This window comes from Occallatibacter savannae, from assembly GCF_003131205.1.
Taxonomy (GTDB): Bacteria; Acidobacteriota; Terriglobia; order Terriglobales; family Acidobacteriaceae; genus Telmatobacter; species Telmatobacter savannae.
On the sequence record NZ_QFFY01000009.1, the window covers coordinates 1 to 54,926 of the forward strand.

Consider the following 54,926-nt stretch of genomic DNA (forward strand, 5'->3'; position numbering starts at 1 on the left):
CGAGCTGTCAGCCATCAGCTTTCAGCTCTCAGTCAAAAACTGAGGGCTGAAAGCTAAGAGCTGAAAGCTGAAAAGGGAAGCCAATGGTTGGACAGAGAATCAGAATTCGGTTGAAGGCATACGACTATCGCGTGCTGGATACCTCGACCGGCGAGATTGTGGAGACGGCCAAGCGCACCGGAGCAACGGTGGCGGGTCCGATTCCCTTGCCGACGATCAAGAACAAGTACTGCGTACTGCGTTCGCCCCACGTCGACAAGAAGTCGCGCGAGTCATTCGAAATCCGTACGCACAAGCGGCTGATCGACATTCTTGAGCCGACGCAGCAGACGGTGGACGCACTGATGAAGCTCGATCTGCCGGCGGGCGTGGACGTCGAGATCAAGGCGTTCGAGAAGTGAGTTGCCAGTCTCCAGTTACCAGTCATCAGTAAGAACTGGAAGCTGGGAACCGGGAACTGAAGACTAGTTGTAGTTCCGGCAGTGCGAAGACCAACTTCGCATGATGAGGTGAGGGGAACATGGCGGTTACAGGGATTCTGGGAAGAAAGATCGGCATGACGCAGGTCTTCGATGAGAAGGGCGATGTGCACCCGATTACGGTGCTGCAGGCTGGCCCTTGCGTGATTACGCAGTTGAAGACGCTGGCGAAGGACGGCTATGACGCCGCACAGATCGGGCTGGTTGAGTTCATCAAGGCGAAGAACGTGACCAAGCCGCAGGCGGGACACTTCGCGAAGACCGAAGCGCCGCCGGTGAAGTTCATCAAGGAAGTGGACGTCGAGGCTGCGGAAGAGGGCCAGGACGAGACCAAGGCTGGCGATCGCGTGCTGGTGGACATCTTCACCGATGCGAAGTTTGTGGATGTGATCGGGACGTCAAAGGGCCGCGGGTTTGCGGGTGTTGTTCGCCGGCACAAGTTTGGCGGCGGTCCCAAGTCGCACGGCCACATGTTCCAGGTGCAGGGTTCGATCGGCGCATCGAGCTTCCCGTCGCGTGTATTCCCGGGGCAGAGAATGCCGGGCCACTACGGCGCGGAGCAGGTGACGGTTCGCAACCTTCGTATTCGCGGAATCGATCTGGATGAGAATCTGCTGATGGTGGAAGGCGCGGTTCCGGGAGCGAGAGACGGATACGTGATGATCTCGAAGGCCAAGAATCCTCCGCGCGAGCGTCGTGGATTTGCCGGATCGACCACGGTTGACCCGTTGAAGGCTTCGAAGAAGGCACAGGGCAAGAGGAAGTAAGCCGGTAGCTTGTAGCCGGTAGCCAGTAGTTGCTGGCTGATGTAAGCGGATTGGATGAACTAGTTGGGAGCTACGGGCTAAAGGCTACCGGCTCCTGGCTCAGGAAGAAGACGATGGCAAACGTAGATGTTGTAAATCTGAACGGCGAAAAGGTAGGCTCGCTCGATCTGGCGGACGCGGTATACGGCCAGGTGAACGAAGCGCTGCTTTGGGAAGCGGTGAAGCACTACCGCGCTTCCCTGCGCCAGGGCACGCACAAGACCAAGAGCCGTAGCGAAGTCGCCGGTTCGGGCAAGAAGCTTTGGAAGCAGAAGGGCACGGGCCGCGCCCGTATCGGTTCGGTTCGTTCGGCTCTCTGGCGCCATGGACACACGGTGCACGGACCCAAGCCGCGCAGCTATGACTATGCTTTCCCGCGCAAGAAGCTGCTGGGCGCGCTGCGTTCGGCTCTGGCTTCGAAGCTGGCTGACGGCAAGCTCACGGTGGTTGACTCGCTGGAGCTGAAGGAAGGCAAGACCAAGCTCTATCGGCAGGCGCTGGACAAGCTCTCGGTGGATCGCACGGCATTGATCGTCGAGAACGGGAAGACGCTCTCGCAGTCGCTGATGCTCGGTGCGCGCAATCTGAAGGGCGTTGAGCTGGTTCTCAACAACGAAGTGCATCCCTACGATCTGCTGCGGTATGACCGGGCGATCTTTTCCAAGGCGGCGATCGAGCAGCTGACGGACGCTCTGACGAAGAGCATCTCGAAGCGCGCATCGCAGACGGAGGCAGCGTAATGCCGACCATTTACACAGTGATTCGCCGGCCTCTGATTACCGAAAAGGGCCTGGGCGTTAAGGAAACCGAAGGCACGCTGGTGTTCGATGTAGCTCCAGAGGCTTCCAAGACCGAAGTGAAGCAGGCAGTCGAGGCGCTCTTCAAGGTGAAGGTAGCTGCAGTGCGGACCGCGAATGTGGCGGGCAAAGAACGCCGCCGCGGCAAGTTTGCAGGCTTCCGGCCCGATTGGAAGAAGGCTTACGTCCGGCTGAAGGCCGGCGAGAAGCTGCCGGAGTACGTGAGCAACCTGTAGAAGCAGCTTTTAGCTTCTAGCCTCTAGCTTCTAGCTCGACAAGCGCAGGGGTGAAGTTGGTGAAGAAGTAAGAAGTTGGTTGAGCAAGATGAGCTAGAGGCTAGTAGCTAGCAGCTAGAAGCTCATCAAGGACAGAGACGATGGCTATCAAGACATACAGACCGATCACGCCGACGCTGCGCTTCCAGACATCGCTGGTCAATGACGACCTGACGACGAATAAGCCGCACAAGCCGCTGGTCGAGACGCGCAAGCGGACGGGCGGACGCCGCAATTCGGGCGACCTGACGATTCGGCACCAGGGCGGCGGGCACAAGCAGAAAATTCGCATCATCGACTTCAAGCGCGACAAGTTTGGAGTCCCGGGCAAGGTTGCGACGGTCGAGTACGATCCGAACCGCTCGGCGCGCATCGCGCTGGTGCACTATGCGGATGGCGAGAAGCGCTACATCCTTCAGCCTGTGGGTCTGAAAGTGGGAGCGACGGTGAGCTCGGGTCCGGATGCCGACATTCTGGTTGGCAATGCGCTGCCGCTGAAGAACATCCCCGCCGGCACCACGGTCCACGCGATCGAGCTTCGTCCGGGCAAGGGCGCGCAGATGGCGCGTTCGGCCGGTGCGCAGGCTCAGCTGGTGGCGAAGGAAGGCGATTACGCGCTGCTGAAGCTGCCTTCCGGCGAGACGCGCCGCGTGCTGGTTGAGTGCCTCGCGACGGTTGGCCAGGTGGGCAACACCGATCACGAAAACATTTCGATCGGCAAGGCAGGCCGTAAGCGTTGGATGGGAATCCGTCCGACAAACCGCGGCGTCACCATGAACCCTGTCGATCACCCGCACGGCGGTGGTGAAGGCAAGACGTCGGGCGGACGTCATCCTGTGACTCCGTGGGGCCAGCCGACACGTGGATACAAGACACGCAACAACAAGCGGACCGATGCATTCATCGTCAGCCGCCGGGCGAAGTAAGAAATACAGCCATCAGCTATCAGCTATCAGCTTTTAGCAAAGCATGGTTGAACAACATTGAGGGAACTGCTGGAAGCCGGACTGAGCGAGGAAGAAGCTGAGGGCTGAAGGCTGAAAGCTAGGAGCTGGTTTTATGGCACGTTCGACGAAGAAGGGCCCGTTTGTAGACGCACACCTCACGACGAAGATCGAGGTGCTGAACGCGGCCAACGACAAGAAGGTCGTGAAGACCTGGTCGCGGCGCTCGACGATCTTCCCCGAATTTGTGGGGCACACGATCGCGGTGCACAACGGCAAGAAGTTCGTTCCGGTCTACGTGACCGAGAACATGGTGGGACACAAGCTCGGTGAGTTTGCTCCGACGCGCACGTTCAAGGGGCACACCGGCGGATCGAAAGCGGCAGAGGCTGCGGCCAAGCCGGCGGGCAAGTAAGAGCAGCCGGTAGCCTGTAGCCGGTAGCTGAATGATTGATGGCTGACGGAACAAGTACGAGCTACAAGCTAATGGCTACGAGCTACTAGCTGATTTGAGGAAGAGACCAATGGCAGTCGAGACGAAGGAATACCGGGCGGAAGCGAGGTTTCAGCGGGTGTCGCCGCAGAAGGCGCGGCTGGTGCTGGACCTGATCAAGGGCCGGGGAATTCAGGAAGCGCTGGAGACGGCGCGGTTCACGAAGAAGCGGATCGCTCCGGTGATCGAAAAGCTGCTGACCTCGGCGCTGGACAACGCGAAGTACGTGTCGGGCGAACAGGGGATTGATCTGGATGTCGATAACCTGTATGTCAAGCAGGCTCTGGCGAACGACGGTCCGCGGATGAAGCGGATTCGGCCTGCTCCGATGGGACGTGCGTACCGGTATCAGCGCAGGCTTTCGCACATCATTGTGTCAGTGGCAGAGCGCGATGGCGGCAGCTCGCAACTGGTGACCAGGGCGGAAGAACCGGCGGCGAAGCCGGCGAAGAAATCGGCTGCGAAGAAGACGGCAGCAAAGACAGCGAAGAAGGCTCCGGCAAAAAAGCCGGTTGCCAAGAAAAAGGCCGCCAAGTAGCAGGACAGCCGTCAGCCATCAGCTATCAGCCGTCAGTTTCGATCTGGGCAGACGGATTTGAAGTGGCAGGCGGAGAGCAAAGAGCTGATAGCTGATAGCTGAAAGCAGTTTTGAGAGTTTGAGGAAAAAAGCATGGGACAGAAAGTCCACCCTTATGGATTCCGGCTCGGAGTAAACAAGCCATGGCGCTCGCGCTGGTTTACGGAGCGCGATTATGACAAGCTCCTGGTCGAAGATGTGAAGCTCAAGCAAGAGCTGCGCGACAAGCTGAAGGCTGCCGGCGTGAGCTCGGTTGAGATCGAGCGTCCGGGCAACAAGCTCCGGTTCCTCATCCGCACGGCGCGTCCCGGCATTGTGATCGGGCGCAAGGGCGCGGAGATCGAGAAGCTGAAGACCGAGCTTGGCAAGCGGACCAACCGCGAGGTGTTCATCGACATCATCGAGGTGAACAAGCCTGAGCTTGACGCCCAGCTGGTGGCCGAGAATATCGCGCTGCAGCTTGAGAAGCGTGTCAGCTTCCGCCGTGCGATGCGCAAGAGCGTGGACTCGGCGCTGCGCTTCGGCTGCAAGGGAATCAAGGTTCGCGTTTCGGGCCGGTTGAACGGCAACGAAATCGCACGGTCCGAGTGGTATCTGCAGGGGCGTCTGCCGCTGCACACGCTTCGGGCGGATATTGATTATGGATTCGCCGAGGCGGAGACGACGTATGGCGTGATCGGCGTCAAGACGTGGATCTACCGCGGCGATATCTACGAGCAGAAGCGCAGGCAGCAGCCCGCGGCGACTGGTTCGGGAGTGTTTTAAAGGCAGGGACTCGGGACTAGGGAACAGGGAATAGAAACCCTGATCCGGAGTAACAAGCCTTGTTGGTGAGATTTGAAGCAAGCGGCCTGGGAAGTGAATTGCGGCTGGATGAAATTGGTCCCTAGTCCCTATTCCCTTGTCCCTGGTTTTTGAGGGTTTCGTTATGTTGATGCCGAAGAAGGTTAAGTATCGCAAGCAGCAGAAGGGCAAGAGGCGCGGCAAGGCGTGGCGCGGCTCCTCTCTTTCCTTCGGTGAATATGGTTTGAAGGTGATGGAGTGCGGCTACATCACGGACCGCCAGATTGAGGCGAGCCGTATTGCGATGACCCGCTTCATCAAGCGCGGCGGCAAGATCTGGCTGCGGCTGTTTCCGGACAAGCCGATCACCAAGAAGCCAGCCGAAGTCCGAATGGGTTCGGGCAAGGGCGCGCTCGATCATTGGGTAGCGGTTGTGCGGCCGGGCAAGATCCTGTTCGAGATGGAAGGCGTAACGCCGGAGATCGCGCAGGAAGCCATGCGCCTCGCTTCGCACAAGCTGCCGTTGAAGACTAAGTTCGTGCAGCGGCCGGGCGCGGAAAAGGCTGCTGCTTCTGCGACTGCCGAGAGCGCCGAGTAACAGATTTTTGACGCGCCGCTAGCTAGAGCGCGGGAGACACGAGATGGAATTGGCAAAGATTCGTAGTTTGAGCGACGACGAGCTGCTGGCTCAGGAGAAGACCTCCGCAGAGCAGCTGTTCCGGCTTCGCTTCCAGGTCTCGATGGGGCAGAGCGATGGCGTGAAGAAGCTTCGCGAACTGCGCAAGGAGATCGCACAGATCAAGACCATTGCGCGGGAGCGCGAGCTGGGAGTTCGGGGCGCCAAGCACGAGCTGGTTTCGACGCTGCCCGCGGGCGAGGCGAAGAAGGCCACCAAGAAGGCCGTTGCAAAGAAGCCCAGCGCGAAGAAGAAGGGAGCCGGTGAATAATGACGGCGACAGAGAAGCAGGCACCGGCAAGCCGGCGCAATGAGAAGGTGGGCAACGTAGTTTCGACCAAGATGCAGAAGACCATTGTGGTCGAGGTCGAGATGCGCAAGGCTCACCCGAAGTACAAGAGGATCATCAAGAGCTCGAAGAAGTTCTACGCGCACGACGAGCAAAACTCCGCGCGGCTGGGCGATGTGGTGCGGATCCGCGAGACTCGTCCGTTGAGCAAGTTGAAGCGGTGGTCGCTTGAAGAGATTGTGCGGCGCTCGTCGCTGGCACAGATTGATGACACGGCTGGAACAACCGCCGATGTAGAGACCGCCCAGTAGGCGGAGCGGTTCAAGGAGAAGAATCCATGGCTGTGCAAATGAGAACTATGCTCGCGGTGGCCGATAACTCCGGCGCGCGCAAGCTGCAGGTGATCCTGCCGCTCGGTGGCGGTCTGGGTGTGAAGGCCGGTCTCGGCGACATCGTGACTGCCGCGGTGAAGGAAGCTTCGCCCGATGGCACGGTGAAGAAGGGCAAGGTCGTGAAGGCGGTCATCGTCCGCACCCGCAAGGAATATCGCCGTCGCGATGGAACGTATATCCGCTTCGACGAGAATGCGGCGGTGGTAATTGACGACGCGCATGAGCCGGTGGGAACCCGCGTGTTTGGACCGGTGGCTCGCGAGCTGCGCGAGAAGAAGTTTCTGAAGATTGTGTCGCTGGCGCCGGAAGTTGTTTAGGCCGGTAGCCGGTAGCTTGTAGCTCGTAGCTACAGACTTCGAGCTAAAGGCTCAGGCTGATTGGGAGAAGAAATGCCGAGTTTGAATATTCGTCGTAATGATGTGGTGAAGGTGCTGACCGGGTCGGATCGTGGGAAGACCGGACGCGTGCTGCGCGTGTTTCCCGACAAGGGCACGGTTCTGGTGGAGCATGTGCGCGTGGTAAAGAAGACGGTCTCGAGCAAGCAAGGCCAGCGCACCAAGGGCGGCATCGCCGAGCACGAGTCGCCGATCAGCGTGTCAAACGTGGCTCTGGTCTGTCCGACCTGCGATACAGCCAAGATTGGCTATAAGGTCGATGGAAGCACCAAGCAGAGGGTCTGCAAAGAGTGTGGGTCGGAGTTGCCCACGAAGAAGTAGGGATACAGCCGGTAGCTTGTAGCTGACAGCCAGTAGCAACTTGATGCAGCTACAGGCTACGAGCTAAAGGCTACAAGCTGATTCAAACCTTCCGAAACGGTACACGGATCGATGGGGTCCACTCCGAGAGCGGAAGAAAGAGAGCAAAGAAATGGCAGCAAGGCTGAGAGACAAGTACAACAAGGAAATCAAGCAGGCTCTGAAGAAGGAGCTCAGCATCGAGAACGCCATGGCGGTTCCGAAGCTCGAGAAGATCGTCATCAATATGGGCCTGGGCGAAGCGACGCAGAACAACAAGCTGCTCGATCCTCTGGTGAACGACCTGACGCAGATCACCGGGCAGAAGCCGGTGACGACCAAGGCGAAGAAGTCGATTGCGGCGTTCAAGGTGCGTGCAGGCATGTCGATCGGGGCGATGGTGACGCTGCGTCACGACAAGGCATACGAATTTCTGGATCGCCTGATTTCGACGGCGCTGCCGCGCGTTCGCGATTTCCGTGGAGTATCGACGAAGAGTTTTGACGGGCGCGGCAACTACACGCTCGGACTGCGCGACCAGCTGATCTTCCCGGAGATCGATTACTCGAAGGTGGAGAAGCTGAAGGGCATGAACATCACGATCGTGACCACGGCGAAGGACGACAACTCGGCGCGTGCGCTGTTGAAGGCCTTCGGCATGCCGTTCCGGCAGGGCGCGTAGAAAAGCAAGTTGTCAGTCACCAGTTCTCAGTTATCAGTCGTGCCGATTTGAACCGACTGAAGACTGAGAACTGAAAACTGAGAACTGATTCTGAGGGATTTATGGCAACGACTGCAAAGAGAGTGAAGGACGCGCGGAAGCCGAAGTTCAGCTCCCGCAAACACAACCGGTGCAAGCTCTGCGGGCGTCCGCGGGCGTATCTGCGGAAGTTCGGCATCTGCCGTCTCTGTTTCCGCGGATTGGCGCTCAAGGGAGAGATCCCCGGCGTTGTGAAGTCGAGCTGGTAAGAAGGACAGTTGCCAGTCTTCAGTTGTCAGTTCTCAGTTGAAGCATGGAGAGAACTGGCAGGACAGGTCGAGCGGAAGTTCGATCTGAAAGCTGAAAACTGGTGACTGAAAACTGGCAGTACACATTTCCGCTGGTTCTCCTGATCGAAGGTGAGGCCGGGAGCGAACGGGGAATGAAGGAGAAGGAATGAGTCTGAGTGACCCAGTAGCAGATTTTCTGGCGCGGATCCGGAACGCGATCCGGGCGCGTCATCAGAAGCTGGATGTTCCGGCTTCGAAGCTGAAGACCGAGATTGCCCGCATTCTCAAGGAAGAGGGCTACATTTCGAACTACAAGACGCAAGACGAGGATGGCAAGGCGATCCTCCGCGTGTACCTGAAGTACGGCGGAAGTGAATCGGCCATTCGGGACCTGGCGCGGATTTCGCGTCCCGGCTGCCGTGTGTATATCGGCCGCGACGAGATCAAGCGCGTGCAGGGCGGACTTGGTATTTCGATCATGACAACGCCCAAGGGCGTAATGACGGGCCGTCAGGCGCGCCGCGAGGGCGTGGGTGGCGAGCTGCTTTGCGAAGTTTGGTAAGCAGCCGGTAGCTTGGAGCCGGTAGCCAGTAGCTACTGAATGCTGCTGACCTGATTTTCAGCTACAAGCTACAGGCTACGAGCTATTGGCTCAGTGCGGCTGCAGTGGAACGATGAGCTTCTCGTCGGGACTCGCAAGCCAACAAAGGATTGAATTCGATGTCGCGTATTGGAAAGAAGCCGATCCCGCTGCCGGCGGGAGTGAAGTACAAGGTGGACGGCAACACGGTTCTCGTGGAAGGACCGAAGGGCAAGGTTTCCGCGCTGGTTGCGGACGGAGTTTCGCTCGAGACCAAGGACGGCCACCTGCACGTGAACCGCTCCGGCGACGAGAAGGCCGCTGTTCATGGGCTGACCCGGGCTCTGGTGTTCAACGCGGTTCAGGGCGTGACCAAGGGCTGGACCCGGGAGCTGGACATCGTCGGCATCGGCTACCGCGCTGAATTGAAGGGCAAGGGCACGGTGGTGTTCACGCTGGGCTACTCGCATCCGATTGAGTTTCCGCTGCCCACCGGTGTTGAAGTTGCCATCGATCCAAAGCAGACGCACCTGACGGTTTCGGGGATTGACCGCCAGAAGGTCGGGCAGGTTGCGGCCGATATGCGCTCCCTGCGTAAGCCCGATCCATACAAGAACAAGGGCGTGCGCTACTCGGACGAGAAGCTGAAGAAGAAGGCCGGCAAGACGGGAGCCAAGTAATTCGAGTCATCAGTTTTCAGTTGTCAGTTTTCAGCCCGTCCGGAGCTACTGACAACTGATCGCTGGTAACTGAGAACTGTTTTAAACCGAACGGGACCGTAAGGCGGTTCCGCTGATAGGAAAGAGACGAAGATGATTACCCAGACCAAGAGAAACGAGATTCGCAAGCGGATTCACACGCGTATTCGCGAGAAGCTTGCGGGGACGACGGAGCGGCCGCGGCTGAACGTGTTCCGTTCGCTGAACCACATCTACGCGCAGGTGATCGACGACCAGAAGGGCGAGACGATCGCGGCGGCATCGAGCCTGCAACTGAAGCTGAAGAGCGGTGGAAACGTTGCGGCAGCCAAGGAGATCGGCAAGGCGATCGCGGAGAAGGCCAAGGAAAAAGGCGTCAAGAAGGTGGTCTTCGATCGCGGCGGCTTCCTGTATCACGGGCGTGTGAAGGCGCTGGCCGATGCGGCGCGTGAAGCAGGGCTTGAGTTCTAGAAGCAGCTGTCAGCCGTCAGCTATCAGCTTTCAGCTGGGCGTGCTGGAATGAGACCGGCTGAAGGCTGAAAGCTAAGAGCTTTGGAAAACGAGAGAGAATCATGAATCTAGCAAAGAAACTCGATGCCAACCAGTACAACCTGAAGGATCAGGTGGTTTCGATCAACCGCGTGACCAAGGTGGTGAAGGGCGGCAAGAACATGTCGTTTGCCGCGCTGGTGGTGGTGGGCGATGCCGCTTCGGGTGTGGTGGGCTACGGATCGGGCAAGGCGAAGGAAGTTCCCCAGGCGATTCGCAAGGGAATTGAGGCGGCCAAGAAGAACCTCGTGAAGGTAAACCTGACCGATACCTCAATTCCGCACCAGGTGCTCGGCCGTTTCGGCTCCGGACACGTGCTGCTGAAGCCGGCTCCGGAAGGAACGGGAGTGATTGCCGGCGGCGCGGTGCGCGCGGTGATGACTTCGGCCGGAGTGCAGAATGTGCTGACCAAGAGCCTGGGAACAGCGAACCCCCATAACGTCATCAAGGCGACATTCGATGCTCTGGTGCAGCTGCGTGACAAGAGTGACGTTGCGAGCGCACGCGGCAAGCAGGTTGAGGAGCTTTAATCATGGCCGAGCAGAAGAAAATCAAGATCCAGTACTATCGCTCGGCCATCTCGACGCCGGTGAAGCACAAGCTGGTGATCAAAGGGCTGGGATTCACGCGGCTGAACCAGATCGTGGAGCGCGTGGACAACGAGTCAGTGCGTGGCATGGTGAAGGCTGTGCCGCACCTGGTGAGAATTTTAGAAAGCTAGTTTTCAGTTACCAGTCACCAGTCTCGAGTAGTGATCACTGGGGGCTGACAACTGGAGACTGGTAACTCAGATCAACGCGAGTCGGTTGGCGCAAAGCCGATCGGCGTTATGGAGCGAGGACATCATGGCAAAGAATCTTTCGAATCTGCGTGCGCCGAAGAATGCGAACACCGGGCGCAAGCGCGTGGGCCGGGGTATGGGATCCGGCATGGGCAAGACCTCAACCCGCGGCCACAAGGGCCAGGGATCGCGTTCAGGCTTCAGCCTGATGCGCGGCTTTGAGGGCGGCCAAATGCCTCTGCACCGGCGGCTTCCGAAGCGCGGCTTCAACAACATCTTTCGCACCGAGTACACGGTGGTCAATCTGGACCGCCTGGCGGAGCTCTCCGTTGAGGAGATCGCGCTTGAGGATTACAAGAAGCTGGGGCTGGTTTCGAGCAAGAACGCGCTGGTCAAGGTGCTGGGCTCGGGCGAGCTCAAGTCGGCGATCACGGTGCATGCCCACAAGTTTTCGAAGTCGGCCATCGAGAAGATCGAGAAGGCCGGCGGCAAGGCTGTGGTGGCAGGAGCTCCGGCGGCAGCGTAAAGGTTCTTGATCCCAGGTCTCAGAATCGAGACCTGGGGCACCCGTTGTGCGGGGTGAGGTGACGCCTCTAAGCTGTGTCCGGGAACACCGCCAAGCTGGTTTCCAGCCTGACAAGATCGAAGTTCAGGGTTCCGGCGCAGATTCAGCGACAGGCAGCCTCAATCGCGCATACACTGATTGGGTAAGTCACGCGGGCGGTCTCGCCTGAAGCGGAAAACCAGACATGCTTGAGAAGTTCGCAAATATCTTCCGGATCCCTGACCTGCGCAAGCGGGTGCTGTTCACCCTTGGCATTCTCGCCGTCTACCGCCTGGGTGCGTTCATCCCCACGCCCGGTATCGACACGGCACGGCTGGCCAGCCTCTTCAACATGCAGAACGGTTCGGCCCTGGGTCTCCTCGACCTGTTCGGCGGCGGTAACCTGCGCAGGATGACGATCTTCGCCCTGGGCATCATGCCGTACATCACGGCGTCGATCATCTTCCAGCTGCTGACGGTGGTGTATGAGCCGCTGGCCCGCATTCAGAAAGAAGGCGAGCTGGGGCGGCGGAAGATCACGCAATGGACGCGGTACATGACAATTGTTCTGGCGGCTCTGCAGGCGATCGGCATCGCAGCCGTGCTGACCAAGAGCGGTCTTGTGCTCCACCCCGGAATCGGCTTCGTGCTGATGACGGTGCTGACGCTGACGACGGGTTCGGGCTTCATCATGTGGCTGGGCGAGCAGATCACGGATCGAGGCATCGGCAACGGAATGAGCCTGCTCATTTTCGCCGGCATTATCGCCGGTCTGCCGCGCGGCATCGTCGAACTCGTGCAGAAGGTGCAGACCAGTGCGTGGGGATCCCTCACGATCTTCGTTGTGCTCCTGATTGTGGTCGGCATGATCGGCGTGGTCGCGTTCATTGTGTTCGTGGAGCGGTCTGAGCGCCGGATCCCGATCCAGAGCGCCCGGCGCATCGTGGGCCGCCGCATGATGGGAGGCTCGTCGAGCCATCTGCCGCTGAAGGTAAATTCGGGCGGCGTCATGCCCATTATTTTTGCCAGCTCAATTCTGTCCGCTCCCTTGCTGTTCGGACAGGTGGAGTGGGTTCAGAACAACCGGTTCTTCCAGCCGATCATTCAGGCGCTGGGACCGGGGATGCCTTGGTATGTGTTCCTGAACGCTCTGGCGATCGTGTTCTTCGCCTATTTCTACGTTTCGATCGTGATGAAGCCGGACGATATCGCGGACAATTTCCGCAAGTCGGGATCCTTTATTCCCGGGATCCGGCCGGGCAAGCGCACTTCGGACTTCATCAACGACATCCTCACCCGCATTACGCTGGTTGGGGCGGTATATCTGATTCTGATCCAGATGGTCCCGACGTTCATGATCTCGGGCATTCGGCTGGACAGGCTCTGGCTGGTGGGCAGATTGTTTGAGAACCTGCCATCAGCATTCACGCACGGTTTGGGGGTCAATTTCTACTTTGGCGGCACGTCGCTGCTGATCGTAGTGGGTGTCGCCATGGACACTGTCAACCAGATCGAATCGCAGCTGATCATGCGCCATTATGACGGCTTTTCCCCGCGTTCCGGTCGTATACGCGGAAGGAAAACCTGGTAAATGCCATCGACTGCAAGTGTTGAGAGCGCATCTGGAAGTACGGAAAGTGACATAGAAGGAGAACGAAGGTCGGCAAGGATGATCGCTCCCGGACCGATTCTCCTGTTGGGTGCACCGGGCGTAGGGAAGGGCACTCAGGCGAAGGAACTGGTTCGACTCTGGGGAATTCCCCAGATTTCGACCGGGGATATCCTTCGCGCGAACGTAGCCCAGGGGACTGCCCTGGGTAAGACAGCCAAGGGGATTATGCACCGAGGAGAACTGGTGCCGGATTCTCTGGTAAACGAGATGGTGGCGGTAAGGCTCCAGGAGCCGGATACGGCCAGGGGCTACATTCTGGACGGTTTCCCGAGGACATTGGCGCAGGCGCACTGGCTGGATGGCCGACTGGCGGCGACGGCGTGCTGCGAACCTGCGCAAAGCCTGCCTCTGGTTGCTGTGAGTATCCAAGTGGACTATAATCAGTTACTGCGCCGCATTTCGGGGCGCAGGAACTGCCCAGTCTGCCAGACCATCTACAACATCTATTCGAAGCCGCCCCAGCGGGCCGGTTTTTGTGATGTAGAGGGTGCGGCACTGACCCAGCGAGCCGATGATACGGAGAAGGCGTTCGCGGAGCGCATGCGCGCTTACGCTGCTCAAACCACTCCAGTTATCGAGCACTACCGCGAACTGGGAAGATTCACGGAAGTTAGTGGAGATGGGCCAATCGCCGTGGTTGCGGCAGGAATTGTGAAAGCCGTTGAGCGGCTGCGCGAGTAGCGCAGTGCGCGAACGGGATTTTGTGCGTTAGTGGCGAGTTGCCAGCTACCAGTCCCCAGTTGCCAGTCGCCCCTGGCTCGAACTAATCAACTGGAGACTGGCAACTGGAGACTGAGGACTGATTTGGCTGTCGTTCTGAAATCGTCGCAGGAGATCGAGAAGATGCGCCGCGCAGGCAAGGTGGTCCGCGAGGTGCTCGAACTGGTGCGCGGCCATGTAAAGCCTGGCGCGACCACGCTGGACCTTGAGACGGTGGCTGAGGCGAAGATTAAGGAACTCGGAGCCAAGCCGGCGTTCAAGGGATACCACGGTTTCCCCTGTGTGCTTTGCACCTCGATCAATCAAGAGGTGGTGCACGGGATTCCATCGAAAAAGCGCGTCCTCAAAGAGGGCGACATCGTTTCGGTGGATTGCGGGGCGATCGTGGATGGCTACTATGGCGATGCCGCGATTACGGTTCCGGTAGGCGAGAAGATTGCGCCCGACACGGTGAGACTGCTGGCCGCGACAGAGAAGTCGCTGTATGCGGGGATTGCCGCGGTGAAGCCGGGAGCGACGCTGGGCGATATAGGTGCGGCCGTGCAGGGTGTTGTCGAAGCCGAGGGGTTCTCGGTGGTACGGGATTTTGTCGGGCACGGCATTGGCAGTCACATGCACGAGGATCCGCAGGTGCCGAATTTCGGCGAGGCGGGATCGGGCATGCGGCTGAAGGCCGGTATGGTGATCGCCATTGAGCCCATGGTGAATGCCGGCAAGCCGGATGTGCGCGTACTGCGCGACGGCTGGACGGCTGTGACGAACGACGGAAGCATGAGTGCTCATTTCGAGCACACGGTGGCTGTAACGGACACCGGAGCAAAGGTTCTGACTGAGTAGTTGAGCTAGAGACTCAGTCCAAAGCGCAAGAGTGCGTGAGCACTCAGAAGTGGATACAGTTTGTCGAAGGAAGACGCGATTGAGGTCATGGCAACGGTCGTTGAGACGTTGCCGAACGCTATGTTCAAGGTGAAGCTCGAGACGAACCACGAGGTTCTGGCACACGTCTCGGGACGAATGCGCAAGAACTTCATCCGCATTTTGCCGGGTGACCGCGTGGCCGTTGAGCTGAGTCCGTACGACCTGAACCGTGGACGGATTGTGTACAGATACAAATAGCCGTCAGCTGTCAGCTATCAGCTGGTGTCACCAGCACGATAGCAAAACTGAGAGCTGAAGGCTGAAAGCTGTTAGCTTGATTTTCCCCCGCGTGGTCGTGAGGATGCGCGGAGAAGGGCAGTAAAGCAATGAAGGTCCGTGCATCAGTAAAGAAGATTTGCGTGAAGTGCAAGGTCATCAACCGCCGCGGGGTGGTTCGCGTGATCTGCGAGAACGCAAAGCACAAGCAGCGCCAGGGCTAGTTGGGCCTGGCAGGGAGCGGGAACTTCGAAGGCTGGTAGCCCGGAGCCGGTAGCCAGTAGCTGAACTTTACGAAGCTACGAGCTGCAGGCTAAGAGCTACAGGCTGGATCAGGGGCTAGTTAGCTTGAGTCAAGGCTTGCGATGAACCCCGGAGTAAACCAGTCAGCAATTTGGGACTGGATCCGCAATAACCCGTGCGAGCCGGCGCTAGGCCGGAGGCACATAGCAAGAGAGAGCAGAGAAACAGGTACCAGAGATCAGCAAGAGCCGCATTCGCGACAAAGACTGATCTCTATTCCCTGATCTCTGAAGAAGGATTCAAGAATGGCACGTATTGCTGGCGTCGATCTGCCCCGCAACAAGCAGGCACGGATCGCGCTCACGTACATTTACGGCATTGGCAATCCTCGTTCGCTCAAGATTCTGGAGAAGGCAAACGTTGACGCCTTCAAGAAGATCCAGGATCTGACCGAAGAAGAGGTGAACCACATCCGCCAGGTGATTGAGGACGAGGGTGATGTTGAGGGCGATCTCCGCAAGGACGTCCAGATGCACATCAAGCGCCTCATCGATATCCAGAGCTACCGTGGCAGCCGGCATCGCCGCGCGCTTCCCGTTCGCGGACAGCGCACCCACACCAACGCTCGTACCCGCAAGGGACCCCGTAAGGGCACCATTGCCGGCAAGAAGAAAGCGACGGGTAAAACCTAAATGGCGAAACCAGAGCAGAAAGCCGCAGCCGGCAAGGCGGGCAAGAACAAGAAGTTCAAAAAGCGCGAGCGCAAGAATGTGCCGTTCGGTGTGGTGCACATTCAAGCCTCGTTCAACAACACCATCGTGACGATTACCGATCAGGTAGGCAACACCATCAGCTGGAAGAGCTCGGGTTCGCTCGGGTTCCGCGGTTCGCGCAAAGGCACGCCGTTCGCGGCGCAGCAGGCTGCGTCGAACGCGGCGCAGATGGCGCGCGACCACGGTCTTCGTGCAGTAGATGTGCGAGTTGCCGGTCCGGGATCGGGCCGCGAGTCCGCTATCCGCGCGCTGGCAGCAGCAGGCATCGACGTTCGCTCCATTCGCGACGTGACGCCTGTGCCGCACAACGGGTGCAGGCCGCCGAAGAGACGCAGAGTGTAGCTATCAGCTCTCAGCTTTCAGCCATCAGGTTGTTGCGATGGGAAACTGAAAGCTGAGGGCTGAAGGCTGAAAGCTAAACATGGGCCGGGATGACATGCGCACCGTCGCACGTAAACCGGCCGTCATCCGAAGTCAGGAGAAGAAATGGCACGTTATACCGGAGCAGTATGCCGCCTTTGCCGCCGCGAAGGCACCAAGCTCTTTCTGAAGGGCACCAAGTGTACATCGGACCGTTGCCCCGTGGAGAAGCGCAACTTTCCCCCGGGCCAGCACGGCAAGGACCGCAAGGCCAAGATTGTGGGCTACGGCCTGCAGCTGCATGAGAAGCAGAAGGCCAAGCGTATGTACTTCACGCTGGAAGGCCAGTTCCGCGCTTATTACGAGAAGGCGAACCGTTCGCAGGGAGTCACAGGCGAGTTGCTGATCCAGCAGCTCGAGCGCCGTCTCGACAACGTTGCGTTCCGCCTCGGCTTTGCGATTTCGCGGCGCCAGGCCCGCCAGGTGGTTCGCCACGGGCACGTCACTGTCAATGGCAAGAAGGTGAACATCCCTTCGTACCAGGTGAATGTGGGCGACGAGATCGCGATCCGTCCCGAAGCCAAGAAGCTGGTCATCGTGGAGCAAGGCACGCAATATGCAGCGCAGAATCCCGTGCCGGTCTGGCTCGAAGCGAATTTTGAAAACATGTCTGGGCGCGTGCTGAGCCTGCCCAAGCGCAAGGACGTCAACCTGCCGATCAACGAGCAGCTGATCGTCGAACTGTACTCGAAGTAAACAGCTTCTAGCTTGTAGCCAGTAGCCTGTAGCTCGATTCTTGAGCTGCCGGCTACAAGCTACGGGCTACCAGCTGCATTTCAAACCGAAGGAGAACTTGCGCGGCCGCCGCAAAATGCATCGCGACGTACCTGCCGTGCGGGAAAAGAGACGAGAGATATGCTTTGGAGAGGATTTCAAAAACCGAAGCGCCTGGCAGTGGATGCCGAGACGCTAAGCGAAACATACGGCAAGTTCAGCGCACAGCCTTTTGAGCGCGGATTTGGCACAACCATCGGCAATGCCCTGCGCCGTACGCTGCTGAGCTCGATTGAGGGAGCGGCAGTCACCGCGGTCCGCATTGAGGGCGTGCTGCACGAGTTCCAGTCGATTGCCGGTGTCGTTGAAGACGCGACCGACATCATCCTGAATCTCAAACAGATTCCATTCAAGCTTATGGGCGACGGTCCCAAGGCGCTTTACCTGCGCGCCGACCAGCCCGGCGTGGTCACGAGCGGCATGATCGAAGCCGACGGGGACGTGGAGATTCTGGACAAGAACGTGTACATCGCCACCGTCTCTGAAGGTGGCCGGCTCGAGATGGAGATGCGTTTGAAGCGCGGCCGTGGATACATTTCGGCCGATAAGAACTTCGACGCCGATCTCGGACTGGGCTTCATCCCGGTGGATTCGGTGCACTCGCCTGTGCGCCGCGTGAACTACCTCGTCGATGCTGCTCGTCTGGGTCAGATCACCGACTATGACAAGCTGACGCTTGAGGTGTGGACGAACGGTGCGGTTCTGCCCGCCGACGCGGTGGGTCTGGCAGCCAAGCTGCTCAAGGACCACATGAACATCTTCATCAATTTCGAAGAGGAAATTGACGCGCCTTCGAGCAGTGAAGAAGGCCGCGTGATGCTGCGCAACGACAACCTGAATCGCTCGGTGGAAGAGCTCGAGCTTTCAGTCCGCAGCTACAACTGCCTCAAGAACGCGAACATTCAGACCATCGGCGAGCTGGTGCAGAAGACCGAAGCCGAGATGCTGAAGACCAAGAACTTCGGCCGCAAGAGCCTGAACGAGATCAAGGAAATCCTCGCGCAGATGGGTCTGTCGCTGGGCATGAAGATCGACGAGAGCGGCAATGCCGTTCCCGGGCCGACGAGCGTTTCGCCGGCAACGACTCTGGCCACAAGCTACAGCCACTTTGACGACGAGGACGAGCCGCTGGATTCTGTTGATCTCCAGCTGCCGACCGAGACAGAGAACTTCTAGAGTTTCCAGTTGCCAGTTATCAGTTCTCAGTTAGCGAGGACTGATAACTGAAGACTGATGACTGACAACTGACTTTGAAAGCGAGTAACACGTCATGCGCCACCGCAATGCAGGATTCAAACTCGGACGCAACACCAGCCATCGCAATGCGCTGCTGCGCAACCTGGTGACGTCCGTGATCGTAGAGGACCGCGTGGAGACCACCGTGGCCAAGGCCAAGGCTGTTCGTCCGCACGTGGAGAAGATGATTACGCTGGGCAAGAAGGGCGACGTGCACGCGCGGCGCCAGGCGCTCAGCTTTCTCCGTACCGACGACGCTGTGAAGCGCCTGTTCGATACCGTGGCCCCGCGCTACGGCGATCGCCAGGGCGGCTACCTGCGCATCGTCCGCACCGGCTTCCAGAAGGGCGACGGCGCCGAGAAGGCGTTCATCGAACTGCTGGGGGCCGAACAGCAGCTCGACGAGAAGCGCCAGAAGCGCGCGGAAGTTCGCGCCGAAAAGCGCAAGAAGCTCGAAGCTGCTCTGGAAGAGCAGAACAAGAAGGCTGAAGAGGAAAAGGGCGGGGAAGAGGCCGCTTAGGCCGGCTCTCTCCGAACTTCGGATTCCCAAAGACCAGGGCGCACTCTCCTCGCGGAGAGTGTGCCTTTTGTTTTTAGAGAACCTGATTCAAGCCAGACGCCAATGCGAAAGGCTGGTGTCCAACACAAAGGTTTGCGTGTTTGGGTGATGCACCTCACCAGCTTCATCTCGCCTCACCACGGTTCCTCCGGTGATGCTGATTTCGTCTGGACCGACAAGAATTGCCCTGTGCTTGTAAATCCAGCCGGGAGGCATCCCGGTGGTCTCAACAGATTCAATTGCGAACGATCGGGCGTCGAGCCGATAGACGGGTGTTGTTCCATAATTCCGGTGCCCAGAATAGCCAAGGGAGCCGATGAGATAGATGTAGTCGCCGATGAGGGTAGCCGTATGAAAATCCGTCGGTGGGAAAACTGAGACTGGATAGGCGTAGATTCGAATCTCGCCATCCGGCTTGTGCAGGAAGACGTCGTTGTAGATGCAGAAGTCCTCGTCGTAAGAGTCTTCGTGTTCGCCTGCGATCTGCACGATGTCGCCGTTGGGCAGAAAGGTGATGGACTGTCCAAAGCGCTGCGCACACCAGACTGCAGAGCGATCGCCATCACCTCCGAACTCGTATCTGCGCTTTGCCTGGAATGCCGAGACACCTGCACGAATCATACAAAGCCAGAACGGCTCCTTGATCTCTTCGGGATTGGATGTTCCGAAGCGGCGCATTCTTCCAGCTCTAAATTGTTCTTCACTGACCATCAACGCATCTTCGTCTGGAGTTGGAGGAAGGCCGACTACGGCTCTTCTTCCTTCGTAAGAAAGCTTGCTAGGGTCCGCACCAGCATTGAGCAGTATCATGGCGGCAACCCGAGAACTGGCAGAACTAAGAGCTGATTGTTCGTGGTGCTTGCTGCGATCCGCGTCCGCGCCTGCCCTTATCAGTCGCCCGATTGCTTCAGTATTGTCGTACTCTGCGGCACACATAAGCGGCGTGGTGCCGAAGTCATCTGTCTCTTCGATTGCGGCGCCGTTCTTTATCAGCCACTCCAGCATGGCAGATTGATGATTCTCGATTGCATAGAGCAGCGCCGTCTTCCCGCATCTGCCACGAGCATTGTGATCAGCTCCGTGTTCCTCAAGCAGACGTGCCTTGTCGATCTCACCTGTCTGTACGGAATTGAGCCATGCGGTTCGATCCCACCAATCATGCTCCTCAAGCGACGCCGCTGTTTTGATTTCATGTGCCACATCTTCTAGAGTGCCGAGAGCAACAGACCGGATGAGAGGTGTCCATTGCAACTGCTCCTCGTTTGCTCCGGCATCGAGCAGAAGACGGACCGCGTCGAAGCGGCCGATTCGCGACAAGACGCGCAATGGCGACTCTTTGTAGCTTGTCACCACATTCAAATCCACGCCGCGGGATATCAGCAGGCGGATGAGTTTGAGTAGCTGAGCATCGCGTCGAATGTCCCGTCCGTAGAGCGCGTCAATCAGAACGTTGTATCCGTGCTCACGCATATACCCGATCTCGGCTCCATGCTCGAGCAGCAGGGCCACTTTGTCCGGATCGCCAGCTGCCACTGCTAACGACAGGACGCTTCTCGGGCCCTCGATGCTGGTCGACATTTGATTGACATTTGCTCCGTTCTCGAGCAGCAGGCGGACCATCTCGCAATCAGCGGAATTGTTTTGCACCGCAACCATCAGCGGGGTGCGACCCAATCTGTCGCATTTCTCGAGATCAAACTGCGTGGGGTTGCCCTTCAGCCGTTCCCGCACTTTATCTGTCTGACCGCTTGCTACTAAAGCGTGAAGCGCAACAGGTTCGGGCACCGGAAATCCTCCTTGCTTTCAAAGAGAGCAATTTAGGTCAACTGAGTTGAGCGTCAGCGAAGCGAACTTGCATCATTCGCTCCCTGATTTGGTGATTCTTGTACTCAGGCTCATTGCGTCGTGGGGTGCGCGGACTTTGTTGTCGTCGTCGAAATAGACGAAGACGTCGCGGGCGGGCTGAGTCGGGCCCGGATCGGGGTGGATGCGAGTGCCGTCGGTGACTTCTTCGCCGTGTGACCAGGCGAGGATTCGGTGGGCCCAGGTGTCGATGGCTTCGGGGGTGTAGCCGTCGGGGTAGATCTTGTCGCTGCCATGCAGACGGCAGTAGACGAAGTCCGCAGTGACGTCGAGCATGACGGGCCACTTGATGGAATCGGCGACCACGAGGGCGACGTTGTATTTGCGCAGGAGCTCGATGTATTCGGGCGTGGCGAAGCTTTTGTGGCGGCACTCCATCGCGTGGCGGAAGGGGAGATCTCCTTTCTCGACGTCGAGCCAGCAGCGGCCGGACATCCACTCGTCGCGCTGGCTGGCGTAAGCTGCGGCCTGCTTGTGGGTGTGCGGGAGGAGCTTTAGAAAGCCTTCGATTTTGTCGGCGCTGAATGAGGTCTGTGGCGGAAGCTGCCAGAGAATAGGGCCGAGCTTGCGGCCGAGACAGAGCATGCCCTGTGCGAGGAAGTTGGCGAGCGCGCCTTCGACATTCTCGAGCTTGCGGATGTGGGTGATGAACTGCGAGCCCTTGATCGAGAAGACGAAGTCGTCGGGCGTCTCTTTGCGCCAGGACTGGAAGCTCTGCGGCTTCTGGGTCGAGTAGAAGGTGCCGTTCAGCTCGATGGAGTTGAGCTTGCGCGATGCGAACTCGAGTTCGCGCTTTTGTGTGAGGTCTCCTGGGTAGAAGGTGCCGCGCCAGCCGTCGAAACGCCAGCCTGAGATGCCGATGCGGATATTGCCCTGCTGGCTCACTGATTGGTCGACCTCCGGCAGTGGAGATCAGTCTAGCTGATGCACTCAGCGGGGTGTGTTCGGGCCGACGTCTAGCTTGCCGGAATGAGTTCGTCGACCCTCTTCTGCAGAGCCTGTGCATCAACCGGAGCGCGGACTTTGGCGTCATTGTCGAAATAAACATAGACGTCGCGCGATGCTCTTTTTGTCGCGGACTTGGAGTGCGCGCGCTTGCCGTTCGTTACTTCTCCGCCGCGCGACCAGGCAACGATCGGCGTGCCCACACTTCGATTGCGTCGGCTTCGTAACCGCTGGTGTAGAGCTGTTCGCTGCCGTGGAGCCGGCAGTAGACGAAGTCGGCGGTGACGTCCATCAGCAGGGGCCAGTCGACGGTGTCGGCTACGACGAGGCCGATGCGATTCTTGCGCAGAAGAGATATGAAGTCGGCGCAATCGCAGCTTGCGTGGCGGATCTCGATGGCGTGGCGGATGGGCAGGTCTGCCTCGATCTCGAGCCACGATCGGCCTTTGAGCCGCTCATCATGACCCTGCGCGAGTGCCGCGGCTGCGCTATGAGTGCGCGGCAGCAGATCGAAGAATGACTGGAGCTTTTCGGGGTTGAATGCGAACTGTGGCGGGAATTGCCAGAGGATGGGGCCGAGCTTTCTGCCGAGGCGCAACACGCCTTGCGCGAAGAAGTTGGCGAGCGGCTTTTCCGCTTTGGTGAGCTTGAGCATGTGCGTGAGGTAGCGCGAGCCCTTCACGGCGAAGACGAAGTCATCGGGTGTCTCGTCGTGCCACTGCTGGAAGCTCTGCGGCCGCTGGAGGGAGTAGAAGGAGCCGTTGAGCTCGATGGTGTTGAAATGCTGCGCGGCGAATTGGAGTTCGCGGCGCTGAGCGAGCTTCTGCGGGTAGAAGGTGCCGCGCCAGCCTTTGTAGCGCCAACCGGAGATTCCGATGCGGATCTGGCCTGCATGGCTCATGAGTGGATTGGACGCGGAAAACGAAGGAGAAGGCAATTTCCGCCAGCGAGAATATGTGTGCGTCAGGCGGAGCGATTGAAATCTTTGCGGGGCCGCAGGGTCCGCAACAGCAAGTAGAAAAGGAGCAGGACTACGGCGCCAGAGCAGTCGAGCAGCACGTCGGAAGGGATGCCGGTGCGGTTGGGCAGAAACGACTGGTGATACTCATCCATGCTGGCGATCGCGGCAGTGCCCAGCAGCGCGAGAGCCGCGCAGATGAGGAAATGCTTGTTTGGAAGGCTCATCCACCAGGCGCGGAGCCAGAGCAGGCCCATGGTTCCATAGCCAAGGAAGTGGCCGGTCTTGCGGATGTCGTGGTGGAGCAGTGCCCAACGAGCGTCGGAGACGGGGCCGAAGAGATGTTGCCACACCCAGCGGAACGGCCCGCTGGTGTGATCGGCGCCGAATGCTGCGGTGGATTCAACTACGATGACTCCGACGGCCAACGCCACCGGCCACCATGCGCTGATCCAGTACCAGGCGGATCGGTGTCGGACGATGGGAGCCGCCTTACTCAACGTGATAATTGGGGGCCTCGCGCGTGATGATCACGTCGTGCACATGGCTCTCGCGCAAGCCGGCGCCTGAGATGCGGACAAACTGCGCCTTCTCCTGAAGCTCGGCGATGGTTGAGCAGCCGAGATAGCCCATGCCGGAGCGGAGTCCGCCGACGAGCTGGTAGACCATAGACTCGAGCGGTCCGCGATAGGGCACGCGGCCTTCGATGCCCTCGGGAACGAACTTGGCGAGCCGGTTCTGGTTGGAGCGCTCGCGCTGCACTACGCCTTCGGTACCCACTTCTACGCCGAGGTCTTCGGAGCTTTGGAAGTAGCGTTCTCCGGATCCCTGGCTCATGGCGCTGAGCGAGCCCATGCCGCGGTAGGTCTTGAAGCTGCGGCCCTGGTAGAGGATGGTTTCGCCGGGGCTCTCATCCACACCGGCAAAGAGCGAGCCGATCATGATGGAGCTTGCGCCGGCTGCGATGGCCTTGGTGACTTCGCCGGAGTATTTGATTCCTCCGTCGGCAATGACGGGGATCCCGCGTTCGCGTGCGGCGCGCGAGGCTTCGGCAATCGCGGTGATCTGCGGCATGCCTGCGCCGGTGACCATACGCGTGGTGCAAATGGATCCTGGACCGATGCCGACCTTAACCGCGTCTGCGCCGGCGTCGATGAGAGCCATTGCGCCGTCGTAGGTGGCTACGTTCCCGGCAAGCAGGCCGACGTCGGGGAAGCGCTTCTTGACTTCGCGAACGGCATCGAGAACGCGCGAGGAGTGACCGTGGGCGGAGTCGATGGCGAGGACGTCCGCGCGGGCTTTCACGAGTTCGGCGGCACGCTCCATGAAGTCGCCGGTAGCGCCGATGGCTCCGCCCACGCGCAGTCGGCCCTTCTCATCCTTGCTGGCGTTTGGATATTTCAGCTTCTTCTGGATGTCTTTGACGGTGATGAGGCCCTTGAGCTCGTACTGGTCGTTGACGACGAGAAGCTTCTCGACACGGTGCTGGTGGAGGATCTGTTCGGCTTCTTCAAGCGTCGTTCCAACTGGGACCGTGATGAGGTTGTTCTTGGTCATCACGTCACCGACGGGGACATCGGTGCGCGTTTCGAAACGCAGATCGCGGTTGGTGAGGATGCCGACGAGCTTGGTGTCTTTGGTGACTGGAACGCCGGAGATCTTATAGCGGCGCATAACTTCGAGGGCGTCGGCGATGAGGTGGTCGGGGCCGATGGTAACTGGGTCGACGATCATGCCGCTCTCAGAGCGCTTCACTTTGTCGATTTCGCCGGCCTGTTGCGCGATGGTCAGATTGCGATGCACGATGCCGATGCCGCCCTGCTGCGCCATGGCGATGGCCATGCGCGATTCGGTGACGGTGTCCATCGCGGAGGAGAGCAGGGGTGTATTCAGCGTGATGTTGCGTGTCAGCTGAGTCTGCGTGCTTACCTGCGCGGGAACGACTTCGCTGTATGCAGGCACGAGGAGAACGTCATCGAAGGTAAGGGCTTCCGGCAGGGTTTGGGCTAGCATAATGCTCTGATGCGCCTGGCGGACCTTGGATTCGAGATCCAGGCCGGCAGGCGCTTATGGATATTGTAGCTGAGCGGTGGCGCCGGGATGTGCTAGGGCGTCACAGGTCTGGCGCTTCGGATTCGCGCGAAGAGTGCTCCAAGAACGCCGCCGATGAGGCCGAGGAGCAGGCCCATGACGATGCCGAGAACGAACAGGTGGCCCAGAGCTCCCGCGATAGTTTCGTAGGCGAAGTAAGAGGCCATCGCGGCCGGGGAAGCGCCAGGCGCGCGGGCCGCATACTCGGCGATGTTGAGGGGATCGCGGAGAAGGAAGCGGATGCCGAAGAGGATGAGGGAGAGAGCCATCAGGCAGGCGATGATGCCGCTGATGTAGCCGCTCCAAAGGCCGACGCGGATGCCCGAAACGATGGTTGTGTTTCTGGCGGAGGTTGCAAGAGCAGCGATGAGCATGGTGAATGCGATGGCGGCCCAGAAGCTGTTGTCGACGAAGAACCGTGCTCTGCCGGTGGAGATTTGCGGATCGACGAAGTTGTTGAAGCTGATTTCGATGACCCAGAGGATGCCCGTCGCGAAGCCGATCCAGGCACCAATGCGCTTGCCTTCTCCTGCGAAGGGACGCTTGTTGCCCAGAAGAAGCGAGAGCATTGCGCTTGCGCAGATCAGGCCGAGGCCGATGTAGCCGAGCCGTTCGTGTCTTGGATCGGAGGGGTAGCGAAGAAGGACAACGGCCAGTATGGCTGCTGCGAGCAGCAAAGCGAAGAACGACAGGCGATCTACGAAGTCAATCCTCGGCCAACTTGCATGCATGGCTGCGATAGTACACAGTGCGCGCCGAGTAAGGCGAGGAGCAAGGGATAGCTATACGCCAACCGGAAACGGCTTGGGGCTGGACTCGTCGGTGTTGGCTGCCTTGCCGGTGCGCCACTGTTCAAAGCGGCCTTGCAGCAGACTCATAAGGCCGGTGTACCAGTAGCCGATCACGAACAGGATCAGGAACGGCGCAGTGAAGTAGTTGTGGTTCGTGAACGTGTAGGCGATCGCCAACGCGAAGTAGCAGCCGATGATGAGCTCGATCCACGGAGCGAGCTTGAGGCGCTTGCGATATTTGGCTGCCTGAGATTTCTCACCCTTCTGAGCGACGCGGTATTTGGGCGTACGGACGAAGGCGCTCTTGATGCCGAGAATCGCTTCCATCACGGCTTTGGAGTTGGTGACAGTCAGGCCGATGCCGAGGGCCATCAGAAACGGAAGATAGAGAAAGGTCTTGATCCAAGTCTTCGGGTAGAGTTCGCGCTGGCTGGCGAGGTAGAAGACAGCAATGGATGCTGAAGAGGCTGCGAAGAGCGGGAAGTCGATCAGCAGCATCTGGAACCAGCCCTGGTAGAAGCGGACGATCATGGCTGGAATCAACAGTGCCGTCATCACAATCATCAGCGGATAGCTGAGATTCGCGGTGAGGTGGTAGACGGACTCGATCTTGATCTTGCGAGGCACGTCGGAGCGCCAGATGCGGGGCAGCAGCTTGATCGAGGTCTGGATGAGGCCTTTGGCCCAGCGCGCCTGCTGCGTCTTGAAGGCCGTCATCTCGATGGGCAGCTCGGAGGGGCATTCGATTTCAGGCTGGTATTTGAAGCGCCACCCCGCCATCTGCGAGCGGTAGCTGAGGTCGGTGTCTTCCGTGAGGGTGTCGTGCTGCCATCCACCGCCATCAGAGATGGCCTGACGGCGCCACATGCCCGCCGTTCCGTTGAAGTTGAAGAAATCGCCGGATCGGGAGCGCGCACCGTGTTCGAGGATGAAGTGGCCGTCGAGCAGGATGGCCTCGATGCGCGTGAGCAGGCTGTAGTCGCGGTTGAGGTGAGTCCAGCGGGTCTGGACCATGCCAACCTCAGGCTCGGCGAAGTGGTGGATGACGCGCATGAGCCAGTCCGGCGGCGGAACGAAGTCGGCGTCGAAGATGGCGATGAACTCGCCTTTAGCGACCTTCAGGCCTTCGTCGAGCGCACCGGCCTTGAAACCATGGCGATTGGTGCGATGGATGTACGCGATGGGATTGCCGATCGCGGCGTAGCGTTCGACGATCCTTGCTGCAACCTCCTGGGTCTCGTCGGTGGAGTCGTCGAGGACCTGGATGTCGAGCTTGTCTTTGGGGTAGTCGAGATTGCAGACAGCTTCGATGAGGCGGTCGATCACGAACTGCTCATTAAATATGGGGAGCTGGACTGTCACGCGCGGTAGTTCGTCGAAGTGCCTTGGCGGCTCGGCGGAGTGATTCTTGCGGTGCTTGAAGTAGAGATAACAGAGTGTGTAGCGATGCACGCCGTATACGGCGAGTATGAACATCACCGTGAAGTAGGGAATCAGGAGGGCAAGATCGAACCAATTCCAGTGATAGAGCCCGCGAAATGTCTGGTCGGCGAATTGGGCCTTCAGGTAGTGCTTGAGGCTGTTCTGGTCGCTCCCGGCGAGCAGGAGCGCCAACTGCGGAGTCAAACCGGTGAACAGGCTTAAAACACTGGAAAGTGATTTGAACGGCACCGCGCCTCCACCGGCAGGAAAGATCCCCTTCGGACGCGAAATGTCCTGGGCTGCAACACCGGGCTTATGGAAATTGTAAGCGATAGAGAGCGTTGAGCCTGCGTGGCTGAGAGCGGTGAGTCGGCTGGAATCTGGCTGCGAACCTTGCAGCCGGACGGATGCATTCACCGAGCGGCGGTTGCTGCGCTAAGGCCTGTGAGCGTAATGTTTTCATGCAGTTGGAGGGCTCTATGTCGACCGAAGCCAAGCCCGTTGCCGCGTTAGCTGCGAAGGGCGGTTCGTTTCTCATTGAATCGCGCACGCCGGAAGAGGTTTTCACGCCGGAGGATCTGAGCGAGGAGCAGCTGCAGATGGCTGCGGCAGTGGCGCAGTTCGCGCGTGACGAGGTGCTTCCCAGAACCGCGGATATCGAGGCGAAGAAGGCGGGAGCAGTCCCGGGTCTGCTGCGCAAGGCCGCGGAGCTGGGATTCACCGCGATGGATATTCCGGAGGAGTACGGCGGGCTGGGTCTGGACAAGACGACCTCTTCGCTGGTGACGGAGCACATATCGATTCAGGCGAGCTTCTCGACGGCCTACGGCGCGCATGTGGGGATTGGAACGCTGCCGCTGGTCTGGTACGGGACGGAGGAGCAGAAGAAGCGATACCTGCCCCGGCTTGCCAGCGCGGAGCTGATCGGGGCCTATGCTCTGTCGGAGGCGACCTCGGGCTCCGATGCCATGAACATACGAGCGCGGGCGACGCTCGCGGCGGATGGCGCGAGCTACACGCTGAATGGCGAAAAGATGTGGATCACGAATGGCGGGACGGCCGGGCTTTACACGGTCTTTGCGAAGATCGACGGCGAAAAGTTCTCGGCGTTCCTGGTCGAGCGCGATACCCCGGGACTGACGGTGGGCGCTGAAGAGCACAAGATGGGAATCCGCGGATCGTCAACCTGTGCACTGGTGCTGCAGGACTGCAAAATCCCTGCTGCGAATCTCTTGGGCGAGGCCGGAAAAGGGCACCACATCGCATTCAACGTGCTGAACATGGGGCGATTAAAGCTCGGAGTGGCATGCATTGGAGGCGCGCGGCTGGCGATCAGCCATATGGTCCGCTATGCAAAGGAGCGCAAGGCTTTCGGCAAGTCGATTGCGGAGTTTGGTCTGGTGCAGAGGAAGATCGCTGCATCTGCAACGCGGATGTATGCGGCGGAAAGTATGACCTATCGAACGCTGGGCATGATTGATGCGAGCCTGGCACAGCTTGGGGATGAGAGCGGCCGATCTTCGAGGGATGTGCAGAAGCGGATCGAAGAGTATGCGGTGGAGTGCTCGATCCTGAAGGTGTATGACTCCGAGATGATTTCGCTTGTCGTCGATGAGCTGGTGGCAACGATGGGCGGATACGGATTTGTCGAGGAGTATCCGGCGGAGCGGTTCTACCGGGACGCGCGCATCAATCGCATTTTCGAAGGCACGAACGAGATCAACCGGATGATCATCACTGGCTGGCTGATGAAGCGCGCGATGGCAGGAGAGCTGCCGCTGCTGAAGGCGATCAAAGCTCTGATGGATGAGGTGATGCAGCCGCCCTCGTTTGATGAAGGGGAAGGCTCGGACGAGAAACTGGCCCGCGAGGGGGAGATTCTGGCGGCGGTGAAGAAGATTGCGCTGTTTGCAGCGGGCGTGGCAAGTCAGCGGTACATGGCGGGGCTGCAGGATCAGCAGGAGATCATGGCCGATCTGGCCGACATCATCGCGCAGGTATACGCGCTGGAATCGGCCCTGCTGCGCGCGCGCAAGCTTGCGTCGGCCGGCAAAGGCGCGGCATCTCCGGCTGCAGCGATGACTGGGTTGCTGGCGGACGAAAGCATGGGGTTGGCGGAGCAGGCTGCGCGGCGAGTGCTGGCGGCCTCAGCGGAGGGAGACGAACTGCGGACACAGCTCGCTATCCTGCGCAGACTGGCTCGGTTTGTTCCAGAAGATACGGTGAAGCTGAGCCGCACGATCGCACAGCACTGCATCCGTGCGGAGCGTTATCCCTTGTCGCTCGTCTGACGCTGAACAAAGTGAATTACGGACAGGGATAGGCGCCGGCGATGTATCCCTCAAGGGCCTGGATGGTCTGCTCCTGGCCGGAGATGACCCACTTAACCAGATCGCCGATGGAGACGACGCCCGCGATCCTGTCGTTTTGGACGACGGGCAGGTGGCGGAAGTCGTGCTGCGTCATCAGCGTCATGCACTCGTCGACGGTGTGCTTGGGATTGACGGAGATGACCGGACTGGTCATGAGCTGGCCGACGGTCGTTTCGCGCGAAGTGTGTCCCCCCAGGATGCCCTTGCGCGCGTAGTCCCGCTCCGAGAAGATCCCGACCAGGCGGTCACCCTTGCAGACCAGCAGAACTCCGATGTCGTATTTGGCCAGCATCTGCAGGGCTTCGTATACGGACTGCTCGGGTTCGATGGAGAGCACCTTGCGCTCGGGCCGACACCCGAGCAATACGCCAATTGTGTCGTTGATCTTCATTGAGTTCCTCCTGGGGGTCGTGCGAATGACGGTCAATATAGACCATTCTGATAGCGACGGAAAAGCGGTAATTTCGGGGGCCGGGGCGGGCTAAAGAATCGATTGCGAAGATCGGGCGTCTAAAATCCTGCTGCGGTTGGAACCAGTGCTGAAGCGGCTGGTTGCCAGGCGCAGCCGTAAAATAGGTACAGGAGCGCGGTTTTCCTTGATTTCCGGGGAGTTCCGGCTGCTCCCGAAAACGGAGATCACTCGAATGCCCCTCTTCAAGACTTCAAATCCTGCCCTTGGCTCCAAAACGTTCGAGGAAGCGGCCCGAGGCGTCGGAAGGTACGGCGGTGGCGGCGCGCTGGATGTCACGGATCGCATGACACTGAACGGAACCGTGAACCGGACCGGAATCCTGCTGCTGTGCGCGCTGGCAACGGCGAGCTACACCTGGTACAGCTTCATGCAGACGCGCGACCCGGGAAGCATCGGAGGTCTGTTGACCCTGGGCGTGTTCGGCGGGTTCATTGCCGCCATGGTGACGATCTTCAAGACGAACTGGGCGCCGATCACGGCTCCGATTTACGCCCTCTTCGAAGGCTTGTTCCTGGGCGGCATCTCGGCATTTCTCGAGCTGCGCTACCCAGGCCTCGCGATCCAGGCAGTTGGCTTGACCTTTGGTGTCCTGATGACCATGCTGGTCGTTTACGCCTCGGGGATGATCAGAGTCACAAACAAGCTGCGGATCGGGATTATCGCCGCTACTGGCGGCATCTGCCTCTTCTACCTGATGGAGATGATCCTGGGTCTGTTCCACATCAACTTCATGGCTGTGAACGGGTCGGGCACGATCGGGATCGGTTTCAGCCTGCTGGTTTGCGCCGTCGCAGCACTGAACCTCGTGCTCGACTTCGACTTCATCGAACAGGGCGTGAACTATGGCGCGCCGAAGTACATGGAGTGGTACGGTGCGTTCGGGATTATGGTGACGCTGGTGTGGCTCTATGTCGAGATTCTGAATCTGCTCTCGAAGATGCGCAGCCGGAACTAAGCAAGCACAATCATCAGCAGCAAGCATAAGGGCGGTCCGAAGAGGCCGCCCTTTGTGCATTCGAATACGGATTATTGCGCAGCGCGATCCGCGGCTGTGCCGACGATCTTCTGCGCATGCGCGACTTCGGGCAGGTTGGCGTCGGCGCGGGGCCATGCTTTCAGGAAAGCCGCATAGGCTTCGCGCGCTCCGGCGGAGTCGCCCGAGGCTTCTTTCACGAGAGCGAGACCGTAGAGGCCGAATCCGGAATTGGGTCGTTGTTCAAGGGCGGCGTGATAGGCCTGCTCGGCGCCCTTCAAATCCTTCGCTCGCAGCAGAGCGGCAGCTTCGGTTTCGGCGACAGGGCGGATATAGAAGGGCGGCTCGTGGTAGCCGAGTTTCTTTTCCTCCCTGGCGGCGAGATCGTAGGTCTTTCTGGCTGCGCGCAGCTTGTGGTGAGCAGCGAGGACTCCGGCCCTCAACTCGATGGATTGAATGTTCAGACACTTGAGGATCGGTTCGGGCAGCGCATCCGGCGCGAGAGGCTGCATGGGCTGTTTTGCGGCGTCTTTCTTCTCGTGGCCGTTGCCGGACTTCTTCATCGCGGCGCGCATCTCCTGCATCTGCTTCAGCCCCGCATCCATGCTGACGGAGCGCTCCTGCGCCGCGACTGCATTGCCGGCGTCGAGGGCCTTCATTCCTTTGGCGTAGTCGGTGAGTTCGGCTGCGAGAAAACGAAGGTTTGCGGCGTGGTCGCCCTTGGGAAGATTGGCTTCGCTCAGCATGGCGAGCACGGCATCCCAGTCTGCTACGCGCAAGGCAACCGGCAGCCGCTTGCTGATGCGAGACATCTGGTCGCGAGCCGACCAGATATATAGCGATGCCGAAAGCTGTCCGCGTGCGGCCGCGAGATGATCAGACAGTGTGTTGGCGTCGGCCAGACGGCCCTGCTCCATCAGGTTGGCGATGGCGTACATCATGTTGTGCACGTAATTCCAGTCGTCATCCGGACTGACGTGCTGCGCCTGCATGTAGTGCTCGTCGGCTTCCATGGAGGCGGAGAACCAGTGCTCCGCTTCGGGATAATTGCCGACTCGATAGTAGATGTGGCCGGGCATATGCACCATGTGGCCGGAGGTGGGAGCAAGGCTGGCGAGGAGCGCTGCGCTCTGGATGGCGCGGTCAGGATGGTTTCCGGGTTCGATCGCGTGAATCCAATAGTGATTGGTTGCGGAGTCGTTTGGTGCATCGTGCAGGATGCCTTCAAGCATGTGAATCGCTTCCTGCTCGCTTTTGCGCGGCTCTCCGTGCTTGTCGTATCCGTCTTCAAGGGCGAGGGCAAGATGCAGACGTGCCTGAGTGTCGTTCGGAGTCTTGGCGACGAGTGCGCGGAAGACAGCGATCTCCTGCTTGTCGGCGCCGCGTTTCGCCTTGCTCGTGGTTTCGATCTGCGCAGCCTCGATGTAGAGCCGCTCCGGTTCGGTGATCCTTTCCTTTAACTTCGTGGCCTCATCGACTGCCTCTCTTGCACAAGTTTCGAGATCTTTTCCGCGGGCCTGTTCGGCTTGCGCCAGCCCCCACCAGCACATCGCGCAGTTCGGGTCGACACGGATGCCCTGCTCGAAGGCTTTCATTGCTTCGTAGTCCCAGAAGTCGTGCAACAGGTTCAGGCCCTGGTCGAACCACGCCTGCGCATCGGGAGTCGCCGTGATTGCAATGTGCGCATTGCCGATGCCCGTCATGTGAACTGGAACCGGCAGCTTGTCAGGAGGAGTGACCGGCTCCATGTCGCTCATGTCGTGTCCGGCCGGCATCTGTGCCGATGCAGGAACGGTGAGCAGAAGCAATCCGATGACAGAGAGAAGACGTAGCTGGCCTGTGTACATGCGGCGATGCAGACCGGAAAGGAGGTGCATGGCCGCACTATACATCGTCCAGAGAGCGAGCGGCCACCGTGCGGGCTAAGCCGGGTCGCGTGTCAGGCGGCCGAGATCGTCGATCTGCATCTGCAGCCTGTTTGCCGCTCGATGGTTGAGCATGCCAATCGAGATGAAAACGACGGCAACGCACCCGGCAACAATGCTGAACCCGGCCAGTGCGGCTGCGGTGTGGAAAGGCCTGCCTGCTGCTCCAGTGACGCTCTTTGTGAACTGAAAAAGTCCTATCAGGAACACAGCCATTCCCGGCAAAAAGGGCAGGAGATACCAGGACCATACCGCGTTGAGCGCATCGCGCTGCCGCGCAAGTTCCGACGCCTGGAAGTCGATGCAACTCCGCAGGCCCATCTCGGCCGGCGCTGGGGTGGAAGAGGCTCGGCGGCGCAACTGAATGATGACGTACACCGTCCCCACGATGATGAGACCGCAACCGGCGCGCAGCAGCAATGTTGGGAAAAGCCACGCATAGTACGCGAACACCCCGATAACAGCTGCGGCTGCCAGGTACTCGCGCAGGTTGCGATGCCGGACGACGCGCTCGAAGCTCGCGACTCTGCGACGGAGTTCTTCAGGTGTGAAGCGAGGAGGCTCACCCGATGGCTGTTGCCAGAGACCGCGAATACGCGAATCAAAATCGTTCGTCATGACTTTCCTCCGCTTTGAAATTTTGCTGTGAGAAGAATCTTTATCCTGTGAATGCGCGTCGCGACGTTGCTGGGCGAGAGGCCCGTGATTTCGGCAATGCTCGACGAGTCGAAACCTTCAAGGAACAGCAGAACGAGCTGGCGATCGAGAGGCTTCAGTTCGCGAATGAGGCCGGTAAGCTTTTCGAGCGCAAGGTTTCGCTCGAGCGCCCGGTCGGACGCGCTCGCTAGATCGGCGATGTCGATGTCCTCGATGCTCACGAGCGGCCGGGATCGCATGCGCCTGTCACTGACAACGTGCGAAGTGGCGACGTTGTGAGCGACGCGATATACCCAGGTGCGCAGCGAGCAGCGTCCGGCGTAGTTCTCGAAGCTGCGCCAGAGCGCGATATGAATGTCCTGGAGTAGATCGCGCCTCTTGTCAGGATCGGCTTCGTATGCGCGCGAGAGGCGATCGAGAGCCGCTCCGTGCGATCGAACAGCCTCTTCGTAGAGATCTTCCGGGCTTGCCATCTCTCTGGAGATTCCCTTCTGTATAAGGTAGTCTCCGGCGGCAAGGATTTTTTACAGGGAAAGAAGCAGGTTTCTGCAGGGGATGTTGGGGAGTGGAGAAGATGGGATCAGGAGCAGAGCAGGTTAGGGATGTATCCCAGGTCTCAGAATCGAGACCTGGGGCATCCAGGTGTGCTTGCTTTGATCAGCACCGAATCGCCGGAGCCCGGTGCTTACGCGTGGGCGTGTTCTGGTGCGTGGACGACCGCCTCTATCAAGGCTTTGCTGAATGCGGGGATGTCGTCTGGCTTTCTGCTGAAAATGAATTGCCCGTCGGTCACGACAGCCTGATCGACCCAGTTTGCACCGGCGTTCTTGATGTCGGTCTTGAGCGAGGGCCATGAGGTGACGGTCTTGCCGCGCAGGGCGTCTGCCTCGATCAGGGTCCAGGGCCCATGGCAGATTGCTGCGACAGGCTTGCCGGTTGAGACGAACTGGCGCACGAAGTTGACTGCCGCCGGGTCCATGCGAAGGTGGTCGGGGTTCATGACGCCGCCGGGCAGCAGCAGCGCGTCATAGTCGTTCGGGTTGGCGTCCGCAAGTGGCAAATCTACCTTCACCGACTGTCCCCAGTCCTTCTTATTCCAGCCCTTGATCTCTCCGTTCTTGGGTGCGATCACGACTGTTGTAGCGCCCACATTGCTGAGAGCCTTCCGCGGCTCGGTGAGTTCAACCTGCTCGAATCCGTCTGTAGCTAAAATAGCGATCTTCTTTCCGCGCAACTCTGAAGACATTCTTCTTCCTCCTGATTTGTCCGTTCGCTCTGCATAGGACGACAGAACCTAAGTACGGGTTGCGCGCGAAAGGTGTGCATTTGGGGCTGTTCTGGTGGTCGAAACGGCTTGCGGCGTTGAGGCAAACTGCTCGATTTACCTGGCATCTCAGAGGGCTGAGATCATCCGGAGGGCCATGGTGAAAAGACGCGACTTCATAGCGGGTGCGGGTGCGGCCGCAGCATTGATGCAATCAAAACGGATCGAGGCGGCGCAGATGTCTGAAGGAAACTCCGCTCAATCCATGAACGCGGAATCGAACTCAGGACAAGCCGCTGCGCGCATCCCGCGTGTCACGAATGCGGGAACGATGAAGGGCGAGATGCTCTATCGCGAACTGGGGTCGACGGGCGAGCAGGTATCCGTGATCGGACTGGGGGGCTCGCACCTGGGCAGGCCGAAAGTTGAAGAAGATGATGCGATCCGATTGATTCACGAGGGGCTCGATCGCGGGATCAACTTCCTCGACAATTCGTGGGACTACAACGAGGGTCGCAGCGAAGAGCGCGTCGGCAAAGCGCTGTCGCAGGGCGGGTACCGGCAAAAGGCGTTCGTGATGACGAAGCTGGATGGCCGCACGAAAGAGGTAGCGACCAACCAGATCAACGACTCGCTGCGGCGTCTGAAGGTCGACCACATCGATCTGCTGCAGCATCACGAGGTGATTCGTTTCGATGACCCTGACCGCATCTTCGCCGAAGGCGGCGCGATGGAAGCAGTGGTGGAGGCCAGGCAGGCCGGCAAGGTGCGGCACATCGGATTCACCGGGCACAAGGATCCGCGCATCCATCTCTACATGCTCGAGGTTGCGCAGAAGCATGGATTCCATTTCGATACGGTACAGATGCCGGTGAACATCATGGACGCGCACTTCCGCAGCTTTTCGCAGATGGTGGTTCCGGAAGCGGTGAAGCAGAAGATCGGCGTGCTGGGGATGAAGAGCTTCGGAGACGGGATCATTCTGAAGAGCGGCGCAGTGCAGCCAATGGATTGCCTGCACTACTCGCTCAATCTGCCCATTTCCGTGCTCATCACCGGAATCGATTCGAAGATGCTGCTGGACCAGGCGTTCACGGCGGTCAAGGACTTTAAGCCGATGGACGAGAGTGCAGTTGCTGCGCTGATCGGGAAGACGGAACAGGTTGCGATGAGCGGCAAATATGAGCTGTTCAAGACGACGTCGCACTTCGATACTACGGCGCGTCATCCTGACTGGCTGGGAGCGGATACGCCGGCAGTGCAGAAGCTCTCGCCGCAGCTGCCGGGGTGAGGCAAGCGCCTATCCAGCTTGCTCATTGTATTGCGGCGGCGGTGACCGATAGCTGCATGCTGCCTTTTGAATCGAGGGCGTCGGACGTGAACAGGACTGTGGACTTCCCAGTCGGAATGAGCACTACGGCCTGCCATTTGTTCTGCCGAATGATCGGTTGACGAAGTAGCGGCTCCCGACCTTCAGCAACGCTGCTGATGTCGGCACTGATGTCGAAGGCGAGTTGCCGCCCGACTTCGTGGGCACGACTTGCATCGATGTTCACGCCAACGTCGACGTACTGAAACTGCGTATTCACGAGTGCGTTTGGCTTGTCCGAGGTTGTTGTCGATCCCGTGACGATCGGGACTCTTGAGTTTGTGCGGATTGAGGCGCTTTTATTGTTCTGGGTGCTGAGCGTCGTTACGTACGTGCGAGTGTTGGTGGGCTTGCCGTCTGCCCCGAGTTCCTGCACTACAAACTCGAAATGATAAAAGCGACTTGGAGGGTCACCGGCTCTCGGTGTCTCGGGAGCTGTGGTTTGCTCCTGCGCGATTGCAGCGCTCGCGAACATAGGTGCGAGCAGCAGGAGGGCGAAGAAGAAGCTGGGTTTACGCATGAGTTCTCCTCAATTCTGATCAGTCTTCAATGACGGAAGCGGCGCGATACGGATCGCCGTGATGTTTACCGGCTCGTCGATGTGCTGACGGTCTTCTACAAGCGCCCTTCGGTCCTCTTCCTGTGCTTCGTTTCCGAAGCGCTCGATAGCCTGCTCCTCTTCGCTGAGCGGATGGAGAGTTGGGAAAAGATCGAGCTTGGGTCGGGCGTTGACGCTCTTTAGGACTCGAGCTTGGCTTTGTTTGCGGTCCCGTGCATGTGTGCTCGAAACTAATTTGGGAGCAGTTCGAAGAATGGGGGCCTGCAGTTGCGGAACTGGTTTAGTCACCGGCGCGTAGGCCTGGTGTTGCGGATGTGGAGCATTGAATAAAGAAGCTGAGAACAAAAGAAGCAGGGCAGCAACAGGCACAGGAATCGCAATGAGTAGCCAGCGCAGGCGGGAGCGATTCACCTCACTCGCGACCCGCCCCAGGATACGCTGCTCGAGACCAACCCGCGGCTCGGCGTAGCGGGAGAGTTCTGCGTCGATAAGGCGATCGAGGTCGTCGCGCTCAGACATAGTGCGTCTCCTTCGTCGACGTCAGCTTCTGCCGCAGGATCTGCCGCGCCCGCTGCAGGCGCGTGCGCACAGTGCCTTCCGGGATGCTGAGGATCTGCCCGATCTCGCGGGAGTTCAGTTCTTCGAATGCGGAGAGCACGAGCGGAACACGAAGATCCTCCGGAAGTGAATCGATCAATGCATGCACTGTTGCCTGCTGGTTGGCTTCAGAGATGGCTTCGTGCGGGCCGGCATGGGATGACGCGAACGCATCGAGCAATTGCGGATCTTCCGCCGCAGCTGCGGATGAGGATGAGCGCCGCTTGTGATCAATCGCCACGCGCCACGCCACGCGAGCGAGATAGGCACGCTCGTTCTCTGCCTCTTTCCAGCCGGCGTGGCGATACAGCTTCAAGAAAGTCTCCTGTACCGCGTCCTCCGCGTCGTGGGAGTTGAGCAGAACCGCATAGGCCACCTTGAAAACGAAGCGCGACTGGTGCTGTACGAGCGCCGAGAACTCCGCGTCTGCATCGGTGGCCAAAATCTGCGAACTCCTTACCGGCAACCCTGAAATGCTAACTCCAGGGCTGAGGTCCGCGATGTTCATACCCTAAGACGGAGCGGTGTGCCGGAGTGTTCGGGTTTCTCGCGTGCAAAAAGATTAGGCCCGCCTCTCAGTGAGAAGCGGGCCCGATTCGGTGCTGCTGTGCGGTTAAGCTTTGGCTGAAGTCAGCTGGCCGAGGTCAGCTGCCATCTTCTCCGTGGAGAAGGCTTCGAGCGTGTCGCCTTCCTTCAGGTCGCCGAATCCGGCGATGCCGATACCGCACTCCATGCCGTTCGTCACTTCGCGGGCATCGTCCTTGAACCGCTTGAGCGATCCAATCTTGCCCTTGAAGATCTGTTCGCCATCGCGCATCACCTTGATCTCCGAGTCGCGGCGGATGGAGCCGTCCTGTACACGGCAGCCCGCGATGGTGCCGACCTTCGGAATTCTGAAGACGGTGAGCACCTGGGCACGGCCCATGTAGTTTTCCTTGAAGGTAGGCTCGAGCAGTCCAAGCATTGCGAGACGCATCTCGTCTTGCAGTTCGTAGATGATAGAGTGCAGCCGGATCTCCACATCTTCCTGCTGCGCCAGTTCAGCGGCCTTGCGCTCGGGGCGCACGTTGAAGCCGATGATGATGGCGTTGGAAGCGGTGGCGAGCAGCACGTCGCTCTCGGTGATGGAACCGACACCGGAGTGGATGACCTTGACGCGTACCTTCTCGGTGGACATGCGGACGAGCGAGTCGGCCAGCACTTCGACCGAACCGGTCACGTCGCCCTTGATGATCAGCGGGAGGTCCTTCACGCCAGCCTGGCGGATCTGCTCGGCGAGTCCTTCGAGCGAGACGCGGGAGCTCTTGGCCAGTGTGGCCTCGCGTTCCTTCATCTTGCGGTACTGCGCAATGCCCTTGGCCTTGTCGCGGTCCGCAACTGCGAGGAAGGTATCGCCGGATTCCGGCATCGCTTCGAGTCCGAGCACTTCGACCGGAGTTGACGGGCCAGCCTCTTCCAGAGCGCGTCCGCGATCGTCGAACATGGCGCGAACCTTGCCGTAGGTGTTGCCGACGATGTAGCTGTCGTTCAGGCGCAGGGTTCCATCCTGCACCAGCACGGTAGCCACCGCACCACGTCCGCGATCGAGCTTGGCTTCGAGAACGGAGCCGACGGCCTTGCGTCCGGGTGTTGCTTTGGGACCCTTGATGTCAGACACGAGGCAGATCATCTCGAGCAGGCGATCGAGGTTCTCGCGTTTCTTTGCCGATACGCGAACGTAGGGAGTCTCGCCACCCCATTCGTCCGGGGTGAGGCCGCGATCGGCGAGCTGTTTCATCACGCGATCGGGATTGGCCTCCGGCTTATCGATCTTGTTTACCGCAACGATGATGGGAACGTCCGCTGCTTTGGCGTGATCGATGGCTTCGAGGGTCTGCGGCATGGCGCCGTCATCGGCTGCAACAACGATGACGACGATGTCGGTGACCTTGGCGCCGCGTGCACGCATGCGGGTGAAGGCCTCGTGGCCCGGCGTGTCGAGGAAGACGATCTCGCGGCCGGAAGCCGGAGAGCCTTCCTTGGTGAACCGGACTTTGTAGGCGCCGATGTGCTGCGTGATGCCGCCGGCTTCTCCTGCAGCAACGTCGGTTTCGCGGATCGCGTCGAGCAGCGATGTCTTGCCGTGATCGACGTGGCCCATGACGGTGACCACAGGAGCGCGCGGGACTTCGACGAAGTCCGTCTTCTCGGTATCGAGAACTTCTTCGATGGCCTGATTCTCGAGCTCTTCTTCGTAGCTGATGACGGTGGCAGCCGCACCGAATTTCGCGGCGACGTCCTTGACCATCTCAGCGTCGAGCGACTGGTTGACTGTGACAAAGACTCCGCGCATGAGCAGGATTGCGATGAGGTCCTTGGCGCGGATTTCGAGCTTTTCCGCGAGGTCCTTAACGCTGATGCCTTCGGTCACGGTGATTTCACGCGTGATGGGGAGCGGCTCGTCGCTGAAGTTGGCTGCGCCACCAAAACGCGGAGGTGGCACAAAGCCCTTCATCGGGCCTTCTTTGGTCTTCGGATACTGCTGGCCACTGCGACGGCCTCGGTTGTTCGAGGCGCGTTGCGGCCGAGGAGCTTCTCCGGCGGGAGGTGCTCCGCCCGGTCCACCGGGACGAGGTCCGCCAAAGCCGGGCCTTGCACCGAAGCCGGGGCGCGCGCCGAACCCGGGACGAGCGCCTGGAGCGCCGCCGGGGCCACCGGGAGTAAATCCGGTGCGTGTCGGGTGCTTGGGACGTGGTCCTCCGGCAGGGAACTGGCCGGGAGCGCCCGGAGTGCGCTGCTGGAAGCCGCCCGGAGCGCCTGTGGGTCTGCGATCGAAGATGGGTCGGCCGCGCTGCAGGCCTCCACCTTGCGGAGCAGCGGGCGCGGTAGTGCTTGCGGCGGCTACCGGGGGCGCCTTGTACACGGGACGCGGCCCGGTCTGCGGCATTACAACGCGGCGTGGAGCGGGCACCGGCGGCGCTGGTGGCGCTTCGGGAGCCTTCTCCTCCGGAGGGGCCGGAGCGGCTGCAGCGGGAGCGATGGGCTCGGCTGGTGTTTCCGTTACGGGTGGCACCGGAGCCGCTGGTGCAGGTGCTGCGGCAACGGATGCTGTCGAGGCGGCGATCTCCGGCTTCTCGGGCGCCGCAGGTGCTGGGGGCGCTGGCGCAGCGGCGGCAGGAGGCTTCGGTGCGACAACCACCACCGGTTTCGCGGGCTCGGCTGCAGCCGGCTTCGGCGCTGCCGCCGCAGTGGGCGGCACGGCAGCGGGCGGTCGTACCACCACGTTCTGCGGCGGGACCACCGTCACTGCTGGACGCGGAGCCGCTGCGCCGGCCGGTGCCTTCGCAACAACGGTTCCAGCCGGAGGCTTGGAAGCGATCGCAGGCGCCGGGGGCTGCACGATGGCGGGTGCTGGCCGGGGCTGGGGCACAATCTTGCGGGGCTCGGGACGCGCGGGCGCGGCCGGCGGTGCTGCTGCGGCGGGCGCTGCGGGCTTTGCCGGCGCCTTCGCCACAACGGGCGCTGGCGGCACCGCTGCTTTGCTGGGCGGCACCATGCTCTTGCGAGCTTCTGCCTCTTGTTCCTGCTTCTTGGCCAGAATGGCCTTCATCACGTCGCCGGGCTTGGAAACGTGAGAGAGATCGATTTTCGGTGTAATCGCCTGGGACGCGCGCGAAGACCCGGCACCTTGACCTGCGGGGCGCGATCCTGGCTGGAGTTGCGCGCGAACCTTGTCAGCTTCGTGCCCTTCGATCGAACTCGAGTGTGTCTTGCCTTCAGCCAGACCGAGTTCCGCGAGGACGTCAAGAATCTGCCTGCTCTTGACTTCCAACTCGCGCGCGAGATCGTTAATTCGAACCTTGCTCATCCGCCTCTTTTCAGAATGTGCTGCCCAAAGCCCTTAGTCGCTCATAGCTACCTCATGGCATTGGAGGTTTGCGTTACCACCATTATCGCTTGAATGGCGTTGAAGAGCGCGACGCATTTAAGCGCCACCCTCTTCGTCGTCTCTCGTATTTTCTTCTTCCGATGCCGGAACGTTGGCGACAGCGAGCTCTTCCGCGGTCTCCCCGCCGTCTTCCGCCTCTTCCAGCACCTCTTGCGAATTCTCAGTTTCAGCTTCCGCAGTTGCGGCGGCAGCCTCGGGAGTTTCGATCTCGGACTCTCCGTCGGAGACGTTCTCGGTGTCCGCGGCAGCCGTAAGCGCGGCAGGTTCGTCAGAACCCTCCGCCTCCGGAGCACCCGCGACGCCCGGCCCGCCTTCACCGGCCGGGGCTTCTTCACCCTCTTCAAAGTGGCCGAAATAGTGGCGGACCGCGACGCTGATGCGTTCCAGCGTCTTCTCGCCGATACCGGGAATCTCCTCGAGCTGCTCCGGCGTCATGTCTGCCAGAGATTCGACCGTGGTGATGCCGGCAGCGACCAGCTTCTCAATGATGCCCGCTCCGAGCTCCGTAACCTGCTCGATAGGAGTGGAGGGTCCACCGGTGAGAGCCTGCATCTGCTGCTCGACTTCCTGGCGCTTCTCCTCTTCGCTCTTGATGTCGATCTTCCATCCCAGCAGCTTGGCGGCGAGACGGACGTTCTGTCCCTTCTTTCCGATGGCAAGCGAAAGCTGGGTGTCGTCCACGATCACCTCGAGCTGCTTCTCGCCCAGATCGGTGATGGAGACGCGGCTTACCTTCGCGGGCTGCAGAGCTTTTTCGGCAAAGGTGGTGATCTCTTCGCTGAACTCAATGATGTCGATCTTCTCGCCGCGAAGCTCGCGGATGATCGACTGCACGCGCATGCCCTTCATGCCCACGCAGGCGCCGACTGGGTCGACGTCCTTGTCGCGGCTCTGGACGGCGATCTTGGTGCGTTCGCCGGCTTCGCGGGCGATGGCCCGGATGGCGACGGTGTTGTCGTAGATCTCCGGCACTTCGGACTGGAATAGGTTCTGAACCAGTTCCGGAGCTGCGCGGGAGACGATCACCTGTGGGCCTTTAGCTGCGCGGTCCACCTTGAGCAGGACCACGCGAACGCGCTCGCCAACGGTGAACTGCTCGAGGCGCGACTGCTCCCGCTTGGGGCAGCGTGCTTCTGCCTTGCCAAGATCGAAGATGATGTCCTGGCCTTCGATGCGCTTGACCGTCGCGTTCAGGACTTCCTTCTCGCGGTGTGCGTATTCCTGGAAGACGGTGTCGCGCTCGGCCTCGCGGACCTTCTGGAAGATCACCTGTTTCGCGAGCTGCGCGGCGATGCGGCCCAGCGGCGTGGTGTCTTTATACATGCGGATCTCGCTGCCAACCTCAACGCCGGGAGCAAGCTCGCTGGCTTCTTCCAGGGTGATCTGGTTGACGGGATCCTCGACCTCATCGTCATCAGTGACAACGGTCTTATAGACGTAAGCGGTGATTTCGCCGGTGTCCTTGTTCAGTTCTCCGCGCATGTTCTCCTGGGTCTTGTAGTACTTGCGGGTGGCAAGGGCGATCGCCTCTTCCACGGCGCCGACAACGATCTCGGGCTCGATGCCCTTCTCGCGGCTCAGGAGTTCGATACTTTGATACAAAGCGCTGGCCATTCTCTTACTCTCTCGATTGCTCGGCAATCGAGCCTTTCGGCTGATTGCACTTCAAAAATTGCGGTTCGGGAGTTCTCGCGGTGTTCATCCCTGCTGTTCAGCGCCGTTGCGCCTAAATCTCCGGGATCAGCTCCGCCTTCTCGACATTCTCGAGAGGGATCTCCACCTTCTCAACGCCTGCTTTGCGGCTCTTGCTGTTCTGATGCATGGCCGCCAGATCAAGCGTAATGATTCTGCCCGAGCCCGCCTCCAATCGGCCTCTCCAGTGCCGGTTGTTGCGAATGGGCTCGAACGTCTGCACTTTCACCAGGCAGCCAGCAAAACGCCGAAACTCCTCTGCCCTGGTCAACTTCCGATCCAGACCCGGCGAACTCGCCTCAAGGGTGTACTCGCCACCCGGAACCAGGTCCTCCACATCCAGCAGAACTCCGAAGTCGCGGCTGAACGCCTCGCAATCCTCGTGCGTTACGCCGGAAAGCTGCTCAACAGTTAGCCTGCCTTCCACCAGCCGCTCCGGAAGCCCCTCGGCCCCCGCGGCGATCTGCGCTTTCAACTGCCTGCGGCCTTCCTCATTCTTCTCCAGGAACACCCGCAGGGTTCTTTCCTTGGCCGGTCCGGAGAGGTCGATATCTACGACATCGAGACCGTGCGAGCCTGCTACCCGCTCGGCGGCTTTCCGGATTTCGTCAAGGTTAGAAGCCATCAACACCCAGCCGCCTGTCACTCATTCTGAAGGAGTTCCCGGCCAATCCTGCGGCGGCTCCGGGCAAAATTCGCACCAAATAAAAAGTGGGCTATAAGCCCACTCATCTCTCCGCCACCCCGGCAACCTCACGGGCAACACAGGCGGACAAACTCGTTCGCCTGATTAGAATACGGCGTTTCGTGTGGAAATTCAACGCCCGACGCGACAGGAGGAGATTTTCGCAAATTTGAAGCTTTGCGATGAAAGGTCTGGAAAGGGGCGGTCCGGGCATGCAAAAATTGGTCCCCCTGCCCTTTAGTTGTAAACCGTTTCAGCAAGCTTGAACGGGGCCGGACGCAGACGAAGGTAATGACTTCTTCATGATTGGAATGAGTAGCTTACGATCGTGGCACTCCGGAGTGACTCCCTTACCACTATTGGGGTGCAGTCACGGGGTGTTGTTACCGGAATAATGGCTTAGCTCAGTATGCGGACACTCTTCCAGCGCGTCGTCGTAGCCATCGTATCGACGATTGTTGTTGCCACGGCCGGTGCGCTTGGGGGCTACGTTCTCGGTCACGCGTACGCGCTTCGGCAGACCGAATCCCGGCTGGATCAGTACGCGAACCGTGTTCTGCTTGAGACGATCGCGTCCACTTCTGAATCGCGGGCAATGCTGGAGACGATGAATGGATCTCCGTACCAACTTTGCTCGGACGCTGAGATCGAGTATTTTCGCCAGCTGATCTTTCAGTCGCAGTATCTGAAGGCGGCTGGGCGCATGCGCAACGGCCAGATCGAGTGCTCCACCACTTCCGGCCGCAATCCTCTCGCCGTGACGCGGTATTCACCCGTGATGGCCCGGCAGGATGGAACCAGGATCTACAAGAATCTCGCCCCGTTCCGCGTTGACGACCAGAGCGTCGTCGCGGTGCAACTCGGTGAGTCATTCATCGTTTACAACCCCTACAACTTCGCTTCGCTCGCAGCTCCTCCGATGCACTTCACCGCGACTGCGATCGATGCTCCGCGGCACCGGATGGGGCAGATGATCGGAGACAGCCCGATCGTGCCTGAAAACATCCTGACGCGCGAAGTCAAGGCGAACGTCGGCAACACCCTCTATGCAACGCGCTGCGCGAAGGATTCCAGCGGTTGCCTCACCGCGTACATCTCAATGAACGACGCACTCGCGATGAACCGGAAGTATTCGATGGTGTTCATCGGACTGGGAGCGGCTTTCGGCGCGATCTTCGGGCTACTATGCCCCATGCTCTACAGCCGTAACAAGAGCGTGGAGCAGCAACTGATCCGCGCCATTCGCGCAGACGCGCTTTCCGTCGTTTATCAGCCAATTGTTGAACTCTCGACCGGGCAGATCGTCGAAGCAGAGGCGCTGGTGCGCTGGACGGATGAATACAAGAACAACGTCAGCCCCGACGTTTTCGTGAAGATCGCGGAAGAGAAGGGATTTGTAGGCGAGATCACCAGGCTAGTGTTGCGCCACGCACTGCGCGATTTCGGCGCGACACTTCGCGCGCGCCCCAGCTTCAGGATCAACATCAATATCGCCGCGGCTGACTTGGCCGACAGCGAATTCATACCGATGCTCGACAAGCAGCTCAACGAAGCTGAAGTTTCGCCACGCAACCTGGGCGTCGAGATTACAGAGAGTTACACGGCCCGTCAGCAGGTGGCGCGCAACACGATCCTGCGCCTCCGCCAGAGAGGCCATTACGTGGCGATCGATGACTTCGGCACAGGCTACTCCAGCCTCGCCTATCTGCACGATCTCTCGGTTGATGCCATCAAGATCGACAAGGCATTTACCAAGGCGATCGGCACGGATGCGGTCACGGTTTCAATCCTTCCGCAAATTCTGACGATGGCCGAGACGCTCGGGCTGAGAGTGGTAGTCGAAGGTATCGAGACAAAAATTCAGGCCGACTACTTCGCCGCAAGCGATCAGGACATTCATGCGCAGGGATGGCTGTTCGGGCGGCCTGTTCCTGCTCGCGTATTTCTGCAGATGCTCGATGAAGAAGAAGCGCGCCTCACCAAACAGGCTGAAGAAGAGTTTCCGTCCGGCGCAATCGTTGTCACTTCCTAGGCAGGCTGAGTTCTTCGCTGTCGGATCATTGGCGCGCTGAGCCCCAACGCGCAACAATACGGAGATGAAGATTTCCCGGGTTCTGGCGTTGGCGTGCTTCCTGCTTGCAGCCATCTCTGTTGCACCAGCCACTGAAAAACAACTGGCGGCGGACTACCACGCCCGCCGGGTCGCGCTCGGCAATGCTCTGCAGGGCGGCATTGCAGTGCTCTTTGCTCCGGAAGAGCCGGTGCTGGACTTCGACGCGCACCGCCAGGATTCGGACTTCTACTACCTCACCGGTTGGGATGAACCCGGCGCAGCGCTCATGATCGTGGGGCCGACCCCGGCGGACAAGGAACGCCCGGGCCAGACAGCACATCCGCGCGAGTACAAGGAGATTCTGTTTCTTCCCACGCGCAATCTGCGGCTCGAACAGTACACCGGGGCGAAGATGGACGCCGCGACTCCGGGCGTAACGCGCGCCACCGGGGTAGACAATGTTGAGCCCATGACGAGCCTCGCCGCAGATCTGAACAAGCTGATCGCAGATGATCGTCGGGTCGCGATAAACGTGTGGACACAGCCGCACGTGAAGGCCGCCGACTCTCTCCTGGACTTCACCGCGGCAACGCTCGGCACGACGGCAACAGAGCCGCGTGATGTGACAACGCTGACGATGCCGCTGCGCGAAACGAAAGACGCGCGCGAAATCGATCTGCTCAAGAAAGCGTCGGAAGCGTCGATTGCAGGTCAGCGGGAGATGATGAAGGCCGTCAAGCCTGGCGAGACGGAGCGGACGATTGCGGGGATCATGACTGCCGCGTGGTACCGGAATGGATGTGAGCGGCCCTCGTATGCGCCGATTGTAGGCACGGGGATCGATTCGACCATTCTGCATTACTCCGCCAACGCGCGCACGATCGAGGACGGAGATGTCGTGGTCGTCGATGCCGCCTGCGAGTACTCGATGTACGCGTCGGATATCACGCGTACGATCCCGGCGAATGGCCACTTCACCGCGCGCCAGCGCGAGATCTACGACGTCGTGCTTGGGGCGCAGAAGGCGGCGATCGATGCCTTTGTAGCCGGCAAGTCGAAGATCAACGACTTCAGCCATCGCGATCCCGACACGCTGGATGCGGTCGCCTTCAGCTACATCAACACACATGGAAAGGATCTGCACGGGCAGCCCCTTGGCAAATACTGGCTGCACGGTCTCGGACACATGGTGGGGATCGATGTACACGATCCGGCGCAGTATCCGGCGGTGCTCAAGCCAGGCATGGTGTTCACGATCGAGCCGGGCGTTTACATTCCGGAAGAAAAGCTTGGCGTGCGGATCGAATGTGATTTCCTCGTTCTGCCGGATGGAAAGCTGCTGGACCTCGATGCGGATCTGCCGCACACAGCGGATGAGGTTGAAGCCGCGATGAGGAACTAGCAGCGATGGATGACTTCGATCAATCTCCGACCGGTCAGCTCGATCTTCTGAGCAAGGCGTTCTCTGACCAGCTGCTGGCTTGTCTGGAAGAGTGCGCGCGCGGACGGCGGGGACTCTTCGCAGACGTCGCGCTGACGGAAGAGGACGAGAGCAATCGCGAGTGGCCCGAAGCTGCGCGGTTGCGCGAACTGGCCCAGGCGCTGCAGAACGTCTTCGCGCAATACGAGCAGCGCAACCCGCTCTGCGATGAATTTCTCGACCTCTGCTCGATGCATGGCGAAAGTCACCCCGGCGAGCCGAGGCTGGCGCGCATCTTTCTTGCGCGGATCGAAGCCGGTCAGGTCGGCACTCCCACCGAGGAAGCGCGCAAGCCATGGTAGTGTTGCACGCGTTCTTTGCTCTCGCGGCAGGCTTCGCGACCATGGCGATTCTTGTCACGTTCCTGACGGTGCTGCTGCAGAAGCTCGTGCCGGACTGGACGGAGGCGTCCGGACCGCCGACGCCCGGCTATACCTTCGTGAATCTGGGATGGACCTTTGTCGCCGCTGGAGCGGGAGGATTCATCACCGCGTGGATCGCAGAGCACAATCCTCTGATCCATGTGCTTGCGCTGGCGATCTCTGTGCTGCTGCTGGCTGCTCTCAGCGCGCTTCAGCAGCGAGGAAAACTGCCGGTCTGGTATCTGCTGGCGCTGGTTGCTATCACTCCGGTCGGTGCATTCGTAGGCGGGATGCTCCGCCTGCGTCTGCTCGGCTTGTATTGATCTTTGAACTCGCAGAAAAATGCCGCCTGATCCTATGGACCGGGCGGCTTTGTTTTTGTAAACGAAGCTAGCTTACCAGCGCAGGCCTATAGTGACGGGGATGATCTTGGTGTCTGCTCCGACTGTGGTGACGCCAAGCCCATTGGGAGTTGCGCCGATCACGGCCGGTGAGAGCACATCGAGATACCGCGCTTCAGCAAAGAGCTTCATTCTTCCATCGCCGTTCCAGCCCGCGAAGCGATGCTCGATGCCGCCGCCAATATTCCATCCGCCCTGGTTCGAGGAGAAGTGGCCGACGACCTGATTCTGTGTCACTCCGTAGCAATAGCCGAAGTAGTCGCAGTAGTAGCCCTGCTGCGGATCAGTGAAGTTGGTGACCTTGCGATAAAATCCGCCGCCGCCTACGCCGTAGAAAGTAACGGCGCTCTTCGGGTTCACTTCATACATCGGATCGAGCGTGAACGACCACAGTGTGTCGTAGCCGCCAGTGGCTCCCGCTTCTGCGACGATCGCGTCCGGCAGCTTGCTGTGGATGAACTGGTATTCGAGGTTCAGGCTGAAGTGCTGGTCCACACGGTACCCGGCGCCCACGGTGAAGTTGTATCCCCAGCCGATGTAGGGAGAGGAATCATTGGTCGGTGCCGCGAAGCCGCCTCCGACTTCATAGGTCAGGTGGCTCCTCACTCCGCCACCGCCTCCGCCCGGCCGGGAACGGTTGTCGTATTGTCCAGCGCCCGATGCACCGGGCTCGGGAGCTGACGGCAGCGCCGCATCCGTTAGATCGGGAGCTGGATTGGAGCTGGAGTACGTCGCAGAGGCCGCATCGGAGCTCGAATAGGCTGCCGCGTCGTCCGCGGCAGAGACGTGCTGGGCGCTGGCAGAACTGAATGCCAAGGCAAAGGCGCCGGTCAGGAGAGCAGTGCGCCCCATGAGCGACAAACAGCGAACTGAAGTCATTGAATCTACCTCGCTAGATAAGTACCTGTACACAGGAGTTGAAGCCATCCCCCGTAAGGACTTAGACTCCTTTTCGTTTTCAAAGTTGCTTTCATCTCCCACATAACGAAAGGGCCGGAGTACCCTCCGGCCCTTTGCTTTGATCGGGTTGAAACTTTGCCCTTGCCCTACCCCTGGATATCGAATTGCTCCGGATGCAGGGTCGGATCGCTCTTGATCAGGATGTTTTTGCTGAGCAGATCCTCAAATTCGTTAATCCAGCTTCCGTTGTTGGACTTGAGCACCTTGACCGTATCCGGGTGGACCCGCAGCATGACATCCGCCGATTCGAGGTGCCGCTTCATCTTGCGCAGCTCGATGTAGATCTCGTTCGCTACGGTGCTCGGGCTCTTCACCATGCCGGTGGCCTGGCAGGTGGGGCAGGGAACCGACAGCGTACGCTCCAGCGACTGCTTCACGCGCTTGCGCGTAATCGCCACCAGACCGAAGTCGTTAAACTGCAGAACCTTGGTCGGAGCGCGGTCGCTCTTCAAGGCTTCTTCGAGAGCAGCCATCACCTTGAAGCGATTCTTGCGCTCATCCATGTCGATGAAGTCGATCACGATGATGCCGCCCAGATCGCGCAGTCGGATCTGGCGCACGATCTCCGGAATCGCGTCAAGGTTGGTCTTGAGAATCGTGTCTTCAAGACGCGCCGTTTTGCCGACGTACTTGCCGGTGTTGATGTCGATAGCGACCAGAGCTTCAGTTTGATTGATGACGATGGATCCGCCGGACTTCAGCCACACTTTGGAACGCAGGGCCTTCGAGATTTCGTCCTGGATGCCGAAGTGCTCGAAGAGCGGCGTGTCCTTCGTGTAGAGCTTTACGCGGCGCACGAGGCTGGGCGAGAAGCGATTGAGGAAGCGCACGATGCGTTCGTAGTCTGCTTCGGAATCGACCCAGATCGACGAGAAGTTGCTGCTCACCTGATCGCGCAGGATGCGCTCGATCAGCGAGAGGTCGTGATAGATGAGCGCCGGAGACTTCGATGCTTCTGAGCGCTGCTTGATTTCGTTCCAGAGGTGAATCAGGAAGCGTAGATCGGCGCGAAGGTCTTCTTCCGACGCACCCTCGGCAGCCGTGCGGACGATGAAGCCGCCCGAAGCGTCGCCGCGCTCGTGAACCAGAATCCTCTTCAGGCGCTGACGCTCTTCGTCAGAAGCGATCTTGCGGCTCACGCCAACGTGCGAGACCGTGGGCATGAATACGAGGAAGCGGCCCGGCAGCGCGATGTGGCTGGTGATGCGCGCGCCTTTCTTCGCAATAGGCTCCTTGGCGATCTGCACCAGGATCTCCTGGCCCGGCTTCAGCAGGTCAGAGATGATGGGCAGATCGGATGTCTGAGCAGAACGACGAGACGGTCCGCGACGGTCGCCGGAGCGATGTCCGCGATCGCCTCCACGGTCTCCACGCTCTCCGCGGCCACGCCGACCGCGTCCCCCGCGTTCGCGACGCTGCGGTGCATGGCCATCGCCCGCTGGCTGGGCTTCCGCGGCTGCCGGTTCCTCTTCTTCTTCCTCTTCGGCATCGTCAGCTGCTTCTTCGCCGTTCTTGTCGTCGAAGTCGAGCTGGATGCGGTGGTCGAGATGCGCTTCCTGCAGCATCTCGCCGAGCTCGCCGGAGCGGATCTGCGTGTGCAGCTTCTCTTCTTCCTCGTAGTCGTCGAGATCGTGCTCTTCGCCCTTGTGGTGCTGGCGCGAGAGGTCGTACTCCTCTCCTTCGATCACTTCCTCTTCTACGAGTCCTGTACCCGGCGAGAAGGCGGAGACGGCTGGAATGGATGCGGGACGAGGCTCGTCTACATGCTGCTCCGGCGGCTCGTGGCCTTCGGGCGGCTCTTCGTCCGATCGCTTCTTCTTGCCGCCGAGGCCAAACAGGCGGAACTCAGCTGGCGGAAGCGGATCGACATGATGCGAAGCACTGCGATCGCCTTCGAACTCCGTGCTCTCCCGTTCGCTGTGTTCGCTTGCGCCCGGCTCCGAGGCGAACCCAACCTGTGGCTCCGACGCTGTGCCCAGCTCCGGCTCTACGCTTTCGCCGAGTTCGGATTCGGTGGACGTCTCGCCTGCAACAGCATGGGGTTCATAACCGGTGGAACCAGCTTCGTAGGTCTCTTCAACTACATCGTCATCCGGCAGGGCGGAAGCGAACTGAGACGAGGTGTGTTCCGGCTCCGCCTCTGTTAAGTGATCCTGCTGAACCTCCTCGACAAACTCCTGCTCTTCGATCTCGTCTGCTGAACTGGCCGCAGCCGCAGATTCAACGTTAGCTTCGGGCTCTTCCGCCCGGCCGCCGCGATGCCGCGAGAGCGATTCGCCGGGAAGCAGGCCGCTACCGTCCCACACGATCGGCGATTCGATGAGGGTCGCTGGCTTGTACGTGGATGCCGGACGCGGCGGTGCGGCAGGCTCCGCAGACTTCGTGGTCTCTGCAGGCGTGCCGCCGTACTTCGAAAGCGACTCACCCGGCAGAACGAACTTCTCGGCAGCTTGCTCTGAGCGTCCGCCTCGCGGTGCGGCAGGGGCGTGGATCTCGTGAGCCACCTCCGGCTCTGAGGGAGCACTCTCACCCGCAGTGGTATCGAGGAACTCTTCTGACTCTCCTGCGGGAGCTGCGGCTACATTGCTGCCCCGGCCACCGCGACGGCGGCGGCGGCCGCGCCAACGCTTTGCGCCCGGTTCTTCCGCCCCTTCAGCCGAGTCTTCTTGATCGTGAATGGTTGCCAGAGGTGCGTGCTCCGCCTCGCTGGTTTCAAGGCCGATCTCAGGGGCCCGCTGTTCGCGCTGTTCACGCCCGCCACCTCGCTGACCGCGATCGCCGTGGCGAACTTCGCGCGGAGGCTGGTTGCCGCCGCTGGCGGCAGCTTTCTCAAGCTCGTCGGAATCTTCCGATTCTTCGAGTTCGAGGAAGTCTGTGACGTAGAGGAAGGCGTCACGTTCCAGTCCGATATCGACGAATGCGGACTGCATGCCGGGGAGCACGCGGGTTACGCGTCCGTTGTAGATGGATCCGGCCAGCGTGTATTCATTTTCGCGTTCGTAATAGATTTCCGCGAGCTGATCGTCTTCTAAAATTGCAAGCCGCGTCTCATGCGGCGTGCTGGAAATACAAATCTCTTTTGCCATCGTGCCTTTCCGCCCAGCGGATTATTCCGGCTGGGGCAATCGGCAAGGTGGAGTGGAGATGCACGCGGATGGGGAGGAGGTTGGGAACGTACCTGAGGGATGACCGATGTGAGACTCGCAAGCCGGGGGGAGGACCAGCACTCAACCTTCCGGGAGGCGCCGATCCCGAGCGATTGCTCGAGGCTGCGAGTGTTTCGTGATCGTGATCCGAAAGCAGAGAGTTTGTGGCCTTCCGATCGGTTACGACTGTTTGCGACGCTTCGTCGCAACCTTGTAACCAGGCCCATGCCAACCAGATGATCGACATGAGCGGGGCCGTTAGACACCGGAGATCCGCGCGATCCAAACTGATCGCTGAAATCATCCGGCTTGCCCGTCTCTGCGTGCTCATTGTGAACCCGATTCCTGCCCGGCGCTCAATCCACCTGGACCTCGCCGGATATGGCATCCGCCTTGTGCCGCTCTCCGCTTTGCCGATCTCCCCGCATCACGTGAGCGGCTGGATGGCATTGCGAAGGCACCGGCATCGGTGAGGATGCGAAGTACTTACAATCTTGTCTCCTGGGGCTCCGGAACCTCCCGGTGGACCTCAAGAGGGTGATACCCGTGCAATCTTGCCCTTCGGACCTTCGCTCCGACGCCGGATAACCTTGACGCCGGTGGACCGAAGCACCCAAATCAGTTTACGAACCTGCGCATGCGGATATTCATCACCACGCCGAGCGCGAGGAAGGTAAACAACACCGAGGATCCGCCGTAACTCATTAACGGTAAAGGGATTCCGGTGACTGGCATGAAGCCAATGACCATGCCTACGTTGACCGCAATCTGGAAGGTCAACACAGCCACGATCCCCATAATAATGAGGGACCCAGGCAGGTCGGCGGCTGTTTGAGCGTTTTGAATCAAACGCATCAATATGAGGAAGTATAGCAGCAGCACGAATACCGCGCCCACAAACCCATGCTCCTCGCTATAAGCGGCGAAGATGAAGTCGGCATGGGGGATGGGAATGAATGCACCCTGGGTCTGGGTGCCCTTTTCAGCCCCTTTGCCCCAGATTCCGCCCGCGCCTACTGCGATCTTGGCTTGGAGCACCTGGTAGCCAGCGCCGCGGGGGTCGTTATCGGGATTGATGAAGCCGGTGAGGCGCGCCTTCTGGTAGGGCTTCAGAAGCTTCCCGCTGCTCCAGCCACCCACAATCAGCACCAGCCCCGCGGCAATCAAGATGGAGGCTTGCTTCAGGTTGATTCCGCCGAGGAACATGCCGATGATCAGCACCGGAACGTAAGTCAGAGAGGTTCCGAGATCAGGCTGCTTGAGGATCAGCAGCATGGGGACACCGACCAGCGCAAAGCCCTTGCCGATCTCTTTCCACGTGAGATTCCGCGCGCCGAGGTTGGCGAAGTAGCGTGCCACGGCCAGGATCATCACCAGCTTCATCCACTCCGAAGGCTGAAAAAGGATAGGCCCGAGTTTGATCCATCGGCGAGCGCCGAGAGCCTTGTGCCCGATGCCCGGAATAAGCACGGCCATTAGAGCGAAGAGGAAAAAGCCGTACGCCCACGGAACAAAGTCGATCAGCTTGTGATAGTCGATCCGCGACAGGACGAACATCGCGATGAGGCCGCCGACGATCCAGTAAATCTGCTTGGTGTGGAAGCCGACGTACTTGGTGTGCAGCGTGGCCGAGTAGATTTCGAGTACAGAGACGACGCACAGCGCTCCGACCAAGCCGAGGAGCATCCAGTCGAAATCGCGAAAGCTCATGAAACGGCGCATCTGGCTCATTGCGATTTCACCTGCGTGGGTTTACCGGGGAGTGCCGGCTGTGGGCTGAGTTTCGCCGATTCCGATCCGGGTTGCGCCGGCTTGGTGGACTTCAGTTGCGGCGTGGCGGTGCTGGCTGCGGATGGCTTAGTACCGTTTTGAACGCTGCTCTTTTGAGCGGAAGGTGCGGCAGGTCCCGGTTTGGACGCAACGAGCGACCTACCTGCTCCGGACGGAGGAGCCGCGACTGTGCCGTTTGCTCCGACATAGAACTTGCCGGCCTGGATCTTTGTTGCGGGTTCTCCCCGGCCGCCCGAGGCGGGATTCGGATTTGTCCAGACAGCGCCAACTTCGACAGGCGGGGGATTCGGAGCCTTCACCGGCATCAGGTTGTTTTGCAGGCGACGCTGCTTTTCGACGTACGCGGCGACGATGCGAGCGCCTAGGCGGGCAGGGTAGTAGCTGAACTCTCCGTGCTCCCAGAGAACCGCGATCACGAGCTCGGGATTGCGGCGCGGCACCACGCCAACAAACCAGACATTGGGGCGGGTGTTATGGCCCTTGCTGGTCTTGTCGAGGGCCTGGTGGCTCATGACCTGGGCGGTGCCGGTTTTGCCGGCGAGATCGATGCCTTCGAGGTGTGCCGAGCCGGCCGTGTGGAAGAGTCCGGGCTGCGTCACCTGCGCCATGCCATCGGTGATGGTCTGCCAATTGTCGGGATCGATGGGTAACTGCGCATCGCCTGAGCCGGGCAGATTCTCATAGAGGTCTTTACGAAACTCGGCTGGAAGCTGATCCGGAGCAACAACGTGCGGCCGAACCAGGTGCCCTTCTGACGCGATGCCGCCGATTATGCGGGCGAGCTGGAGAGGGGTCGCGGCCACTGCTCCCTGGCCGATGGAGACGTCAAGCGTTTCGTCGGGATACCAGCGGCGGTGGTAGTTCTTCATGAGCCAGCGCTGGCTGGGCATGAGGCCTGCCTGCTCGCCGGGAAGGTCAATGCCGGTCTTCTGTCCGTAGCCGAAAGCGGTGGCGTATTTCGAAATGCGATCGATGCCAAGCTTGTCGCCAAGCTGGTAGTAGAACGTGTCGCAGGAGTAGGGGATGGCGTTATGGATGTCGACCGCGCCATGTTTCTCGTCGCAATGGTGGAAATAGCCGTACGGGCCCCAGCCACCTGCGCAGTTCACATGAAGATTTTGCGCGACGCCTTCCTGCAATCCGGCGACGGACATCAGGATTTTGAAAGTTGACCCCGGCGCAAGCTGCGCCTGGACGGCCTTGTTCATCAATGGGTGATCAGGGTCCGTGATGAGCTTGTTCCACTCGCCGC

60 protein-coding genes (1 of these 60 running past the window's edge) are annotated in these 54,926 nt (G+C 59.8%); 38 read left to right on the forward strand and 22 right to left on the reverse strand.

Features of this window, described 5'->3' with window-relative positions; translation table 11 throughout:
• Positions 1 to 83: 83 nt before the first annotated feature.
• The 31 genes from rpsJ (at position 84) to rplQ (ending at position 18,879) form a co-directional block, all read left to right on the forward strand.
• The gene (gene rpsJ / locus DHV10_RS24800) at positions 84 to 401 is read left to right on the forward strand and encodes a 30S ribosomal protein S10 (protein WP_109489122.1); all 318 of its coding nucleotides are present in this window, start codon (positions 84 to 86) and stop codon (positions 399 to 401) included.
• Positions 402 to 520: 119 nt separating this feature from the next.
• Positions 521 to 1,246, forward strand: a complete 726-nt coding sequence (rplC, locus tag DHV10_RS24805; RefSeq protein ID WP_109489123.1) for a 50S ribosomal protein L3 — start codon at positions 521 to 523, stop codon at positions 1,244 to 1,246.
• A gap of 113 nt (positions 1,247 to 1,359) precedes the next feature.
• Complete coding sequence (rplD, locus tag DHV10_RS24810; RefSeq protein ID WP_109489124.1) at positions 1,360 to 2,025, forward strand: 50S ribosomal protein L4; 666 nt, start codon at positions 1,360 to 1,362, stop codon at positions 2,023 to 2,025.
• Complete coding sequence (locus DHV10_RS24815) at positions 2,025 to 2,318, forward strand: 50S ribosomal protein L23 (RefSeq protein ID WP_109489125.1); 294 nt, start codon at positions 2,025 to 2,027, stop codon at positions 2,316 to 2,318. Before rplD ends, DHV10_RS24815 begins: the two co-directional genes overlap by 1 nt.
• 140 nt (positions 2,319 to 2,458) lie before the next feature.
• Positions 2,459 to 3,283, forward strand: coding sequence for a 50S ribosomal protein L2 (gene rplB / locus DHV10_RS24820; RefSeq protein WP_109489126.1), 825 nt, complete (start codon positions 2,459 to 2,461; stop codon positions 3,281 to 3,283).
• A 133-nt stretch (positions 3,284 to 3,416) separates the two neighbouring features.
• Positions 3,417 to 3,716 carry a 30S ribosomal protein S19 gene (gene rpsS, locus DHV10_RS24825; protein ID WP_109489127.1) on the forward strand — a complete coding sequence of 100 codons (300 nt, stop codon included), beginning with the start codon at positions 3,417 to 3,419 and terminating at the stop codon, positions 3,714 to 3,716.
• Between the two features lie 109 nt (positions 3,717 to 3,825).
• Positions 3,826 to 4,332, forward strand: coding sequence for a 50S ribosomal protein L22 (gene rplV, locus DHV10_RS24830; RefSeq protein ID WP_109489128.1), 507 nt, complete (start codon positions 3,826 to 3,828; stop codon positions 4,330 to 4,332).
• Between the two features lie 132 nt (positions 4,333 to 4,464).
• The gene (gene rpsC / locus DHV10_RS24835; protein ID WP_109489129.1) at positions 4,465 to 5,136 is read left to right on the forward strand and encodes a 30S ribosomal protein S3; all 672 of its coding nucleotides are present in this window, start codon (positions 4,465 to 4,467) and stop codon (positions 5,134 to 5,136) included.
• Between the two features lie 163 nt (positions 5,137 to 5,299).
• Positions 5,300 to 5,752, forward strand: a complete 453-nt coding sequence (gene rplP / locus DHV10_RS24840) for a 50S ribosomal protein L16 (protein WP_109489130.1) — start codon at positions 5,300 to 5,302, stop codon at positions 5,750 to 5,752.
• A 43-nt stretch (positions 5,753 to 5,795) separates the two neighbouring features.
• On the forward strand, positions 5,796 to 6,101 hold the full coding sequence (gene rpmC, locus DHV10_RS24845; protein WP_109489131.1) for a 50S ribosomal protein L29: 306 nt from the start codon (positions 5,796 to 5,798) through the stop codon (positions 6,099 to 6,101).
• Positions 6,101 to 6,430, forward strand: a complete 330-nt coding sequence (gene rpsQ / locus DHV10_RS24850) for a 30S ribosomal protein S17 (RefSeq protein WP_109489132.1) — start codon at positions 6,101 to 6,103, stop codon at positions 6,428 to 6,430. Before rpmC ends, rpsQ begins: the two co-directional genes overlap by 1 nt.
• A 26-nt stretch (positions 6,431 to 6,456) precedes the next feature.
• A complete protein-coding gene (gene rplN / locus DHV10_RS24855; RefSeq protein ID WP_109489133.1) occupies positions 6,457 to 6,828 on the forward strand; it encodes a 50S ribosomal protein L14 in 372 nt (123 codons plus the stop codon).
• A 72-nt stretch (positions 6,829 to 6,900) separates the two neighbouring features.
• Positions 6,901 to 7,227, forward strand: a complete 327-nt coding sequence (rplX, locus tag DHV10_RS24860; RefSeq protein WP_109489134.1) for a 50S ribosomal protein L24 — start codon at positions 6,901 to 6,903, stop codon at positions 7,225 to 7,227.
• A gap of 151 nt (positions 7,228 to 7,378) precedes the next feature.
• Positions 7,379 to 7,927, forward strand: coding sequence for a 50S ribosomal protein L5 (gene rplE / locus DHV10_RS24865; RefSeq protein ID WP_109489135.1), 549 nt, complete (start codon positions 7,379 to 7,381; stop codon positions 7,925 to 7,927).
• Positions 7,928 to 8,028: 101 nt separating this feature from the next.
• The gene (locus DHV10_RS24870; protein WP_109489136.1) at positions 8,029 to 8,214 is read left to right on the forward strand and encodes a type Z 30S ribosomal protein S14; all 186 of its coding nucleotides are present in this window, start codon (positions 8,029 to 8,031) and stop codon (positions 8,212 to 8,214) included.
• 187 nt (positions 8,215 to 8,401) lie between these two features.
• Positions 8,402 to 8,797: a 30S ribosomal protein S8 gene (rpsH, locus tag DHV10_RS24875; protein WP_109489137.1), complete on the forward strand. Its 396-nt coding sequence runs from the start codon at positions 8,402 to 8,404 to the stop codon at positions 8,795 to 8,797.
• A gap of 158 nt (positions 8,798 to 8,955) precedes the next feature.
• Positions 8,956 to 9,495, forward strand: coding sequence for a 50S ribosomal protein L6 (gene rplF, locus DHV10_RS24880; RefSeq protein WP_109489294.1), 540 nt, complete (start codon positions 8,956 to 8,958; stop codon positions 9,493 to 9,495).
• 132 nt (positions 9,496 to 9,627) lie between these two features.
• Positions 9,628 to 9,984 carry a 50S ribosomal protein L18 gene (gene rplR, locus DHV10_RS24885; protein WP_109489138.1) on the forward strand — a complete coding sequence of 119 codons (357 nt, stop codon included), beginning with the start codon at positions 9,628 to 9,630 and terminating at the stop codon, positions 9,982 to 9,984.
• Positions 9,985 to 10,085: 101 nt separating this feature from the next.
• Positions 10,086 to 10,592, forward strand: coding sequence for a 30S ribosomal protein S5 (gene rpsE, locus DHV10_RS24890; protein WP_109489139.1), 507 nt, complete (start codon positions 10,086 to 10,088; stop codon positions 10,590 to 10,592).
• Positions 10,593 to 10,594: 2 nt separating this feature from the next.
• Entirely contained in the window at positions 10,595 to 10,783 is a 189-nt protein-coding gene (rpmD, locus tag DHV10_RS24895) for a 50S ribosomal protein L30 (RefSeq protein WP_109489140.1), read from the forward strand.
• A 124-nt stretch (positions 10,784 to 10,907) separates the two neighbouring features.
• A complete protein-coding gene (rplO, locus tag DHV10_RS24900) occupies positions 10,908 to 11,369 on the forward strand; it encodes a 50S ribosomal protein L15 (RefSeq protein WP_109489141.1) in 462 nt (153 codons plus the stop codon).
• 223 nt (positions 11,370 to 11,592) lie between these two features.
• The gene (secY, locus tag DHV10_RS24905) at positions 11,593 to 12,978 is read left to right on the forward strand and encodes a preprotein translocase subunit SecY (RefSeq protein WP_109489142.1); all 1,386 of its coding nucleotides are present in this window, start codon (positions 11,593 to 11,595) and stop codon (positions 12,976 to 12,978) included.
• 78 nt (positions 12,979 to 13,056) lie between these two features.
• The gene (locus tag DHV10_RS24910) at positions 13,057 to 13,740 is read left to right on the forward strand and encodes an adenylate kinase (RefSeq protein WP_109489143.1); all 684 of its coding nucleotides are present in this window, start codon (positions 13,057 to 13,059) and stop codon (positions 13,738 to 13,740) included.
• A gap of 123 nt (positions 13,741 to 13,863) precedes the next feature.
• A complete protein-coding gene (map, locus tag DHV10_RS24915; protein ID WP_109489144.1) occupies positions 13,864 to 14,616 on the forward strand; it encodes a type I methionyl aminopeptidase in 753 nt (250 codons plus the stop codon).
• 60 nt (positions 14,617 to 14,676) lie between these two features.
• Positions 14,677 to 14,895: a translation initiation factor IF-1 gene (infA, locus tag DHV10_RS24920; protein WP_109489145.1), complete on the forward strand. Its 219-nt coding sequence runs from the start codon at positions 14,677 to 14,679 to the stop codon at positions 14,893 to 14,895.
• 128 nt (positions 14,896 to 15,023) lie between these two features.
• Positions 15,024 to 15,137 (forward strand): 50S ribosomal protein L36, encoded by a 114-nt coding sequence (gene rpmJ / locus DHV10_RS24925; RefSeq protein ID WP_026445768.1) that lies wholly within the window; start codon positions 15,024 to 15,026, stop codon positions 15,135 to 15,137.
• A 324-nt stretch (positions 15,138 to 15,461) separates the two neighbouring features.
• Entirely contained in the window at positions 15,462 to 15,848 is a 387-nt protein-coding gene (gene rpsM / locus DHV10_RS24930; protein WP_109489146.1) for a 30S ribosomal protein S13, read from the forward strand.
• Entirely contained in the window at positions 15,849 to 16,271 is a 423-nt protein-coding gene (gene rpsK / locus DHV10_RS24935) for a 30S ribosomal protein S11 (protein ID WP_109489147.1), read from the forward strand. It begins immediately after the preceding gene.
• Positions 16,272 to 16,415: 144 nt separating this feature from the next.
• On the forward strand, positions 16,416 to 17,045 hold the full coding sequence (gene rpsD / locus DHV10_RS24940; RefSeq protein WP_109489148.1) for a 30S ribosomal protein S4: 630 nt from the start codon (positions 16,416 to 16,418) through the stop codon (positions 17,043 to 17,045).
• A gap of 159 nt (positions 17,046 to 17,204) precedes the next feature.
• The gene (locus DHV10_RS24945) at positions 17,205 to 18,299 is read left to right on the forward strand and encodes a DNA-directed RNA polymerase subunit alpha (RefSeq protein WP_109489149.1); all 1,095 of its coding nucleotides are present in this window, start codon (positions 17,205 to 17,207) and stop codon (positions 18,297 to 18,299) included.
• 94 nt (positions 18,300 to 18,393) lie between these two features.
• Positions 18,394 to 18,879: a 50S ribosomal protein L17 gene (gene rplQ, locus DHV10_RS24950; RefSeq protein ID WP_109489150.1), complete on the forward strand. Its 486-nt coding sequence runs from the start codon at positions 18,394 to 18,396 to the stop codon at positions 18,877 to 18,879.
• Positions 18,880 to 18,966: 87 nt separating this feature from the next.
• On the opposite strand, the gene DHV10_RS24955 is transcribed toward rplQ, so the two are convergent.
• The 7 genes from DHV10_RS24955 to DHV10_RS24985 form a co-directional block, all read right to left on the reverse strand.
• A complete protein-coding gene (locus DHV10_RS24955; RefSeq protein ID WP_109489151.1) occupies positions 18,967 to 20,703 on the reverse strand; it encodes an ankyrin repeat domain-containing protein in 1,737 nt (578 codons plus the stop codon).
• A 72-nt stretch (positions 20,704 to 20,775) separates the two neighbouring features.
• Positions 20,776 to 21,666 (reverse strand): DUF72 domain-containing protein, encoded by an 891-nt coding sequence (locus DHV10_RS24960; protein WP_109489152.1) that lies wholly within the window; start codon positions 21,664 to 21,666, stop codon positions 20,776 to 20,778.
• 220 nt (positions 21,667 to 21,886) lie between these two features.
• The gene (locus DHV10_RS24965; RefSeq protein WP_204101525.1) at positions 21,887 to 22,627 is read right to left on the reverse strand and encodes a DUF72 domain-containing protein; all 741 of its coding nucleotides are present in this window, start codon (positions 22,625 to 22,627) and stop codon (positions 21,887 to 21,889) included.
• Between the two features lie 62 nt (positions 22,628 to 22,689).
• Positions 22,690 to 23,184 (reverse strand): VanZ family protein, encoded by a 495-nt coding sequence (locus DHV10_RS24970; RefSeq protein ID WP_239462036.1) that lies wholly within the window; start codon positions 23,182 to 23,184, stop codon positions 22,690 to 22,692.
• On the reverse strand, positions 23,177 to 24,697 hold the full coding sequence (guaB, locus tag DHV10_RS24975; RefSeq protein WP_109489154.1) for an IMP dehydrogenase: 1,521 nt from the start codon (positions 24,695 to 24,697) through the stop codon (positions 23,177 to 23,179). The genes DHV10_RS24970 and guaB overlap by 8 nt, the downstream gene beginning before the upstream one ends.
• Before the next feature lie 92 nt (positions 24,698 to 24,789).
• A complete protein-coding gene (locus DHV10_RS24980) occupies positions 24,790 to 25,506 on the reverse strand; it encodes a hypothetical protein (RefSeq protein WP_109489155.1) in 717 nt (238 codons plus the stop codon).
• A 51-nt stretch (positions 25,507 to 25,557) separates the two neighbouring features.
• Positions 25,558 to 27,237: a cellulose synthase family protein gene (locus tag DHV10_RS24985; protein WP_420818760.1), complete on the reverse strand. Its 1,680-nt coding sequence runs from the start codon at positions 27,235 to 27,237 to the stop codon at positions 25,558 to 25,560.
• A gap of 230 nt (positions 27,238 to 27,467) precedes the next feature.
• On the opposite strand from DHV10_RS24985, the gene DHV10_RS24990 reads away from it, so the two are divergent.
• A complete protein-coding gene (locus DHV10_RS24990) occupies positions 27,468 to 29,279 on the forward strand; it encodes an acyl-CoA dehydrogenase family protein (protein WP_109489156.1) in 1,812 nt (603 codons plus the stop codon).
• 16 nt (positions 29,280 to 29,295) lie between these two features.
• Here the strand turns inward: DHV10_RS24990 and DHV10_RS24995 are convergent, their stop codons facing one another.
• Entirely contained in the window at positions 29,296 to 29,751 is a 456-nt protein-coding gene (locus DHV10_RS24995; RefSeq protein ID WP_109489157.1) for a CBS domain-containing protein, read from the reverse strand.
• Positions 29,752 to 30,004: 253 nt separating this feature from the next.
• Between DHV10_RS24995 and DHV10_RS25000 the strand changes: the two genes are divergently transcribed.
• The gene (locus tag DHV10_RS25000) at positions 30,005 to 30,787 is read left to right on the forward strand and encodes a Bax inhibitor-1/YccA family protein (RefSeq protein ID WP_109489158.1); all 783 of its coding nucleotides are present in this window, start codon (positions 30,005 to 30,007) and stop codon (positions 30,785 to 30,787) included.
• Between the two features lie 71 nt (positions 30,788 to 30,858).
• On the opposite strand, the gene DHV10_RS25005 is transcribed toward DHV10_RS25000, so the two are convergent.
• From DHV10_RS25005 to DHV10_RS25020, 4 genes are all read right to left on the reverse strand, one after another.
• Positions 30,859 to 32,682 (reverse strand): tetratricopeptide repeat protein, encoded by a 1,824-nt coding sequence (locus tag DHV10_RS25005; protein ID WP_109489159.1) that lies wholly within the window; start codon positions 32,680 to 32,682, stop codon positions 30,859 to 30,861.
• Positions 32,683 to 32,727: 45 nt separating this feature from the next.
• The gene (locus DHV10_RS25010; protein ID WP_109489160.1) at positions 32,728 to 33,348 is read right to left on the reverse strand and encodes a hypothetical protein; all 621 of its coding nucleotides are present in this window, start codon (positions 33,346 to 33,348) and stop codon (positions 32,728 to 32,730) included.
• Complete coding sequence (locus DHV10_RS25015) at positions 33,345 to 33,860, reverse strand: RNA polymerase sigma factor (RefSeq protein ID WP_109489161.1); 516 nt, start codon at positions 33,858 to 33,860, stop codon at positions 33,345 to 33,347. Before DHV10_RS25015 ends, DHV10_RS25010 begins: the two co-directional genes overlap by 4 nt.
• 212 nt (positions 33,861 to 34,072) lie before the next feature.
• Positions 34,073 to 34,633, reverse strand: a complete 561-nt coding sequence (locus DHV10_RS25020) for a type 1 glutamine amidotransferase domain-containing protein (RefSeq protein WP_109489162.1) — start codon at positions 34,631 to 34,633, stop codon at positions 34,073 to 34,075.
• A gap of 175 nt (positions 34,634 to 34,808) precedes the next feature.
• On the opposite strand from DHV10_RS25020, the gene DHV10_RS25025 reads away from it, so the two are divergent.
• Positions 34,809 to 35,942: an aldo/keto reductase gene (locus DHV10_RS25025; RefSeq protein WP_239462037.1), complete on the forward strand. Its 1,134-nt coding sequence runs from the start codon at positions 34,809 to 34,811 to the stop codon at positions 35,940 to 35,942.
• Between the two features lie 22 nt (positions 35,943 to 35,964).
• Here the strand turns inward: DHV10_RS25025 and DHV10_RS25030 are convergent, their stop codons facing one another.
• The 6 genes from DHV10_RS25030 to DHV10_RS25055 all read right to left on the reverse strand — a co-directional run bounded on the left by DHV10_RS25030 (position 35,965) and on the right by DHV10_RS25055 (position 43,421).
• Positions 35,965 to 36,540 carry a hypothetical protein gene (locus DHV10_RS25030; protein ID WP_109489163.1) on the reverse strand — a complete coding sequence of 192 codons (576 nt, stop codon included), beginning with the start codon at positions 36,538 to 36,540 and terminating at the stop codon, positions 35,965 to 35,967.
• Positions 36,541 to 36,549: 9 nt separating this feature from the next.
• The gene (locus tag DHV10_RS25035) at positions 36,550 to 37,098 is read right to left on the reverse strand and encodes a hypothetical protein (RefSeq protein ID WP_109489164.1); all 549 of its coding nucleotides are present in this window, start codon (positions 37,096 to 37,098) and stop codon (positions 36,550 to 36,552) included.
• On the reverse strand, positions 37,091 to 37,618 hold the full coding sequence (locus DHV10_RS25040; protein ID WP_162601873.1) for an RNA polymerase sigma factor: 528 nt from the start codon (positions 37,616 to 37,618) through the stop codon (positions 37,091 to 37,093). The genes DHV10_RS25035 and DHV10_RS25040 overlap by 8 nt, the downstream gene beginning before the upstream one ends.
• Before the next feature lie 171 nt (positions 37,619 to 37,789).
• Complete coding sequence (gene infB, locus DHV10_RS25045; protein WP_109489166.1) at positions 37,790 to 41,023, reverse strand: translation initiation factor IF-2; 3,234 nt, start codon at positions 41,021 to 41,023, stop codon at positions 37,790 to 37,792.
• Between the two features lie 117 nt (positions 41,024 to 41,140).
• On the reverse strand, positions 41,141 to 42,718 hold the full coding sequence (gene nusA / locus DHV10_RS25050; protein WP_109489167.1) for a transcription termination factor NusA: 1,578 nt from the start codon (positions 42,716 to 42,718) through the stop codon (positions 41,141 to 41,143).
• 112 nt (positions 42,719 to 42,830) lie between these two features.
• Complete coding sequence (locus tag DHV10_RS25055) at positions 42,831 to 43,421, reverse strand: ribosome maturation factor RimP (RefSeq protein WP_109489168.1); 591 nt, start codon at positions 43,419 to 43,421, stop codon at positions 42,831 to 42,833.
• Between the two features lie 469 nt (positions 43,422 to 43,890).
• Here DHV10_RS25055 and DHV10_RS25060 point away from each other — a divergent pair, with 469 nt between their 5' ends.
• From DHV10_RS25060 to DHV10_RS25075, 4 genes are all read left to right on the forward strand, one after another.
• The gene (locus tag DHV10_RS25060) at positions 43,891 to 45,513 is read left to right on the forward strand and encodes an EAL domain-containing protein (RefSeq protein ID WP_109489169.1); all 1,623 of its coding nucleotides are present in this window, start codon (positions 43,891 to 43,893) and stop codon (positions 45,511 to 45,513) included.
• Between the two features lie 64 nt (positions 45,514 to 45,577).
• Positions 45,578 to 46,936: an aminopeptidase P family protein gene (locus DHV10_RS25065; RefSeq protein ID WP_109489170.1), complete on the forward strand. Its 1,359-nt coding sequence runs from the start codon at positions 45,578 to 45,580 to the stop codon at positions 46,934 to 46,936.
• Positions 46,937 to 46,941: 5 nt separating this feature from the next.
• Positions 46,942 to 47,316, forward strand: a complete 375-nt coding sequence (locus DHV10_RS25070) for a hypothetical protein (protein ID WP_109489171.1) — start codon at positions 46,942 to 46,944, stop codon at positions 47,314 to 47,316.
• On the forward strand, positions 47,310 to 47,699 hold the full coding sequence (locus DHV10_RS25075) for a hypothetical protein (RefSeq protein ID WP_109489172.1): 390 nt from the start codon (positions 47,310 to 47,312) through the stop codon (positions 47,697 to 47,699). The genes DHV10_RS25070 and DHV10_RS25075 overlap by 7 nt, the downstream gene beginning before the upstream one ends.
• A 72-nt stretch (positions 47,700 to 47,771) precedes the next feature.
• Here DHV10_RS25075 and DHV10_RS25080 read toward each other — a convergent pair whose 3' ends face one another.
• From DHV10_RS25080 to mrdA, 4 genes are all read right to left on the reverse strand, one after another.
• Positions 47,772 to 48,656 (reverse strand): outer membrane beta-barrel protein, encoded by an 885-nt coding sequence (locus DHV10_RS25080; protein WP_162601874.1) that lies wholly within the window; start codon positions 48,654 to 48,656, stop codon positions 47,772 to 47,774.
• 167 nt (positions 48,657 to 48,823) lie between these two features.
• The gene (locus DHV10_RS25085) at positions 48,824 to 51,823 is read right to left on the reverse strand and encodes an Rne/Rng family ribonuclease (protein ID WP_109489174.1); all 3,000 of its coding nucleotides are present in this window, start codon (positions 51,821 to 51,823) and stop codon (positions 48,824 to 48,826) included.
• 678 nt (positions 51,824 to 52,501) lie between these two features.
• Positions 52,502 to 53,605: a rod shape-determining protein RodA gene (rodA, locus tag DHV10_RS25090; protein WP_109489297.1), complete on the reverse strand. Its 1,104-nt coding sequence runs from the start codon at positions 53,603 to 53,605 to the stop codon at positions 52,502 to 52,504.
• Between the two features lie 5 nt (positions 53,606 to 53,610).
• Positions 53,611 to 54,926, reverse strand: partial view of a penicillin-binding protein 2 gene (gene mrdA / locus DHV10_RS25095; protein WP_109489175.1) — the 3' portion only. The gene runs 883 nt beyond the window's last position; the window shows 1,316 of its 2,199 coding nt (coding positions 884-2,199); its start codon lies off the right edge, out of view; its stop codon occupies positions 53,611 to 53,613.

What these genes read in the sequence shown, in the direction of transcription:
- rpsJ (WP_109489122.1), top strand. Translation starts at nt 84, where the DNA reads ATGGTTGGACAGAGAATCAGAATTCGGTTGAAGGCATACGACTATCGC.
- rplO (WP_109489141.1), top strand. Translation starts at nt 10,908, where the DNA reads ATGGCAAAGAATCTTTCGAATCTGCGTGCGCCGAAGAATGCGAACACC.
- DHV10_RS24910 (WP_109489143.1), top strand. Translation starts at nt 13,057, where the DNA reads ATGATCGCTCCCGGACCGATTCTCCTGTTGGGTGCACCGGGCGTAGGG.
- rplX (WP_109489134.1), top strand. Translation starts at nt 6,901, where the DNA reads ATGCCGAGTTTGAATATTCGTCGTAATGATGTGGTGAAGGTGCTGACC.
- DHV10_RS24980 (WP_109489155.1), bottom strand. Translation starts at nt 25,506, where the DNA reads ATGCATGCAAGTTGGCCGAGGATTGACTTCGTAGATCGCCTGTCGTTC.
- rpsS (WP_109489127.1), top strand. Translation starts at nt 3,417, where the DNA reads ATGGCACGTTCGACGAAGAAGGGCCCGTTTGTAGACGCACACCTCACG.
- DHV10_RS25030 (WP_109489163.1), bottom strand. Translation starts at nt 36,540, where the DNA reads ATGCGTAAACCCAGCTTCTTCTTCGCCCTCCTGCTGCTCGCACCTATG.
- nusA (WP_109489167.1), bottom strand. Translation starts at nt 42,718, where the DNA reads ATGGCCAGCGCTTTGTATCAAAGTATCGAACTCCTGAGCCGCGAGAAG.
- DHV10_RS25085 (WP_109489174.1), bottom strand. Translation starts at nt 51,823, where the DNA reads ATGGCAAAAGAGATTTGTATTTCCAGCACGCCGCATGAGACGCGGCTT.
- DHV10_RS24815 (WP_109489125.1), top strand. Translation starts at nt 2,025, where the DNA reads ATGCCGACCATTTACACAGTGATTCGCCGGCCTCTGATTACCGAAAAG.
- DHV10_RS25015 (WP_109489161.1), bottom strand. Translation starts at nt 33,860, where the DNA reads ATGGCAAGCCCGGAAGATCTCTACGAAGAGGCTGTTCGATCGCACGGA.
- DHV10_RS25070 (WP_109489171.1), top strand. Translation starts at nt 46,942, where the DNA reads ATGGATGACTTCGATCAATCTCCGACCGGTCAGCTCGATCTTCTGAGC.
- rplE (WP_109489135.1), top strand. Translation starts at nt 7,379, where the DNA reads ATGGCAGCAAGGCTGAGAGACAAGTACAACAAGGAAATCAAGCAGGCT.
- DHV10_RS24965 (WP_204101525.1), bottom strand. Translation starts at nt 22,627, where the DNA reads ATGAGCCATGCAGGCCAGATCCGCATCGGAATCTCCGGTTGGCGCTAC.
- rplQ (WP_109489150.1), top strand. Translation starts at nt 18,394, where the DNA reads ATGCGCCACCGCAATGCAGGATTCAAACTCGGACGCAACACCAGCCAT.
- DHV10_RS25020 (WP_109489162.1), bottom strand. Translation starts at nt 34,633, where the DNA reads ATGTCTTCAGAGTTGCGCGGAAAGAAGATCGCTATTTTAGCTACAGAC.
- DHV10_RS25075 (WP_109489172.1), top strand. Translation starts at nt 47,310, where the DNA reads ATGGTAGTGTTGCACGCGTTCTTTGCTCTCGCGGCAGGCTTCGCGACC.
- rplF (WP_109489294.1), top strand. Translation starts at nt 8,956, where the DNA reads ATGTCGCGTATTGGAAAGAAGCCGATCCCGCTGCCGGCGGGAGTGAAG.
- rpsE (WP_109489139.1), top strand. Translation starts at nt 10,086, where the DNA reads ATGAATCTAGCAAAGAAACTCGATGCCAACCAGTACAACCTGAAGGAT.
- rplV (WP_109489128.1), top strand. Translation starts at nt 3,826, where the DNA reads ATGGCAGTCGAGACGAAGGAATACCGGGCGGAAGCGAGGTTTCAGCGG.
- DHV10_RS25025 (WP_239462037.1), top strand. Translation starts at nt 34,809, where the DNA reads ATGGTGAAAAGACGCGACTTCATAGCGGGTGCGGGTGCGGCCGCAGCA.
- rodA (WP_109489297.1), bottom strand. Translation starts at nt 53,605, where the DNA reads ATGCGCCGTTTCATGAGCTTTCGCGATTTCGACTGGATGCTCCTCGGC.
- rplC (WP_109489123.1), top strand. Translation starts at nt 521, where the DNA reads ATGGCGGTTACAGGGATTCTGGGAAGAAAGATCGGCATGACGCAGGTC.
- rpsK (WP_109489147.1), top strand. Translation starts at nt 15,849, where the DNA reads ATGGCGAAACCAGAGCAGAAAGCCGCAGCCGGCAAGGCGGGCAAGAAC.
- DHV10_RS25000 (WP_109489158.1), top strand. Translation starts at nt 30,005, where the DNA reads ATGCCCCTCTTCAAGACTTCAAATCCTGCCCTTGGCTCCAAAACGTTC.
- rpmJ (WP_026445768.1), top strand. Translation starts at nt 15,024, where the DNA reads ATGAAGGTCCGTGCATCAGTAAAGAAGATTTGCGTGAAGTGCAAGGTC.
- DHV10_RS25055 (WP_109489168.1), bottom strand. Translation starts at nt 43,421, where the DNA reads ATGGCTTCTAACCTTGACGAAATCCGGAAAGCCGCCGAGCGGGTAGCA.
- rpmC (WP_109489131.1), top strand. Translation starts at nt 5,796, where the DNA reads ATGGAATTGGCAAAGATTCGTAGTTTGAGCGACGACGAGCTGCTGGCT.
- DHV10_RS25080 (WP_162601874.1), bottom strand. Translation starts at nt 48,656, where the DNA reads ATGACTTCAGTTCGCTGTTTGTCGCTCATGGGGCGCACTGCTCTCCTG.
- rpsH (WP_109489137.1), top strand. Translation starts at nt 8,402, where the DNA reads ATGAGTCTGAGTGACCCAGTAGCAGATTTTCTGGCGCGGATCCGGAAC.
- rpmD (WP_109489140.1), top strand. Translation starts at nt 10,595, where the DNA reads ATGGCCGAGCAGAAGAAAATCAAGATCCAGTACTATCGCTCGGCCATC.
- rpsM (WP_109489146.1), top strand. Translation starts at nt 15,462, where the DNA reads ATGGCACGTATTGCTGGCGTCGATCTGCCCCGCAACAAGCAGGCACGG.
- rplD (WP_109489124.1), top strand. Translation starts at nt 1,360, where the DNA reads ATGGCAAACGTAGATGTTGTAAATCTGAACGGCGAAAAGGTAGGCTCG.
- rplN (WP_109489133.1), top strand. Translation starts at nt 6,457, where the DNA reads ATGGCTGTGCAAATGAGAACTATGCTCGCGGTGGCCGATAACTCCGGC.
- rplB (WP_109489126.1), top strand. Translation starts at nt 2,459, where the DNA reads ATGGCTATCAAGACATACAGACCGATCACGCCGACGCTGCGCTTCCAG.
- rplR (WP_109489138.1), top strand. Translation starts at nt 9,628, where the DNA reads ATGATTACCCAGACCAAGAGAAACGAGATTCGCAAGCGGATTCACACG.
- secY (WP_109489142.1), top strand. Translation starts at nt 11,593, where the DNA reads ATGCTTGAGAAGTTCGCAAATATCTTCCGGATCCCTGACCTGCGCAAG.
- DHV10_RS24945 (WP_109489149.1), top strand. Translation starts at nt 17,205, where the DNA reads ATGCTTTGGAGAGGATTTCAAAAACCGAAGCGCCTGGCAGTGGATGCC.
- DHV10_RS25065 (WP_109489170.1), top strand. Translation starts at nt 45,578, where the DNA reads ATGAAGATTTCCCGGGTTCTGGCGTTGGCGTGCTTCCTGCTTGCAGCC.
- guaB (WP_109489154.1), bottom strand. Translation starts at nt 24,697, where the DNA reads ATGCTAGCCCAAACCCTGCCGGAAGCCCTTACCTTCGATGACGTTCTC.
- rpsQ (WP_109489132.1), top strand. Translation starts at nt 6,101, where the DNA reads ATGACGGCGACAGAGAAGCAGGCACCGGCAAGCCGGCGCAATGAGAAG.
- DHV10_RS24990 (WP_109489156.1), top strand. Translation starts at nt 27,468, where the DNA reads ATGTCGACCGAAGCCAAGCCCGTTGCCGCGTTAGCTGCGAAGGGCGGT.
- DHV10_RS25010 (WP_109489160.1), bottom strand. Translation starts at nt 33,348, where the DNA reads ATGACGAACGATTTTGATTCGCGTATTCGCGGTCTCTGGCAACAGCCA.
- DHV10_RS25035 (WP_109489164.1), bottom strand. Translation starts at nt 37,098, where the DNA reads ATGTCTGAGCGCGACGACCTCGATCGCCTTATCGACGCAGAACTCTCC.
- DHV10_RS24870 (WP_109489136.1), top strand. Translation starts at nt 8,029, where the DNA reads ATGGCAACGACTGCAAAGAGAGTGAAGGACGCGCGGAAGCCGAAGTTC.
- rpsD (WP_109489148.1), top strand. Translation starts at nt 16,416, where the DNA reads ATGGCACGTTATACCGGAGCAGTATGCCGCCTTTGCCGCCGCGAAGGC.
- infB (WP_109489166.1), bottom strand. Translation starts at nt 41,023, where the DNA reads ATGAGCAAGGTTCGAATTAACGATCTCGCGCGCGAGTTGGAAGTCAAG.
- rplP (WP_109489130.1), top strand. Translation starts at nt 5,300, where the DNA reads ATGTTGATGCCGAAGAAGGTTAAGTATCGCAAGCAGCAGAAGGGCAAG.
- DHV10_RS24995 (WP_109489157.1), bottom strand. Translation starts at nt 29,751, where the DNA reads ATGAAGATCAACGACACAATTGGCGTATTGCTCGGGTGTCGGCCCGAG.
- rpsC (WP_109489129.1), top strand. Translation starts at nt 4,465, where the DNA reads ATGGGACAGAAAGTCCACCCTTATGGATTCCGGCTCGGAGTAAACAAG.
- DHV10_RS25060 (WP_109489169.1), top strand. Translation starts at nt 43,891, where the DNA reads ATGCGGACACTCTTCCAGCGCGTCGTCGTAGCCATCGTATCGACGATT.
- DHV10_RS25005 (WP_109489159.1), bottom strand. Translation starts at nt 32,682, where the DNA reads ATGCACCTCCTTTCCGGTCTGCATCGCCGCATGTACACAGGCCAGCTA.